At 65.1% G+C, this 56,201-nt stretch carries 54 protein-coding genes (2 of these 54 cut by a window edge); 36 read left to right on the forward strand and 18 right to left on the reverse strand.

What is annotated here, in order from left to right; translation table 11 throughout:
* Nucleotides 1-90: the final stretch of a GNAT family N-acetyltransferase gene (locus ACFQU1_RS14690; RefSeq protein ID WP_378133758.1), read on the forward strand. It extends 783 nt beyond the left edge of the window; 90 of the gene's 873 nt are visible here — the last part of the coding sequence; its start codon lies beyond the left edge, outside the window; the stop codon is at nt 88-90.
* Nucleotide 91: 1 nt separating this feature from the next.
* Here the strand turns inward: ACFQU1_RS14690 and ACFQU1_RS14695 are convergent, their stop codons facing one another.
* Nucleotides 92-760, reverse strand: a complete 669-nt coding sequence (locus tag ACFQU1_RS14695) for a haloacid dehalogenase type II (RefSeq protein ID WP_378133760.1) — start codon at nt 758-760, stop codon at nt 92-94.
* Nucleotides 761-1,009: 249 nt separating this feature from the next.
* On the opposite strand from ACFQU1_RS14695, the gene ACFQU1_RS14700 reads away from it, so the two are divergent.
* From ACFQU1_RS14700 to ACFQU1_RS14710, 3 genes are all read left to right on the forward strand, one after another.
* The gene (locus tag ACFQU1_RS14700) at nt 1,010-2,053 is read left to right on the forward strand and encodes an ABC transporter substrate-binding protein (RefSeq protein ID WP_378133762.1); all 1,044 of its coding nucleotides are present in this window, start codon (nt 1,010-1,012) and stop codon (nt 2,051-2,053) included.
* A gap of 64 nt (nt 2,054-2,117) precedes the next feature.
* Nucleotides 2,118-2,927 (forward strand): ABC transporter ATP-binding protein, encoded by an 810-nt coding sequence (locus ACFQU1_RS14705; RefSeq protein WP_378133764.1) that lies wholly within the window; start codon nt 2,118-2,120, stop codon nt 2,925-2,927.
* Entirely contained in the window at nt 2,924-4,018 is a 1,095-nt protein-coding gene (locus tag ACFQU1_RS14710; protein WP_378133766.1) for an ABC transporter permease, read from the forward strand. The genes ACFQU1_RS14705 and ACFQU1_RS14710 overlap by 4 nt, the downstream gene beginning before the upstream one ends.
* 28 nt (nt 4,019-4,046) lie before the next feature.
* On the opposite strand, the gene panE is transcribed toward ACFQU1_RS14710, so the two are convergent.
* From panE to ACFQU1_RS14740, 6 genes are all read right to left on the reverse strand, one after another.
* Entirely contained in the window at nt 4,047-4,997 is a 951-nt protein-coding gene (gene panE, locus ACFQU1_RS14715) for a 2-dehydropantoate 2-reductase (protein ID WP_378133768.1), read from the reverse strand.
* Between the two features lie 124 nt (nt 4,998-5,121).
* Complete coding sequence (locus ACFQU1_RS14720) at nt 5,122-6,063, reverse strand: 3-hydroxyacyl-CoA dehydrogenase (protein ID WP_378133770.1); 942 nt, start codon at nt 6,061-6,063, stop codon at nt 5,122-5,124.
* A gap of 49 nt (nt 6,064-6,112) precedes the next feature.
* Nucleotides 6,113-6,844, reverse strand: coding sequence for an ABC transporter ATP-binding protein (locus ACFQU1_RS14725; protein WP_378133772.1), 732 nt, complete (start codon nt 6,842-6,844; stop codon nt 6,113-6,115).
* Entirely contained in the window at nt 6,831-8,606 is a 1,776-nt protein-coding gene (locus ACFQU1_RS14730; RefSeq protein ID WP_378133774.1) for an ATP-binding cassette domain-containing protein, read from the reverse strand. Before ACFQU1_RS14730 ends, ACFQU1_RS14725 begins: the two co-directional genes overlap by 14 nt.
* Before the next feature lie 10 nt (nt 8,607-8,616).
* A complete protein-coding gene (locus ACFQU1_RS14735; RefSeq protein WP_378133776.1) occupies nt 8,617-9,492 on the reverse strand; it encodes a branched-chain amino acid ABC transporter permease in 876 nt (291 codons plus the stop codon).
* Between the two features lie 147 nt (nt 9,493-9,639).
* On the reverse strand, nt 9,640-10,782 hold the full coding sequence (locus tag ACFQU1_RS14740) for an ABC transporter substrate-binding protein (protein WP_378133778.1): 1,143 nt from the start codon (nt 10,780-10,782) through the stop codon (nt 9,640-9,642).
* Nucleotides 10,783-10,932: 150 nt separating this feature from the next.
* Between ACFQU1_RS14740 and ACFQU1_RS14745 the strand changes: the two genes are divergently transcribed.
* Nucleotides 10,933-11,610, forward strand: a complete 678-nt coding sequence (locus tag ACFQU1_RS14745) for a GntR family transcriptional regulator (protein ID WP_378133780.1) — start codon at nt 10,933-10,935, stop codon at nt 11,608-11,610.
* A 68-nt stretch (nt 11,611-11,678) separates the two neighbouring features.
* Here ACFQU1_RS14745 and ACFQU1_RS14750 read toward each other — a convergent pair whose 3' ends face one another.
* From ACFQU1_RS14750 to ACFQU1_RS14770, 5 genes are all read right to left on the reverse strand, one after another.
* Nucleotides 11,679-12,827 carry a CaiB/BaiF CoA transferase family protein gene (locus tag ACFQU1_RS14750; protein ID WP_378133782.1) on the reverse strand — a complete coding sequence of 383 codons (1,149 nt, stop codon included), beginning with the start codon at nt 12,825-12,827 and terminating at the stop codon, nt 11,679-11,681.
* Between the two features lie 13 nt (nt 12,828-12,840).
* The gene (locus tag ACFQU1_RS14755; RefSeq protein WP_378133784.1) at nt 12,841-14,121 is read right to left on the reverse strand and encodes a TRAP transporter large permease; all 1,281 of its coding nucleotides are present in this window, start codon (nt 14,119-14,121) and stop codon (nt 12,841-12,843) included.
* Nucleotides 14,108-14,692, reverse strand: coding sequence for a TRAP transporter small permease (locus tag ACFQU1_RS14760; RefSeq protein ID WP_378133786.1), 585 nt, complete (start codon nt 14,690-14,692; stop codon nt 14,108-14,110). The genes ACFQU1_RS14755 and ACFQU1_RS14760 overlap by 14 nt, the downstream gene beginning before the upstream one ends.
* Nucleotides 14,689-15,693: a TRAP transporter substrate-binding protein gene (locus ACFQU1_RS14765; RefSeq protein ID WP_378133788.1), complete on the reverse strand. Its 1,005-nt coding sequence runs from the start codon at nt 15,691-15,693 to the stop codon at nt 14,689-14,691. Before ACFQU1_RS14765 ends, ACFQU1_RS14760 begins: the two co-directional genes overlap by 4 nt.
* A gap of 97 nt (nt 15,694-15,790) precedes the next feature.
* Nucleotides 15,791-16,759 (reverse strand): SMP-30/gluconolactonase/LRE family protein, encoded by a 969-nt coding sequence (locus ACFQU1_RS14770; RefSeq protein ID WP_378133790.1) that lies wholly within the window; start codon nt 16,757-16,759, stop codon nt 15,791-15,793.
* A 364-nt stretch (nt 16,760-17,123) separates the two neighbouring features.
* Between ACFQU1_RS14770 and ACFQU1_RS14775 the strand changes: the two genes are divergently transcribed.
* The 4 genes from ACFQU1_RS14775 to ACFQU1_RS14790 all read left to right on the forward strand — a co-directional run bounded on the left by ACFQU1_RS14775 (nt 17,124) and on the right by ACFQU1_RS14790 (nt 21,023).
* A complete protein-coding gene (locus ACFQU1_RS14775; RefSeq protein WP_378133792.1) occupies nt 17,124-18,032 on the forward strand; it encodes a LysR family transcriptional regulator in 909 nt (302 codons plus the stop codon).
* A 76-nt stretch (nt 18,033-18,108) separates the two neighbouring features.
* Nucleotides 18,109-19,044, forward strand: coding sequence for a hydroxymethylglutaryl-CoA lyase (locus ACFQU1_RS14780; RefSeq protein WP_378133794.1), 936 nt, complete (start codon nt 18,109-18,111; stop codon nt 19,042-19,044).
* Between the two features lie 391 nt (nt 19,045-19,435).
* Nucleotides 19,436-20,569: a thiolase family protein gene (locus ACFQU1_RS14785; RefSeq protein WP_378133796.1), complete on the forward strand. Its 1,134-nt coding sequence runs from the start codon at nt 19,436-19,438 to the stop codon at nt 20,567-20,569.
* Between the two features lie 10 nt (nt 20,570-20,579).
* Nucleotides 20,580-21,023: a Zn-ribbon domain-containing OB-fold protein gene (locus tag ACFQU1_RS14790; RefSeq protein WP_378133798.1), complete on the forward strand. Its 444-nt coding sequence runs from the start codon at nt 20,580-20,582 to the stop codon at nt 21,021-21,023.
* Between the two features lie 18 nt (nt 21,024-21,041).
* On the opposite strand, the gene ACFQU1_RS14795 is transcribed toward ACFQU1_RS14790, so the two are convergent.
* Nucleotides 21,042-22,019 carry a GntR family transcriptional regulator gene (locus ACFQU1_RS14795; protein WP_378133800.1) on the reverse strand — a complete coding sequence of 326 codons (978 nt, stop codon included), beginning with the start codon at nt 22,017-22,019 and terminating at the stop codon, nt 21,042-21,044.
* Between ACFQU1_RS14795 and ACFQU1_RS14800 the strand changes: the two genes are divergently transcribed.
* The 3 genes from ACFQU1_RS14800 to ACFQU1_RS14810 all read left to right on the forward strand — a co-directional run bounded on the left by ACFQU1_RS14800 (nt 21,997) and on the right by ACFQU1_RS14810 (nt 25,604).
* Entirely contained in the window at nt 21,997-23,454 is a 1,458-nt protein-coding gene (locus ACFQU1_RS14800; RefSeq protein WP_378133802.1) for an amidase, read from the forward strand. The two genes, ACFQU1_RS14795 and ACFQU1_RS14800, sit on opposite strands and share 23 nt — an antisense overlap.
* Nucleotides 23,455-23,582: 128 nt before the next feature.
* Nucleotides 23,583-24,485, forward strand: a complete 903-nt coding sequence (locus tag ACFQU1_RS14805) for a dihydrodipicolinate synthase family protein (protein ID WP_378133804.1) — start codon at nt 23,583-23,585, stop codon at nt 24,483-24,485.
* A gap of 252 nt (nt 24,486-24,737) precedes the next feature.
* A complete protein-coding gene (locus tag ACFQU1_RS14810) occupies nt 24,738-25,604 on the forward strand; it encodes a DMT family transporter (protein ID WP_378133806.1) in 867 nt (288 codons plus the stop codon).
* A 45-nt stretch (nt 25,605-25,649) separates the two neighbouring features.
* Here the strand turns inward: ACFQU1_RS14810 and ACFQU1_RS14815 are convergent, their stop codons facing one another.
* Nucleotides 25,650-26,312, reverse strand: coding sequence for an SGNH/GDSL hydrolase family protein (locus ACFQU1_RS14815; protein WP_378133808.1), 663 nt, complete (start codon nt 26,310-26,312; stop codon nt 25,650-25,652).
* Between the two features lie 257 nt (nt 26,313-26,569).
* Between ACFQU1_RS14815 and rocD the strand changes: the two genes are divergently transcribed.
* The 19 genes from rocD (at nt 26,570) to ACFQU1_RS14910 (ending at nt 48,560) form a co-directional block, all read left to right on the forward strand.
* A complete protein-coding gene (gene rocD, locus ACFQU1_RS14820) occupies nt 26,570-27,784 on the forward strand; it encodes an ornithine--oxo-acid transaminase (protein WP_378133810.1) in 1,215 nt (404 codons plus the stop codon).
* A 617-nt stretch (nt 27,785-28,401) separates the two neighbouring features.
* Nucleotides 28,402-29,274, forward strand: coding sequence for a branched-chain amino acid ABC transporter permease (locus ACFQU1_RS14825; RefSeq protein ID WP_378133812.1), 873 nt, complete (start codon nt 28,402-28,404; stop codon nt 29,272-29,274).
* Nucleotides 29,271-30,308 carry a branched-chain amino acid ABC transporter permease gene (locus tag ACFQU1_RS14830; RefSeq protein ID WP_378133814.1) on the forward strand — a complete coding sequence of 346 codons (1,038 nt, stop codon included), beginning with the start codon at nt 29,271-29,273 and terminating at the stop codon, nt 30,306-30,308. Before ACFQU1_RS14825 ends, ACFQU1_RS14830 begins: the two co-directional genes overlap by 4 nt.
* A complete protein-coding gene (locus ACFQU1_RS14835; protein WP_378133816.1) occupies nt 30,305-31,102 on the forward strand; it encodes an ABC transporter ATP-binding protein in 798 nt (265 codons plus the stop codon). Before ACFQU1_RS14830 ends, ACFQU1_RS14835 begins: the two co-directional genes overlap by 4 nt.
* Nucleotides 31,095-31,814: an ABC transporter ATP-binding protein gene (locus ACFQU1_RS14840; RefSeq protein WP_378133818.1), complete on the forward strand. Its 720-nt coding sequence runs from the start codon at nt 31,095-31,097 to the stop codon at nt 31,812-31,814. Before ACFQU1_RS14835 ends, ACFQU1_RS14840 begins: the two co-directional genes overlap by 8 nt.
* A 174-nt stretch (nt 31,815-31,988) precedes the next feature.
* Nucleotides 31,989-32,654, forward strand: a complete 666-nt coding sequence (gene npdG, locus ACFQU1_RS14845) for an NADPH-dependent F420 reductase (protein WP_378133820.1) — start codon at nt 31,989-31,991, stop codon at nt 32,652-32,654.
* A gap of 6 nt (nt 32,655-32,660) precedes the next feature.
* Complete coding sequence (gene cofE, locus ACFQU1_RS14850) at nt 32,661-33,431, forward strand: coenzyme F420-0:L-glutamate ligase (RefSeq protein WP_378133822.1); 771 nt, start codon at nt 32,661-32,663, stop codon at nt 33,429-33,431.
* On the forward strand, nt 33,428-34,405 hold the full coding sequence (cofD, locus tag ACFQU1_RS14855; protein WP_378133824.1) for a 2-phospho-L-lactate transferase: 978 nt from the start codon (nt 33,428-33,430) through the stop codon (nt 34,403-34,405). Before cofE ends, cofD begins: the two co-directional genes overlap by 4 nt.
* The gene (cofC, locus tag ACFQU1_RS14860) at nt 34,402-35,100 is read left to right on the forward strand and encodes a 2-phospho-L-lactate guanylyltransferase (RefSeq protein WP_378133826.1); all 699 of its coding nucleotides are present in this window, start codon (nt 34,402-34,404) and stop codon (nt 35,098-35,100) included. The genes cofD and cofC overlap by 4 nt, the downstream gene beginning before the upstream one ends.
* On the forward strand, nt 35,100-37,514 hold the full coding sequence (cofH, locus tag ACFQU1_RS14865; protein WP_378133828.1) for a 5-amino-6-(D-ribitylamino)uracil--L-tyrosine 4-hydroxyphenyl transferase CofH: 2,415 nt from the start codon (nt 35,100-35,102) through the stop codon (nt 37,512-37,514). Before cofC ends, cofH begins: the two co-directional genes overlap by 1 nt.
* Nucleotides 37,515-37,669: 155 nt before the next feature.
* Nucleotides 37,670-39,133 (forward strand): pyridoxal-phosphate dependent enzyme, encoded by a 1,464-nt coding sequence (locus ACFQU1_RS14870; protein WP_378133830.1) that lies wholly within the window; start codon nt 37,670-37,672, stop codon nt 39,131-39,133.
* 114 nt (nt 39,134-39,247) lie between these two features.
* Complete coding sequence (locus ACFQU1_RS14875; RefSeq protein ID WP_378134076.1) at nt 39,248-40,132, forward strand: CoA transferase subunit A; 885 nt, start codon at nt 39,248-39,250, stop codon at nt 40,130-40,132.
* Complete coding sequence (locus ACFQU1_RS14880; RefSeq protein WP_378133832.1) at nt 40,125-40,895, forward strand: CoA-transferase subunit beta; 771 nt, start codon at nt 40,125-40,127, stop codon at nt 40,893-40,895. The genes ACFQU1_RS14875 and ACFQU1_RS14880 overlap by 8 nt, the downstream gene beginning before the upstream one ends.
* Nucleotides 40,896-40,919: 24 nt before the next feature.
* Complete coding sequence (locus ACFQU1_RS14885; RefSeq protein ID WP_378133834.1) at nt 40,920-41,876, forward strand: LLM class flavin-dependent oxidoreductase; 957 nt, start codon at nt 40,920-40,922, stop codon at nt 41,874-41,876.
* A 33-nt stretch (nt 41,877-41,909) separates the two neighbouring features.
* Nucleotides 41,910-43,187 (forward strand): ArgE/DapE family deacylase, encoded by a 1,278-nt coding sequence (locus tag ACFQU1_RS14890; protein ID WP_378133836.1) that lies wholly within the window; start codon nt 41,910-41,912, stop codon nt 43,185-43,187.
* Between the two features lie 87 nt (nt 43,188-43,274).
* Complete coding sequence (locus ACFQU1_RS14895; RefSeq protein ID WP_378133838.1) at nt 43,275-45,632, forward strand: xanthine dehydrogenase family protein molybdopterin-binding subunit; 2,358 nt, start codon at nt 43,275-43,277, stop codon at nt 45,630-45,632.
* The gene (locus ACFQU1_RS14900; protein ID WP_378133840.1) at nt 45,629-46,456 is read left to right on the forward strand and encodes an FAD binding domain-containing protein; all 828 of its coding nucleotides are present in this window, start codon (nt 45,629-45,631) and stop codon (nt 46,454-46,456) included. The genes ACFQU1_RS14895 and ACFQU1_RS14900 overlap by 4 nt, the downstream gene beginning before the upstream one ends.
* Nucleotides 46,453-47,685, forward strand: a complete 1,233-nt coding sequence (locus ACFQU1_RS14905) for a 2Fe-2S iron-sulfur cluster-binding protein (RefSeq protein WP_378133842.1) — start codon at nt 46,453-46,455, stop codon at nt 47,683-47,685. The genes ACFQU1_RS14900 and ACFQU1_RS14905 overlap by 4 nt, the downstream gene beginning before the upstream one ends.
* 71 nt (nt 47,686-47,756) lie before the next feature.
* Complete coding sequence (locus tag ACFQU1_RS14910; RefSeq protein WP_378133843.1) at nt 47,757-48,560, forward strand: GntR family transcriptional regulator; 804 nt, start codon at nt 47,757-47,759, stop codon at nt 48,558-48,560.
* A gap of 48 nt (nt 48,561-48,608) precedes the next feature.
* Here the strand turns inward: ACFQU1_RS14910 and ACFQU1_RS14915 are convergent, their stop codons facing one another.
* On the reverse strand, nt 48,609-49,802 hold the full coding sequence (locus ACFQU1_RS14915; RefSeq protein ID WP_378133845.1) for a diaminopropionate ammonia-lyase: 1,194 nt from the start codon (nt 49,800-49,802) through the stop codon (nt 48,609-48,611).
* Between the two features lie 103 nt (nt 49,803-49,905).
* Here ACFQU1_RS14915 and ACFQU1_RS14920 point away from each other — a divergent pair, with 103 nt between their 5' ends.
* Complete coding sequence (locus ACFQU1_RS14920) at nt 49,906-50,403, forward strand: Lrp/AsnC family transcriptional regulator (protein WP_378133847.1); 498 nt, start codon at nt 49,906-49,908, stop codon at nt 50,401-50,403.
* A gap of 48 nt (nt 50,404-50,451) precedes the next feature.
* On the opposite strand, the gene ACFQU1_RS14925 is transcribed toward ACFQU1_RS14920, so the two are convergent.
* From ACFQU1_RS14925 to ACFQU1_RS14935, 3 genes are all read right to left on the reverse strand, one after another.
* Entirely contained in the window at nt 50,452-51,609 is a 1,158-nt protein-coding gene (locus tag ACFQU1_RS14925) for an ABC transporter substrate-binding protein (RefSeq protein WP_378133849.1), read from the reverse strand.
* Between the two features lie 295 nt (nt 51,610-51,904).
* Nucleotides 51,905-53,341, reverse strand: coding sequence for an ATP-binding protein (locus ACFQU1_RS14930; RefSeq protein ID WP_378133851.1), 1,437 nt, complete (start codon nt 53,339-53,341; stop codon nt 51,905-51,907).
* Complete coding sequence (locus ACFQU1_RS14935) at nt 53,338-54,057, reverse strand: response regulator (RefSeq protein ID WP_378133853.1); 720 nt, start codon at nt 54,055-54,057, stop codon at nt 53,338-53,340. The genes ACFQU1_RS14930 and ACFQU1_RS14935 overlap by 4 nt, the downstream gene beginning before the upstream one ends.
* Nucleotides 54,058-54,345: 288 nt before the next feature.
* Here ACFQU1_RS14935 and ACFQU1_RS14940 point away from each other — a divergent pair, with 288 nt between their 5' ends.
* The 4 genes from ACFQU1_RS14940 to ACFQU1_RS14955 all read left to right on the forward strand — a co-directional run.
* Nucleotides 54,346-54,726: a c-type cytochrome gene (locus ACFQU1_RS14940; RefSeq protein WP_378133855.1), complete on the forward strand. Its 381-nt coding sequence runs from the start codon at nt 54,346-54,348 to the stop codon at nt 54,724-54,726.
* Nucleotides 54,727-54,865: 139 nt separating this feature from the next.
* On the forward strand, nt 54,866-55,036 hold the full coding sequence (locus ACFQU1_RS14945; protein ID WP_378133857.1) for a hypothetical protein: 171 nt from the start codon (nt 54,866-54,868) through the stop codon (nt 55,034-55,036).
* 77 nt (nt 55,037-55,113) lie between these two features.
* On the forward strand, nt 55,114-55,587 hold the full coding sequence (locus ACFQU1_RS14950) for a (2Fe-2S)-binding protein (RefSeq protein WP_378133859.1): 474 nt from the start codon (nt 55,114-55,116) through the stop codon (nt 55,585-55,587).
* Between the two features lie 11 nt (nt 55,588-55,598).
* Nucleotides 55,599-56,201, forward strand: the beginning of a protein-coding gene (locus tag ACFQU1_RS14955) for a molybdopterin cofactor-binding domain-containing protein (RefSeq protein ID WP_378133861.1). The gene runs 1,566 nt beyond the window's last position; 603 of the gene's 2,169 nt are visible here — the first part of the coding sequence; the start codon lies at nt 55,599-55,601; its stop codon lies beyond the right edge, outside the window.

Raw genomic sequence — 56,201 nt, forward strand, 5'->3', positions numbered from 1 at the left:
GGCGGCGGCACCGTGATGGTGAAGGGGGCTGCGTTCTCGCCCTCAGGCTCCGCGCGGACATATGCTCTGGTCAACCAGGCGCTGGGCTGATTCAGATCCCGAGAAGAGACGGCAACTCGCCAATGTCCCTGATTTCGTGAGAGCCGTAGGAGGGGTGCGGCGGCTCATGGCCGCGGTTCACGAAAGCCTTGTTGGCGATGTGCATGTCCTGTGCGGTCATGAGATCGTAACGGAAGCTCGACGAGCAGTGGAAAATGTCCTCCGGCCCGCAGCCGAGTGAATCGAGCATGTATTCGAAGGCGCGCATGCGCGGCTTGTAGGCGCCGGCTTCCTCTGCAGTGAACACCGCATGGAACGGCGCACCGAGCTTCGCCACGCTGTGCGGGATCAGATCCGTCATGGAATTGGACAGGATGACGAGCGGGTAAGCCGTCGCGATCCGCGCGAGCGCGTCCGGCACATCGGGATGCGGCGGCCAGTCCGGAATGGCGGCATAGAGGCGCGCCGCATCGCTCGGCTCGAAGCGGAGCTTCCAGGCGGCGCAACTGCGGGCGAGGGCATCGGCAATGACGTCGGGATAAGGCTTCCAGGCGCCCAGGACCTCGTCGAGCCGGAAGGCCGCGAAATCAGCGCAGAAGGCGTCCATCCGCTCCCCCGGAATACGATCGGCGAAGATGATCCGGGCGGCCGGCGCCACCCGAAAGTCGATCAGCGTTCCATAGCAGTCGAACGTAATATATTTCGGCCGCCGGGTGGTCATGCCGGGGGATCCTTTCGCAGCTGTCAGATCAAGGCCATTCGAGCATGCGGTAAGACGCCCGGCAATCCAGGAGAGCGGTGCCGTCGAAGGCGGGGCTCCGATCACACATGAGCACGCCACGGGGAGCTCTCGCGCGCGTTGGTCGCATCGACCCCGCTGTTGGCGCGTGCCAAGGGACCGCCGAGCGGATTCGCGCCTCAACGGCCGATGCAGTAGGACAGAGGCAAACAGGGGCTAAGGGAGAGAGACATGCTTTCATTGTCAGGCTGGCGACGCTGGACCGGAGCAATCACCGTTGCGGGGATGCTGGGAGGCGGCCTTGCAGCCGGCGCCGCGCGGGCGGCGGATCTCGCACCGCTGAACCCGCCGCAGACGATCAAGCTGGCCTATGTGCCGATCATGAAATTCGCGACCGCCTTCGTCGCCGACGGCCGGGGCATCTTCAAGAAATATGGGCTGAACGTCGAATTCGAGCGCGTGAAGTCCGGCACGGAGGCCATCGCCTTTCTCGACAAGGGCAGCGTCGATGTCGGCGGCATCGCCATCGTCGCCTCGCTCTGGTCGGCCTGGAACCGCGGCCTCGATATCCGCGTCATTGCCCCGGGCGGCCTCGACCCGATGAAGGACGGCCCGACGAAGCTCTTGGTGCGCAAGGATCTCTTCGACAGCGGCGCCATCAAGTCCGTGGCCGATCTCAAAGGCAAGCGCATCGCAGCCGCGGGTGGGCCGGGCAGCGGCGGCGAATATTTCGTCAGCAAGGCGCTCGAGCCCGCCAAGCTCACCATTCGCGATGTCGACCTGATCAATGTCGGCAATGCCGACATGCCCACCGCCATGAAGGCCAAATCGATCGACGCCGCGCTGCTCGGATCGCCCTATGCGGAAACGGTGCTCAAGGCCGGCGACGGCGTCCTGCTCGCCTCGGATTTCACGCCCGGACTCATGACGGTGATGTTCGTGAGCTCGGGGCGCTTCATCAAGGAACGGCCGGAGGCGGCGCAGCGCTTCGTGCTGGCGCTCGCCGAAGCGGCCCGCATGATGCAAGGCGACCAGTTCTTCGCGCGCGAGAACATGGACACCTATCTTAAGCGGATCGATGCGACCGAGGAGGCCATTCGCACCGGCAGCCCCATCACCTTCGATCCGAACGTCGAGGTCCCGCTGTCCGGCCTCGCCGATATCGAGCGGGTCCACCGCGAGAACGGCCGCACCGACTACGACCAGCCGCTCGACGTGAAAAAGGTCGTCGACGAGACCTTCACCAAGAAGGCCCTGGAGCTCCTCGGCCGTTGAGCGCTTCACGCCGGAAGACATGCGCGGCGGCGCCCGTTGCCGCCGCGAAGGGAAATAGCCGTCCATGACGATGAGTACGGTCGGCGCCGTCGCGGCGCCGAAGATCACCGCGCGCAATGTCTCGAAGATCTATCCGTCCGTCGACGGGTCGATGCTGGCGCTCGACGACTTCAGCCTCGATGTCGCCGACGGCGAGTTTCTTGCCATCGTCGGGCCCTCGGGCTGCGGCAAGTCGACCTTCCTGCGCATGCTGGCCGGCCTTGAGGAGATCTCCGCGGGCGCCATCGATATCCGCAGGAGCGATGTGCCGGGCAAGCCGCTCAACAGCGTGGTCTTCCAGGAATACGCCATCTTTCCCTGGAAGACCCTCCTGGACAATGTCGCCTTCGGGCTGGAGATGCGCGGCATCGGCCGGAAGGAGCGGCTGGAGACGGCGCGCTACTGGCTCGACCGCGTCGGCCTCTCCAAATTCGCGGGCTATTACCCGCACCAGATTTCCGGCGGCATGAAGCAGCGGGTGAGCATCATCCGCGCACTCGCCAACGACCCGGAAGTGCTCCTCATGGACGAGCCGCTCGGTGCGCTCGATGCGCAGACGCGCGTGGTGCTGCAGGAGGAACTGCTGCGCATCTGGGAGGAGACCCGCAAGACGGTGGTCTACATCACCCATAGTCTCGACGAGGCGGTGCTGCTCGGCGATCGCGTGATCCTCATGAGCGCGCAGCCCGGCCGGCGCCTCGCCACCTTCGACATCGACCTGCCGCGCCCCCGCACGATCGATGCCATGAACACGACCCGCTTTGCCGAATATCGCGCCGCGATCTGGGATCAGCTGAGCCGCGAAGTGAGCCGGGCCATGGAGATTGCGCCATGATCGATGTTCCCGCCCGGTCCATGGGCGAGCCCAACGCCGCGGCCAAGCCCGCGCCTGGAACCAAGGCTCCCGCAGGCGATGATTGGCGCGTCATTCTGCTTCTCGTCGCGGCTGCAGCCGTCCTGCATGGCGGCCTCGTCGCGGCAGGGCTGTGGCAGGCCTGGGCCTGGCCGACCGTTGCCGTCAGCTTCGTCCTCCTCGTCCTCCTCTGCGAGCGCATCGGCAGGCTGGTGCCTTTGCGCGGCCGCACAGCTTACGAGCGCATGCTGGCGCTCGGCTTTCCCGTGCTCGTCCTCGTGCTCTGGCAGTTGGCTGCCGATGGCGGCCTGATCAACCCGACCTGGTTCCCGCCACCCAGCAAGATTGCCGCGGCGCTGTGGGATCTGACAACGCGGTTCGACCGCTTCTCGGAGACGACGCTGCTCGGCCGTCCCTGGCTCATGCCCGAATACTTCGACAGGGACGGATGGGCTGGTGTCTGGAGCCTCTTTGCCGAGAGCCATGTGCTGGCGACGGTGAGCCGCGTCCTGGTCGGCTTCGTGCTCGGCGCCATCCCAGGCGTCCTGCTCGGCGTCGTCATGGGCGTCAACAACACCGTCCGGCTGATGCTCGACACGACCCTGTCGGCGATCTATGTGCTGCCCAAGATTGCCATTTTTCCGATCGTCATGCTGACCTTTGCCGATCCCTTCGGGGAAGGGCCGAAGATCCTGGTCGTGGCGCTGTCCGTCTTCATTCTCATGACCATCAATACGATGGCCGGGGTGCGCGGCATCGACAAGGTCTATCTGATGGCCGGAAAGAACTATGGCGCCAACGGCTGGCAGATGATGCGCCATGTCATCATTCCCGGCGCATTGCCCGTGATCTTCGCCGGGCTACGGATCGCGCTCGGCACGGCGATGATCGTCATCATCTCCGTCGAGTTCCTGCGCGCCAAGCAAGGGGTCGGCTACATCACCTATTATTATTGGGAAGTGCTCAATCCCGAAAAGATGTATGCGGGCCTCTTCGTCATCATGGCGCTCGGCATCCTGCTGACCTACGGTCTTCAGGTGCTGCAGCGCCGGTTGATGCCCTGGCAGCGGTAGCCGGGCATCGAGCCGACGGGCTTCATCGCTACGACGCCCGCGGTCCGCTGCCCTGCTCGCGCGCCCGGCGGGCCTCATAAGCCTTCAGATGGGCATAGGCGATGCGAAGCAGCGAGCGGGGACCGACGGCATCGCCGCCGCGCCGCAGGAGGTCGCCGAGGAGATGCTCGGCCTCGACCGGCGCACCGCGTTCGATATCCCGCAGCATCGAGGCCGTCATCGGCGAGCCGGCCGCGGTGAAGGTCCGTTCGGAGCGCTCGCGGAACTCGGGCCGGGGCGGATATCCGTGCCTGGCGGCGATCGCCGCGCATTCTTCGGCGAGGCCCATGGCGAGGTCCGCGGCACCCGCCGCGACGATATCCCCGACCGAGGCGCGCATCAGGGAATTGATGCCGGCAGCAGTGGCGATGAACACCCACTTCTCCCACATGTCCTGCAGGATCGTCTCGGAAAGCCGTCCGTCGAATGTGGCGCCGGCGAAAGCCTGGGCGAGGGCCTGGGCCCGGGCGGAGCCTGTGCCGTTTCGTTCACCGAACATGAGCGAATGCATGTCGTTCAGATGAAGCACGCGACCGTCCGCATCGAGATCGGTCGAGATGATGCATAGCCCGCCGAGCACCTTCTCGGCTCCGAAACGCGCATCGAGCACGTCGAGATGGCCCATGCCGTTGAGCAAGGGAAGGATGAGGGTGTTGGGCCCGACCGCGGGGGCAACGGCGGCGATGGCGCCGTCGAGATCATAGGCCTTGCAACTCAGCAGGATGACGTCGAATGGGGTCTCCAAGGCCTCGGCGAGCACGGTCGGCGGCGACGGGAGGGTCACATCCCCGGCAGCCGGGCTACGAATGACGAGGCCCCTTTGGACAAGCATCTCGGCGCGTCGCGGGCGCACCAGAAAGGTCACATCACGACCGGCCTCCAGCAGGCGTCCGCCGAAATAGCCGCCGATCGCGCCGGCACCGACTACAAGGAAGCGCATGGGTCATCTCCGTGAGGCATGTTGCGATCGGGGCGGCCGCCGGCAACGGGCGGTGGAGCCATGTGCATTGTTTGCCCTGAGTGAGGCCGAGGGCAAGCGTGACGTTGAGCCGCGTCTCGCCTGATCAGCCGCCGGCCAGAACCGCGCGTTTCGCCTTGACCAGGGCGGCGAGACACCGGTCGCGCCAGGCCTTGCGGGCGTCGAGCTGATCGGCCGGCGTCTTCTGCCGGCGCTGCGCCTCGACGGTTGCGACGAGCTCCTCGCTCCATGGCCGCGGATCGGCCTGCTCCTTGGCGAGATCGTAGTACATCGGGCCGAGCTTCTGGCAGTAGTCAGCAACACCGCGCTGCGCATTGAGATCGATGGTCTCGAAGGGGCCCATGAAGAACCAGCGCAGACCGAGCCCTTCGGAAACGGCTGCATCCACCTCCGGCGCCGTGCAGATGCCGTCCTCGACGAGACGGAAGGCCTCGGCCAGCATGGCGCTCTGCAGCCGGTTGACGACGAAGCCTGCGATCTCGCGATTGAGGCGGATCGGCACCTGGCCGACGCGGCGCATCAGCGCCTCCGTGCGGTCGACCACGTCCGGCGCGGTCCAGGGCGCGGGCACGAGTTCCACCAGCGGCACGAGATGCGGCGGATTGATGGGGTGGGTAACGAGACAGCGCTCGCGGCCGGGGATCTCCGCCGTGAAGGCGGAAGCCGGCAGGCCGGAGGTCGAGCTCGCGAGCACGGCATCCGCCTTGGCGAGCGGCGCCATTTCTTTGTAGAGCGCCTGCTTGATCGGCAGGCGCTCGGGCGCGCTCTCCTGGATGTAGTCGGCGTCGCGCACGGCCTCGGCGAGGCTGGCGGCCGGGTTGAGGCGGCCGAGCACCGCTTCCACGCTCTCGCCGTTCAGCAGCCCTTGCTCCGCGAGGCCGGGGGCTGCGCTGCGCGCGAAATCGAGCGCCGCCTCGATCGATTGAGGAGAAGGGTCATAGAGTGTGACGTCGAAGCCCGCGCGGGCGAAGACGATGCCCCAGGCTCCACCCACGAGGCCACAGCCGACCAGAGCGATTTTTTCCATACAGATTGTCCTGTGAAAAGCGCCGTGAGGCGGAGAGCGTCCCGCCTCGTCAGGCCGATGCGGCAAGCCCGCCCAGATAAGCGGCGCGTACCTGATCGTTGTTCCAAAGTTCATCCGGCTTGCCGGAAACGAGCAGGCTGCCGGCCTCGAGCACATAGCCGCGGTCGGCGACGGACAGCGCCATATTGGCGTTCTGCTCGACGAGCAGCACCGTGGTGCCGCGCTCGCGGATCTCCTTGATGATGCGGAACACCTGCTGCACGATCATTGGGGCGAGACCGAGGGACGGCTCGTCCAGCAGCAGCAGTTTCGGGCGCGCCATGAGCCCGCGTGCGACCGCGACCATCTGCATCTGGCCGCCCGACAGCGTCCAGCCATAAGCATGTTCGAGGCGCTTCAGATCGGGGAAGAACTCCAGCATCCCGTCGGTCTCGCGTTCGAGGTCGCGACGCGAGACGCCGCTGCGGTTCGAGGCGCCGAGCAGGATGTTGTCGCGCACGGTGAGACCCGGAAAGAGCCGCCGGCCTTCGGGCACATGGGCGAGCCCGAGCCGCACGATGCGTTCCGTCCGCATGCCGAGAAGTTGCTGGCCCTCGAACAGAACCTCACCGCCGGCATTCGGCACCAAGCCAGTGATGGCGCGGAGCGTCGTGGACTTGCCGGCGCCGTTGGAGCCGAGCAGCGCGACGATTTCGCCTTCCTCGACGACGAGGTCGAGACCCTTCAGGACCTCGCCGGCATTGTAGCGCGCCGTGAGGCGCTTGATCTCAAGCAGCTTCATTGCGCGGCTCTCCGAGATAGGCGGCGATGACTTCGGGATGGCTCAGCACGGTCTTCGGCTCGCCGTCGGCGATGCCGCGGCCGAAATTCAGCACCGTGATCTGGTCGGCCACCCGCTCGATGAGCTTCATGTCGTGGTCGATGATCACGATGGTCAGCCCGTGCCCACGGAGCCGCTGCAGGAGCTTCGCCATGTCCTGCTTCTCGGTGAGGTTGAGGCCTGCGGCGGGCTCGTCGAGCAGCAGGATCTCGGGGGAGCCGGCCAGCGCACGGGCGATCTCCACATAGCGCTGGTGGCCATAGGACAGATCGCCGACAGGCAGGTGCGCCGTCTTGCTGAGCCCGACGAAGTCGAGAGCGGCGAGCGCGCGCTCCAGCGTCGGCCGTGGACCGCTGACGTCGTTTCCGGGGCGCTCGGCGCCGATCATGACATTCTCCAGAACCGTCAGGCCACGGAAAATGCGGATATTCTGATAGGTGCGGCACAGGCCCCGCCGGGTGCGCTCATGCGGCGGCAGGTTGGTGATATCGTCGCCGGCGAGCCGGATGCGGCCGGCCGTGGCCGTGTAGAGACCGGACACCACATTGAGAAATGTGGTTTTGCCCGATCCGTTCGGTCCGATGAGGGCATGGACGGAGCCGCGGCGCACCTTGAGGCTCACCCCGTCGACCGCTTTGAGGCCACCGAAATGCTTCGCGAGGCCGTCGACTTCGAGCACCGCGTCGCTGGTGCCGGGAACCTGCTGTGACAGCAGCGGCAGTGGCGTCACGGGGCCGAATTCGGCAGGTGTCCGCGATGCAAAGCGCTCCGAGATCAAGCCCCAAACACCGCGCGGCAGGAACACCATGATGGCGATGACAGCCGCGCCATAGACGGCGAGATAGGCCTGGCGCAGGAAACGCAGCCACTCCGGCAGCACCACGAGCAGCACCGTGCCGAGCAGCGCGCCGATGGGCGACTGCACGCCGCCGAGCAGCGCCATGGTCAGGAGCACGATGGATTCGTTGAAGGTGAACTGATCCGGGCTGATGTAGGAGAAGGCACCGGCGAAGAGCCCGCCGCCGAGGCCGCCCAACGCCGCCGAGATGCCGAAGGCCACCGTCTTGGTGCGGAAGACATTGATGCCGCAGGTTGCTGCCGCGATCTCGTTGTCGCGCACCGCCTGCATGGCCCGGCCAAGGCGGCTTCCCTTGAGCTCCAGGGCGAAGAGGGTGACGGCGATGAGGAAGATGAGGCAGAGGGCGAGATAGGTGGAGCCACCGCTCAGATCGAAACCGAACAAGGTGGGGCGTGGAATGCCGGAAACGCCATCCGGTCCCCGGGTGAAGGAGATCCAGTTGGTGAGCACCAGCGTCACGATCTGCTGAAAGCCGATGGTGACCATCGCGAGGTAGTGACCGCCGAGGCGCAGGCTCGCGAAGCCGAGGAAGATGCCGCCGATGCCGGTGACGACCACGGCGATCGCCAGCCCGACGAAGAACGGCAGCTGGTAGCTCACCGTGCCCAAGGCGACGCAATAAGCGCCGATGCCGAGGAACGCGGCCTGGCAAAGCGCGAGCTGGCCGCAGTAGCCGAGGACGATGACGATGCCGGCGACCGCGATGGCGTAGGTCGCCGCCTGCATCATGATGTTGAGATAGTAGCCCTGCGCCGGCGCCAGGAAGGCGATGGCCGCCACGGCGAGAATGGCGAGCGCCGCGATCAGGAGGTTGCGCGAGCCCTGCCCCGTGCCGGGGAGGGCGGCCGTCTTGGATTTCGTCATGGCAGCCACCTCACGCCTTCTCGGCGACGCGTTCGCCGAACACGCCCTGCGGCCGGATGAGCAGCACGACGATCAGCATCAGGAAGGCGAAGGCGTCCTTGTAGGGCACCGAAATATAGGCGGCGCCCAAGGTCTCCACGACGCCGATGGTCAGCCCACCCAGAATGGCGCCGGGAATGGAGCCGAAACCTCCGATGATATTGGCCGCAAAGGCCTTGAGCGCGATGAGCGGGCCCATGCCGACGGACACGAAGAGGATCGGGGCGACGAGGATGCCCGCGAGGCCGCCGAGGGCTGCGCTATAGGCGAAGATCGCGAAGATCATCACGATGATGGGGATGCCGAGCAGGCTCGCCATCTCCTTGTCCTGGGAGGTGGCCTGTAGCTTCTTGCCGACCAGCGTCTTCTCGAAGACGAGATATTGCAGCGTCACGAGCAGCGCCGCGACGACGATGATCGACAGATATTGCGTGTCCATGAAGACGTTGCCGACGAGGAAGCCGGAGCCGTTGAAGAGGCCGGGCAGCACCTGCGGGCTCGGGCCATAGGTCGCGAGCACCAGGTTGGACAGCAGGATCGAGGCGCCGATGGTGCTGATGATGACGGGAATTTGCCCCCGGTCACGCAAGGGCCAATAGGTCACGCCGGCGAAGATGACGCCGAACAGGCCCATCAACAGCACGGCCAGCACCAGGGCGACCACGTAGTTGATGCCGAAGCCGACGAGCAGCACGACCATGACATAGGCGCCGAGCATGGAGAACTCGCCTTGGGCGAAGTTCACCACATTGGCCGAGCGGATCAGCAGAACGAAGCCGAGGGCGACCAAGGCATAGATGCTGCCGATGCCGATCCCGGTGAAGAGAAGTTGCGGAAGCAGGCTCATCGCGGATCCTGAGATGAACGCAGGCGGCATTCCTCCGGTCGCGCCGGCAGCGCAACAGGAGGAGCCGGGCGGCTCGGACGTCGTTGAACAGCCGCCGTCCCGCGACGCTGGCCGTGCCAGCCCCGCGGTGACGGCGCTCGATGGATATTACTTGTCGAAGGCGATGGTGCGTTCGTAGACGATCTTGCCGTTGTCGTTGCGCACGATGTTGTAGCTGCGCAGGCCGTCGCCGTTCTCGTCGAAATTATAGAGGCCTTCGGCGCCCTGGAAATCCTTGGTGGACAGGATCGCCTCGCGGACCTTGGTCGGATCCGTGCCGCCGGCCTTCTTCATGGCATCGGCCAAGATTGTGATGGCGTCATAGGCCCAGGCGGAGGTGAAATCGGCGGGGCGGTTCACGACCTTCCTGAATTCCTCGTCATAAGCCTTCGCCACCGGATTGGCCGCCGCGCTGAAGTCCGACACGGCATAGGTGCCGTAAAGCGCCGGGCCGGCGAGCTGCACGGCCGTTGTCGAGGCGACCGACGGCGAGCCCACCCAAGGTGCCGCCACGCCGAACTGCTTGAGCTGGCGCGCCAGCACGGCGACATCGTTCTCGAAAGTCGAATAGGTGTTGATGATGTCGGCGCCCGACTGGCGGACCGCCAGCACGACCGGCGTCATATCCGTCTGGCCGTTGGTGAAGCCCTGCGTCAGCACGGGCGTGACGCCGAGAACCTTCAGCGCCTCGACCAGGGCTTTCATGCCATTCGTGCCGAAGGCGTCGGTCGAATAGACGATCGCCCATTTCTTCTTCTTGAGAACATTCACACCGAAGTCGGCGATCACCTTGGCGGAATAGCTATCGTTCGGCCGCGTGCGGAACAGCCAGGGATTGCCGGAATGGGTCAAGGTCGGGTCCGTGCCGCCAAAGAACACGGGAATGCCCGTTTTCTTGGCGTCGGCCGAGATGGCGTTCACCTGGGTGGAGCGCACCGAGGAAACGACGGCGGCAATGTCGCCGCGGTTCACCAGGCGCGAAAAGGCGAGCACGATGCCTGGATTCGTCGTCTGGTCGTCTTCGATGACCAGCTCGAGCTTGCGGCCGTTCACGCCGCCGGCCGCATTCACCTTCTCGATGCCGAGCTTGGCGCCCTCGATCTGGAAATGACCGATCTCGGCGGCCGGGCCGGTCATCGGCGCGGTCATGCCGATCTTGATCGTGGCCTCCTGTGCGGAAGCACCAGTGAGACTGCCCAAAAGAGTGGTAGCGGAAAGGAAAAATACAGCGGAACGCCGCGTCAGCAACATGGGTCGTATCCCCCTAGATAAAATCCGATAGGATATTTGATTGTCGTCGCTCACCATGGCTGCTACGATTTGGCTCTGTCAAGAGTCATTGCCGTCGGGCGACCTTGAAGGCACGTCCGTGCCGTGGATATTGATGTGAGAAGGCCGAGAGTGAACCGCGTCGTTAAAGAAGGGCCGATCTCGCGGCCCGCCGGCCTTGGCAATGAGGTCTACGAATACATCCTGCAGCAATTGATGTCGCTCGCCATCGCCCCGAACGAGCGGATCGGCGTGGATGCTCTGGCCCGCGCGCTGGGTGTGTCGCAGACCCCTATTCGCGAGGCGCTGAGCCAGCTCGAGGTGCAGGGCCTGGTCGTCAAGACCCATCTCGTCGGCTATCGGGCAGCGCCCCAGCTCACGCGCAAGCAGTTCGACGACCTCTGCGAGCTCCGCCTTCTGCTGGAGCCGGCGGCGGCCGCCAAGGCGGCGACGGCTATGGACGACGCGACGCTTGCGGAGGTCATCGCCCTATCCGAGGCTATGGAAGCGCCCGCCGCGAGCCATGCCGCGACGGCCTACAGCGCCTTCGCGCGAAAGGACGCGGAGTTTCATGCCATGATCGCGGCGCAGAGCGGCAATGACTTGATTCACCAGATCATCGTTCAGCAACGCACGCATCTGCATCTCTTTCGCCTGCGCTTCTACGCCCAGGTGACGCGCGAGGCGGTGACGGAACATGCGGCGATCGTCGAGGCCTTCCGGGCGCGCGATCCCGCCGGCGCCGCGGCTGCCATGCACAGCCACATCGAGAAGGCGCACGCGCGCTTCAAGGCCGCCTACGAGACCTGACGGGAACATGAAGGCTCGGGCGCGCGCCACGAGGCTGCGCTCCGGCAGGCGGCTCCGATCGGACCGCCTTAGGTGGGCAGCGGCGTCGGGCCGATCTCGGCGAAGACCTCGGCATTATGTTCGCCGAGCTGCGGCGCGGGATATCTCACCCGGCAGGGTGACTGGCTCAGCCGGATGGGAAAGCCGAGCATGCGCACCGTGCCGTGGCCGGGATGCTCGACGTCGATCGCCATGTTCTGGCTCTGCATTTGCGGGTCGGCGAAGACGCCGTCCACGCTGTAGACCGGGCCGCAGGGGACGCCGGCCTTGTTGAGCAGGGCGATCCAATGGTCGCAGTCGCGTTCCGCGAGCTTGGCGCTCACCAGCGCGTTGAGCCTGGTGCGATGCTTGACGCGCAGCATGTTGTTGGCGAAGTCCGGATCGCTCTTGTGCTCGCCGAGTTCGAGGGCATCCATCAGGCGGCCGAAGAACGTGTCGTCGCTCGGCGCAATGGCGATATCCCCGTCGCGTGCCCGGAACAACCCGTAGGGCGCGGAGATGGGATGATCATTGCCGCTGCGCGGCAGCACTTCGCCGGTCGCGAAATAATGCGAGGCGACATAGGCGAGCAGGCTCACCATGGATGTGGTGAGGCTGACGTCGACGCGCTCCTGCCGGCCGGTCCGCTCCCGGCCGAGAAGCGCTGCGGTGACGCCGAGCGCACCATAGAGCCCTGCGACGAGATCGCTGATGGGCAGGCCCGATCGAAGCGGCGGATCGTCCCGCTGGCCATTCACGCTCATGAATCCGGACATCGCCTGGGCGATGAAATCGAAGGCCGGCCGATCGCGGTAGGGGCCGTCCGGCCCGAAACCGCTGATGGCGCAGGTGACCAGCCCGGGCCGGAGTTCCTGCAGCCGGGCCTCATCATAGCCGAGACGCGCCAGGACGCCCGGGCGGAAGTTCTCGACCAGCGCATCGGCGCTGGTGACGAGCGCCTCGAAGCGCGCCCGGCCTTCCGGCGATTTCAGGTCGAGCGTGATCGACCGCTTGTTGCGGTTGAAGGACGCGAAATACCAGCTCAGCCCTTCACGACCCGCGCCCTGCGTGCGCAGCGCGTCGCCCTCCGGGATCTCCACCTTGATGACATCGGCACCGAGATCGCCCAGCAGCATCGTACAGAAGGGGCCGGAAATCACCCGCGTCAGATCGATGATCCGCAATCCGCTCAAAGGCATTTCGTTTGGGTCCTCACATGACGAGATTGGGAAGCCAGATCACGAGACCTGGAAATGCGGAGATCAGGACGAGGACGACGAGGGACCAGCCCAGAAAGGGCAGGACCTCGACCGCGACCGACCAGATGGGAACGCGGCCGATGGCGCTGGTGACGAAGACCAGCAGCCCGACCGGTGGGTGCAGCATGCCGATCATCAGGTTGACGATGACGACGGTGGCGAAATGAATGGGGTCGATCCCGAGCTGCGCTTGGATCGGCAGGAGCGTCGGCACGAACATCACCAGCGCCGGCAGCGGCTCGAGGATCATTCCGACCGCCAGCAGCAACAGGTTGACGACGATCAGCACGACGAAATGATCGGTGGAGATGCTGAGGATCGCCTGCGAGATCAAGGTGGCGATATGCGACTCGCTCAACAGCCAGGCGAAGGGTCCCGCAGCCGCGAGCAGGAAGAGGATGACGGCCGAGGTGCGGCCGGCATCATAGAACACGCTACCGAGATCCTTGAACTTGAGGTCACCGTAGATAAACAGGCCGATGAGGAGCGCATAAACGCAGATCATGCCGGCGGCTTCGGTGTCGGTGATCATGCCGGAGCGGATGCCGCCCACGATGAGGACGGGCATGAGAAGCGCCCAGATGGAGGCGCGCGTGACCTTGGCGCGGGTTCCCCACGTGGCGCGCTCGCGGGCGACATAATTACGGCGGCGCGCGATGAGGCCGCAGATGATCATATAGCCGCCACAGAGCAGCAGGGCGGGCGTCACCCCGGCGAGGAACAGCCGCAACACCGACAGATTCGCCATAACGGCGTAGAGGATCATCGGAATGGAAGGGGGCAGGATCGGCCCGAGCATCGATCCGGCGGCGATGACCGCCGCCGCATAACCGGGCTTGTAGCCTTCCTTCCGCATCTCGGGGATGAGGATCGCGCCGGTGGCGGTGGCGTCCGCCACGGCCGAGCCGCTGATGCCGGCCATGATCAGATTGGTGATGATCGATACCTGCGAAAGGCTGCCGCGCAAGTGGCCTACCATTGCCGCCGACCAGTCGATCAGGCGCCGGGTCACGCCGCCGCGGTTCATGATCTCCCCGGCCAGCACGAACATCGGCACCGTCATGAGCGCGACGGAATCCACGTTGGACACCAGCGTCATCGGCGTCATCACGGGATCGATGCCGGCGCCGCTTCTCAGCGTCATGCCGATCAGCGCCGCCAGGATCATCGAGAAGCCGACGTCGAGGCCGATCAGCAAAAGGCCGAAAAAGACGAGGGTGCTAAAGACGATCATGATCGTCCCTCGCTTTTGCGTCGAGACCAAGACGCCCGGCGGTGATGACGTCCGCAAGGCGCAGAACAAGGAAGAGGCAGAGCAGGATCAACCCCGCGAGGAGCGCCGCATACATCACCTGGTAGGTCAGCGGCGTATCCATCACCACCTGAAAGGATCCGACCTCGAGCAGCTGCCAACCCACCCAGATGAGGCTCGCCGCAACCGCGAGCACGACCACATCGAGCACGGTGCGCAGCCGCTTGGCGAAGCGATCGGGCAGGAAGTGGTCAAGCAGGTCGATGCGGATATTCACGCGCTCGCGAAAGCCCATCGCGATGCCGAGGAAGGCGAGCCAGACGAGCGCGACGCGGGAATACTGGTCGAAGGCGAAGTCGCCGTAACGGAAGAAATGCCGATCGAGAACCTGCAGCACCGTCAGGGTAAGGATGGCGGCAAGCGCCACGACGATCGCGGCGCGCACCAGGCCGGTCACGCCGCCGACGAGGCGCGCGGGCCATCGGTGCGCCTGCGCCCCTTCCGAAGGAGGGGCGAGGCTTTCGGAAGGACGTTCCGAGACGTCCGCCGTCATGGCGTTTCCTGGAGCTTACGGATCCGGTCGACGAAGCCGGCCGGCCAGGACTTCCCATCGAACGGTATTTCGACGCCCGCCACCGCCTTGCGGAAGGCATCGCGATCAGGAACGACATAGGTCACGCCCGCAGCTTTGAGGATCTCGATCGCCTGCGCGTCGAGCTCCTTGGTGAGCTGCGTCGTCACCGCGCCGGCTTCCTTGGCCGCTTTGGCGAACAGCGCCTTGTCGTCCGGGGAAAGGCCTCTCCAGAAGCGCTCGGACACGAAGAATCCGACGAGCTCGATGACGTGATCGGTGGCGGACCAGTATTTCGCCGCCTCGTGATATTTCGGCGGGATCGAGAGGTCGAAACCGTTATCCTGGCCATCGATGGTGCCGCGTGAAAGCGCGTTGTAGATCTCGAGCATGCCCATGGGCGTCACTTGGGCGCCGAGCTTCTCGAACATCGCCTTGAGCACGGGAATGGGCGGAATTCTCAGCCGCAGCCCTTTGACATCCTCGGGCTTGTTGATCGGGCCCCTGGTCGATTGGATGGCGCGCGGCGAGCGCTGCCCCCAGGCGCCGAAGACGCGCACGCCCGCCGTGGTCGCGACCTTCTCGAAGAGATCCTGGAATTCCTGATTGCTATTGATGATCCGCTCGGCGTCCTCGCCGCTCTTGAACAGATAAGGCACGTAGCCGACGCTCATGGCCTCGCCGCCCTTGATGAAGGAAAGCGAGGACAGGCCGAAATAGGAGAACTCGATGGTGCCGAGCTGCATGGCGGAGATGAGCTGGGCGATGTCGCCGAGCTGGCCATCGGTATAGATATCGACCTTGTAGCGGCCTTTGCTGTCGGCCTCGACCACCTCTTTGAAGCGCAGCAGAGCCTTGTGCCAGGGGCTGTTGTTGAGCGCGATGGTCGCCATCTTGACGGTGCGCGTCTGCGCCTGCGCCGGCATTGCGTAGCAGAGCGCCGCGAAAAGCAGCACCATGACGCCACTCAGAATGCGTTTCATCTTGTCCTCCCCGTGCAGGATCTTCGGCCCGGTTCTGCGGGCGCTTGTCGTTTGAAGGTGGGAATTGCGCCGCCTCGGCCTGCGGCGATCGCGTCGTTTAGAAGTTCCAATGCACCGGCTCGGCGCCAGCGACCGGCGAGCGGAAGGTCGCGAGCCGCGTGCCGAACAGCGAGCCGAGATAGACGGTCTTCAGATCCGGTCCGCCGAAAGCGATGCCGGAGAGGTTGGCGAGCGGCCGCTTGCCGCCGGAGTCCAGATGCGTGCGCGTATAGCGGTCGTTCTGGAAGGCCTCCTCGATCTCTTGGAGCGTCTTGGGGTCGGCATCCTCGATCAGGATATGCTGCGTTCCATCGGGCATCGCCCGGATGACGCGATTGGATACGACGCTGACGATCCACACCGCACCCTCGGAATCGAAGGCGAAGCCATCGGGAAAGGTGCAGACCTGGCCATATTCGGCGAAGACTTCCTTGGGGCCGAGGGAGCCATCCTGTCTGATCGGGAAGCGGCTCGTGCGTCGTGCGATCGTCTCGGCCACATAGAGCCATTGTCCGGTCGGATCGACGATGGCCTCGTTGGTGAAGCCGATGTTCTCGGCGACGACGCGCGGCCCCTTCTCGTCGATGAGGATGATGTAGCCGTCGCCATAACCCTTGCGCATCGACTGTTCGCGCGGGATCAGCTTGGTGCTCACCGTGATCCAGATGCGCGACTGCCGATCGATGCCGACGAAATTCGTCGGTTCGAGTTGTTTGCCGTCGATTTCGAGCAGCTTTGGCCGCAGCGTTCCGTCCGGAGTCATATGATAGACGCCGCCGGTCGGACCGAGATTGGCGATGAGCACGCTCCGGTCCGGCAGGAGCGCGATGCCGTTCGGCAAGAAGCCTTCCGGCGCACCCTTCGCCAGCACCCGTTCGGTGCGGCCGTCGGCGCGCACGATGCTGATGCCGCCCCGTTTATCCGGAACGAATAGATCGCCCGACCGTGTCGCCATCACGCATTCGGGTCGATCGAGATCGCTTCCTACGAATTCGAGGTCGCGCAGTTCCAGCCGCTGCACAGGCACGCCATGCTCTCCTTCTCGTTTCTCTCCGCGAGGAACGGGGATCGGCAAGCGTCCGCAGGCATGCCAAACCAGCCGCATGCCGACGCATGTCGTCCATCGGCAGCACTGGCGCAGGACATCTTTGCCGGATGAGGCGTTCCTCGATTGGGCCGCGATCCTTCGATCTTGCCGGCCACCCTTCATCAGGGTCCAAAAAGGGTAGACGCAAAGGTCGCGCGGTGCATAGCTGAAAGTCGGAATGCCCCCGTTCGCGCTTTGCGAACTCAACGCGGCGCGGCGTATTGCGGCACGAGGATCGCGGCGGGCGTTGGCGCTTGAACGAGGTGACAAAACGTTGATCAGAACGGACTTGACGACCCTGCGAATGTTCCTGGCAGTTTATAGCCTGCGCAATCTCACGAAGGCAGCAGAGCGGGAGCATATTGCACCGTCCGCGATCAGCAAACGCTTGCAGGACCTTGAGTTGGAACTGGGGGTGAGCCTGTTCTACCGCCATACGCGGGGTGTCACCCCAACCCCCGCCGGCGAGGTCCTAGCCGGTCACGTCTATCGTCTGTTCGACGACGTCAATCGCATGTCCTTGGAGCTGAGCGACTATGCGAGCGGCGTGCGCGGGCAGGTTCGCATCCACGCCCATACATCCGCGGTCGTCGAATATCTGCCGGACGATATTGCAAGCTTCGTCGAAGCCTATCCGAACGTTCGCGTGGCCTTGCGGGAGGAGACCAGCCCGAACGTCCTGCAATCGACGCTCGACGGCGTCGCCGACATCGGCGTGTTCGCCGGCAACCTGGCGGTGCCGACCGGGTTGCAGGTCAGGTCTTACAAGCAGGATCGGCTGGTGGCGCTCTTTCCGGCGGGCCATCGCATGGCCGATCTCGACACCGTCACCTTTTCCGATATCTGCGACAACGATCATATCAGTCTCGAATCCGGGAGTTCCCTGCAGGTTCTTCTCGCGCAGGCCGCCGAATCGATGGGCTTCATGCTCAATACGCGCATCGAGGTCACGACCTTCGAGGCCGCCATGCGCATGGTCGACGTCGGCCTCGGGGTCGCCGTCATTCCGGAAGGTGTCGTGCGTGTCTATGCCGGAAAACTGAGGGTCCGGGCCGTGCCTCTGGACGATGAATGGGCACGCCGCAATCTTCTCATCTGCGTCAAGGACGAGGAGAAGCTCACCGCCTCGGCGCGGGTGATGCTGCAGCATCTGCTCGGCGACCCAATGCCCCGATCTTGTCAAAAGACGAAGCCCCTCCTTCCAAATCGATAATGGCCGCCTCGGCGAGACGAAGCTAAGCCTGCCGATACCGTCGGCGGATGTACCGTCGCGTATAGGGAGCGAAGCGATGACGAGGGTCGAACTTGTCGAGGTCGGGCCGCGCGATGGCCTGCAGATCATCCCCCAATTCGTGCCGACCGCAACGAAGATCGCCTTGATCCGCGCCCTGGTCGGGGCCGGCTTCAAGCGAATGGAGCTCGGATCCTTCGTCAGCCCGAAGGCCGTTCCGCAGATGGCGGATATGGACGAGGTCATCGCTCAGCTCGGGCCCTTGCCGGGCGTGCGCGGAATGACGCTCGTGCCGAATTCCATCGGCGCGAAGCGGGCGATGGCCGCCGGCATCACGGACCTCATCTTCGTCATCTCGATGTCGAACTCGCATAACCGCAGCAATGTCCGGCGGGACACGGAGGCCTCCATCGCCGATCTGCGCAGCATGCTCGCCGAGGTCGATCCGGACGGCCGTCTGAAGCTGCGCATCGGCATCGCCACCACCTTCCATTGCCCCTTCGAGGGTGTCATGGACGAGGGCAAGGTCTTCGCCACCATCGAGCGCATCGTGGCGCTGCGGGACGGGCTGGAGCTCGCGCTGAGCGACACGACCGGCATGGCGCTGCCCGACCATGTGAAGCGCTTCAGCCGCCGTTGCCTCGATGCCTTCGGCACGCGAGCGCGCTTCTGCTTCCACGGCCACGACACGGCGGGATATGGCATCGCCAATGTCCTTGCGGCCTTCGAGGCGGGTATCACCTCCTTCGACGGCGCCGTCGCCGGTCTGGGCGGCTGCCCCTTTGCGCCGGGGGCGACGGGCAATATCGCGAGCGAGGATCTGGTGACGCTGTTCAGCCGCATGGGCGTGGAGACCGGCATCGACATCGATCGCCTGCTCGCAGCAGGAGACATCGCGGCTTCGCTGCCGGGTGCTGTCACCAGCGGCCATGCCCGCGCCATTCCGCGGGCGCGCCTTCTCGGCAACGGCGTTCCACTGACGGATGCCGCCTAGCGCGTCTCGCACGCAGTGGAGACCGATTCGCGTTAGGCCTCGGCCCGAACGCTGCGCGCAAGATCGTTTCCGGCCCGGGAGCATGACAGCAACGGCCGCGCCGTTGGCTCGTCTCGCGCCGGAGATGCATCGCCAGTCGAGGTAAATCGGCTTGCGAGCTCATGGCCCTCGATCTATACCTTTCCAAAAGAATGCATCATGCAATCTTTGGAAGCGACAGATGGTTGGGCACGGCAGAAGAGTAGAGCCCGCCCGCCGCGAACCGGTCGATCGGCCCGTGTCGGGTTCATGGCCTCCTGCTGTTCGGGCGGTCCGTGAAGACCCAGGCCGCGCCGGGCGGCCGATCGGCGCCGGCATGCTTCCGTAAGTAACGAGCCTGGAAGGAGGCGCCGTGTCTGGCGAATTGAGGCAGCTCAGCAATCGTGCTGCGGTCATCGGCGTGGGAACGACCGCCTATGGCAGCTTTCCCGAAACGGATGAATACGGCCTGGCCGCCCAGGCCTTCCGCGTCGCGCTTGAAGACAGTGGCGTCGACAAGGGCGAGATCGACGGACTCGTCACCTGCCGCATTCCCTATTATGCGCGCATGGGCGAGGTGCTCGGCATCGATCCCCGCTGGTCGGTGACCTTGCCGCCGCATGGTCGCATGTCCGGCATCGGCATCATCGAGGCGGCGCTCGCCGTGGCCACCGGCCAGGCGCGGACGGTCGCGCTGCTCTACGCCAATATCGGACGCTCCCGCCGCGTCAATTACGGCGGCGAAGAATCCGCTTCGATCTGGGATCCATGGGGCTTCACCTCGCCCGGCGCCTCCCACGCCATGATGTTCCGCATGCATATGGCGCGCTATGGCACGACGACGCGGCAGCTCGCGGAAGTGTCCGTCGCTTTCCGCCACCATGCCGGCCTCCATCCCGATGCGGTGATGAAGAAGCCGATCACCATCGAGGACCACGAGACGGCGCGCCCCATCGTGCTGCCGCTGCGGCTGCTGGACTACTGCCTCATCAACGACGGGGCCGTCTGCATCATCGTCACCTCGCCGGAGCGGGCACGTGACGGGCGCAAGCCGCCCGTGCTGATCAGCGGCTTCGGCGGGCGGGACAGCTTCAGCCAGTCGGCCATGCCGAATTTCGATCCGGACATGTGGTACGACGCCGTGAAGATCGCCGGCGAGGAGGCAAGGGCCATGTCCGGGATCGGTGCGGGGGATGTGAAAGCGCTGATGGCCTATGACAATTTCAGCCCGACCGTGCTGTTCAGCCTCGAAGGGCTCGGCTTCTGTCCGCGCGGCGAAGCCGGCCGCTTCGTCGAAGGCGGCACGCTCCGCCTCGGCGGCGCCCTGCCCACCAATACCGACGGCGGGCATCTGTCCAACACCTACATGCAGGGCTGGGCGCTCAATGTCGAGGCGGTGCGGCAGATCCGCGGCGAGTGCGACGCGCGCCAGATCCCGTCCTGCGACGTCGCCCAATATGTGCAGGCGACCCCCTGCACCCGTTCCATCATCTATACGCGCGGGTGAGGACCAATCCATGAGCTACGGCACCACGCCCCCGCCGCAGAAAACCGCCGGCCAGTCGGGCTACGACAAGCCGCTGCCGGAAATCACGCCGCTGACGAAGGGCTTCTGGGATCACGCCCGGCAGCATCGGCTCGCCATGCAGGTCTGCACCCATTGCGGCGATATCCATTTTCCGCCGTCCCCGGTCTGCCCGAAATGTTTGAGCGATGCTCAGGAATGGCGGCCGGTGAGCGGACGCGGCCGGCTTGAATCCTGGGTCGAGTTCCACCGCGCCTACTGGCCGGGCTTTGCGAATGAACTGCCCTATCGCGTCTGCCTGGTGAGGCTGGACGAAGGCCCGCTCCTCGTCAGCAATCTCGTCGGTGATGCCGCGGAGATCGGTGATCCTGTCGCGGTAGTCTTCGAAGCGGTGACGGAGGAAGTGACCTTGCCGAAGTTCAAGCGCGCCGGCTGAGGGGCGCGGGCGGCTTGCTCAGGAGGCCTGCGCGTGGGCATCGGCCCGTATCACTGCAGCCAATGCGCTGCCCGCTTTCAGAATGTGATCGCGGAGATAGGCGACGGCTTTTCCGACATCATTGTCCGCGCAAAGCCGCAGCAGTTCCTGATGGTCCTGCTCGGCATCGGCAAAAGCATCGGTCAGTAGAAGCTGCAGCCGAATATAGCGGTCCGTCTGATCGTTGATGGTCTGCACCACAGCCATGCTTTGCACCCGGCCGGCCGGCGCATAGAGGCTGCGGTGGAACTCCCAGTTGAGTTCTCCGCATTTGCCGATATCACGCTTGTGGTAGGCAGTCTCCAGTTGGCCCAAGATCGTGCGCGACCGGCCGAGATCTTTCGCCGTCATTTTGGGGATCGCGCGGGCGAGAAGATCGCATTCGAGCAAGGCTCTGATCTCGAATAGCTCCAGGATCTGCTCGACCGGCAACGAGGTGACGACGGCACCTTTGTGAATTTTCATCTCGATGAGGCCGGCCGCCTCGAGCTGCCTGAGCGCCTCGCGAACCGGCATTCGGCTGCAGCCATAATCGCTGGCGATCGCCTCCTGGACGAGCGGATCACCGTCCTTGAACTCGCCATTCAAGATGCGTTCGCGAAGGGATTCGGCGAGTGCCTCGGGGAGGCTCTGGCGGCTTAGGCGATATTTCGACCCTTGCTGCGCGCTCTTCTGCACCGTCTCGATCCTCTCGCTTTCCGAATCCGGAGCGAACCTCCGAGCTCGGCCAGGAGATTTGCCGGATCGTCTTGCGCTAGACAAGCGACTTTGCCTCTTCGTAGATTGGATCCAGAATTGAGCAGTCAGGCATGGGAGCGCCGGAACGCCTCGTGGCAAGCATTCCTCCCGCGCGAGACGCCTCCATCCGCCGCATATCGGCGGCGAGGTCCCTGTGGCATTCTCGTCAACGGAACGAAGCGCCGGAGATTCGCGATTGTCCCAGAAGCCAGCAACCAAGCACGCGATACCTCAGGCATCCGGCCTCTGCACTCTCTCGGCGGTCGAGCTCGCGCGAGGCATCACACGGCGAGAATTCTCCTCGCGGGAGGTCGTTGGCGCTTTCCTCGATCGCATTGAGGCGGTCAATCCGAAGGTCAATGCGATCGTCTCGCTGCGGCCGCGCGAGGACATCCTGCGCGAGGCCGCGCTCGCCGATGCGGAGCAAAAGGACGGCAAGGCGAGGGGGCCGCTGCACGGCCTGCCCATCGCGATCAAGGACCTCGCCAGGACGAAGGGCCTGACGACCACATTCGGCTATCGTGGCTTCGCCGACTGGATGCCGGACGAGGATGATATTGCCGTCGAGCGCATTCGTGCGGCAGGCGCCATCATCATCGGCAAGACCAATACGCCGGAATTCGGCCTGGGCTCGCAGACCCACAACGAGGTCTTCGGCGCGACAGTCAATGCTTTCGATCCGGCGCTGACATCCGGCGGGTCGAGCGGCGGTGCGGCGGTTGCGGTGGCGCTCAACATGCTGCCTCTGGCCGACGGCAGCGACTTCGGCGGTTCGCTGCGTAACCCAGCCGCCTACAACAATATTTATGGCTTTCGCCTGTCGCAGGGGCTGGTGCCTGGTGGACCGCGCGTCGAGACCTTCTTCGCCCAGATGGGCACGGAAGGGCCGATGGGGCGCAAGGTGGCTGACCTGGCGCTGCTGCTCGATGTGCTGGCTGGCTACGACCCGCGATCGCCTCTCTCGCATGGTGGCGAGGGTCGTTACCTCGCGGGACTGACCGCGTCTCCGCCGGCCGGCGGCCGCATTGCCTGGCTTGGCGATCTCGGTGGCCATGTGCCGATGGAAGCCGGCATTCTCGACCTCTGCGAGACGGCCTTGGGGCGCTTCGGTGAGCTTGCCGTGGCGGTTGAGCCGATCGTTCCCGCTTTTGATTTCGAGGCACTATGGCGAGCCTTCGTCACGCTCCGCCAAGCCACGAGCGCCCTCGGCCTGAAGGTTCATTATGACGATCCGGCCAAGCGCGCGCTTCTGAAGCCGGAGGCGATCTGGGAGATCGAGAGCGGACTGCGGCTCATGGCCGTCGATGTCTACAACGCCTCGGTGGTGCGCACGTCATGGCATCGCACCGTGCTCGGCCTGTTCGCGCGCTACGACTTTCTCGCGCTTCCGACGGCCCAGGTCTTCCCCTTCGACATCAAGACCCATTGGCCGCGCGAGGTGGGCGGCCGCGCCATGGACAGCTATCATCGTTGGATGGAGGTGGTCATCGGCGCCACCATGGCGGGCTGCCCGGTGATCAACCTGCCGGCCGGCTTCGATGACCGCGGACGGCCGATGGGCCTGCAGCTGATCGGACGCCCGCGGCACGACCTTGCCGTTCTCCAAGCCGCAGCAGCTTATGAGGCGATCTGTCCCTGGCCGGCGGGCGCCTGAACGGCCGAGCTGCGGCAGCCGGAGCGCAGCGAGCGCAAAGGCTGCCGAGGGGCCTCTTTCGAGTGGACAAATGCCCGGCCAATTTGTAGATTGGATCCAGTTGTTCGATTGTCGAAAGGTGGACCATGATGACCAGGTGGCGAGGTGTCTTTCCCGCGGTAACGACCAAGCTCACCCAGGACGGAGCCGTCGACCTGGATGCGACCAAAGCGAGCATCAATCGGCTGGTGGAGAACGGCGTCTCGGGCATCATCGTGCTGCCGATGCTCGGCGAGAACGCCTCGATGACACTCGGCGAGCGTGAGGCGATCATTCGTGCCGCCGTCGAGGTGGTCGCGGGCCGCGTGCCCGTTCTGTCGGGCCTCGCCGAGATCACCCTCGATAATGCAAAGGCCAATGCCAAGGCTTACGAAGGTTTCGGCGCTCAAGGACTGATGGTTTTCCCGAGCCTCGCCTATCGGACGGATCCGCGCGAAACCGTGGCCTGGTACAAGGGGATCGCCAGCGCCTCGTCGCTGCCGATCATGATCTACAACAATCCGATCGCCTATGGCGTCGACGTGACCTGCGACATCTTGAAGGAACTCGTGGACACGCCGGAGATCGTCTGCATCAAGGAAGAGACGGGCGACATCCGACGGGTCACCGACATGTATGTCGCCCTCGGTGATCGCTTCAGCGTCTTCTGCGGCGTCGATGATCTGATCGTCGAAAGCTGCGCCCTGGGCGTCACGGGTTGGGTCTCGGGCATGACGAATGCTTGGCCGGCCGAATGCGTCGAATTGTTCAATCTCTGCGCCGAGCAGAAATTCTCCGAGGCCCGCGAGCTTTATCACATCATGACGCCGGCCTTTCATCTCGATACGCATGTGAAGCTCGTGCAGTACATCAAATTCGCCGAGCATCTCGTCTATGGTGCGCCCGAATGGACGCGAGCGCCGCGCTTGCCGCTCGTGGGCAGCGAGCGGCAGGCCGTCACCGACATCATCAAGAAAACGATGGCGGATCTCGAAACCGGGCGGCGTCGGTAAGGGGCCACTGGAGCCGGCGTGCGCAACTTGCCGCTCGCCGGCCGCAATATCGCCTTCGACACCTTTCTGGAGCGGCCGGCGCGGTGAACGACGGCCCGCGCGACCGCTGAACGGGCACTTCCCTCCGCGGCGGATCGCGGTCATAAGAGCTCGCACCTTGAGCAGGCTGGCAGCCGGCCTTTGCTCCCTCGACCCATCTGCCTTTGGCGACCACCCCGGGGACTAATGTCGCGCCCTGCTGCCGCATCTTTGTTGCTGCTCTGCACATTTCTGTGGGGGATTGCCTTCGTCGCGCAGAAGTCGGCCGTCGCCTTCATGGAGCCGCTGACTTTCACGGGGCTGCGCTATCTCCTCGGCGGCTTGATCATCCTGCCGCTGGCGCTCGTCGAGCGTCGGCGCAAGGGCGCAACTTTCACGCGGGCGCAGGGCATTTTCGTCCTCGTCATGAGCGTCGTGTTCTTCTTTGGCGTTTGGCTGCAGCAGGGGGGGCTGGTGACGACCACGGTCACCAATGCCGGTTTTCTCACAAGCCTCTATGTGCTGTTTGCACCCGTCATCCTCATCGCGCTGCGCAAGCCGCCGCATCCGATCATCTGGATCTCGATGCCGCTCGCCCTCGCCGGCGTCTACTTCCTTAACGGCGGGGGCCTCGACAGCTTCAACCTGGGTGACGCCCTGGTGGTCGGCAGCGCCCTGTTCTATGCGGTGCATCTGCTGATGCTCGGGCATATCGTCCGCGCCACCGGCACCCCGATCTTCATATCCTGCATCAGCTTCCTGGTCGCCGGCGTGATCGCAAGCGGCGCGAGCCTCGCGCTCGAACAGCCGACCCTTGCCGGCATCAGCGACGGCTGGCTCGAACTCGCCTATGCGGGGGGCATCTCGACGGCGATCGCCTACACGCTTCAGGCTGTCGGCCAGCAATATGTGCCGCCGGCCAATGCCGCGGTCATCCTGTCGTCCGAGAGCCTTTTCGCCGGATTGAGCGGGGCGCTGCTTCTGGGGGAACGACTGCCGCTCATCGGCTATGCCGGGGCGGGTCTCATCTTCCTTGCCGTCGTGCTCGCCGAGGCGGTGCCGGCGCTCGCACAGCGGCAACGCGCCGCCGTCAGCGCTTGAGGCGCCGCGGTTTCTGCCCCGTCGGCGGGCAAGCCTCGGCACCTTCTACCGCAAGAGCGCGTCGACGATCGGCGCAAGGCCCTCGCCGATGGCGCGGGTATTGGCTGCATCGAGATGCACGCCGTCGATGGGGGAGGCGACCGCCACCGCCGCCGCATCGAAGAAGGCGCAGCCGTGATGCTCTGCCACCTCGCGATAGTGGCCGGCGAGCGCCTTCGATTCGGCGATGCTCCGGCCGGCCGCCGGCCTGCCGTCGTCCGCCATGGTTTCGCAGAAATGGGGAGGCGAGACGACGAGCACCTGCGGGGCCGCATAGCCGTGGCCGTAGGGATAGGTTTCGACGATCTCGACGAGCCGTCCCATGCCGGCGGCGGTGCCGAAGGCCGTGCCGCAGATATGCGGCTTCAGGTCGTTCGCGCCCAGCATGATGATGACGAGGTCGAGGGGCGCATGGCTGCCGAGCAGCGTCGGCAGGACGCGCGCGCCGTTCCGGTCGGCCGCCGCGGCGAAATCGTCGAAGCAGGTGGTGCGGCCGCCGAGCCCCTCCGCGATGACACGGGCGCGCCCCCCGAGCGCCGCCTCCAGCACACTCGGCCAGCGGTCGGCGAAAGCATGGCGTCCGCCGCCGCGCGGGTCCGTTCCCCAGGTAAGGCTGTCGCCGAAGGCGAGAATCACCTTCTGTCCGTTGTCTGCCGCTTCAAACGCCATAGCTACCTCGAGTGTCTCTGGTCACGGCCAGCCCGTCTGTTGAAGCGGCGCGTGCAAGGATGAGCGGCATGATACCGCCGGCCGCGAGAATTGCGATCTCCAGCGCCGTCGCACGACGGAATATGTGACGCGGATACGATGCCGATGCGGGCGACGGCGATCCAGCCAGATCTTGTTCCAGCGGCTCGGTGCGCCCATCTCGGTCTTGGCAGGCCAACGGAGCACACAGGGTCGTGCGCTGACAGCAAAGGTGCATCATGAGCACGGACGTTCTCGACCTCATTGCCACCGAGGCCCGCCTCGGAGCGCAGAATTACAAGCCGCTCGATGTCATTCTTTCGCGGGGCGAGGGCGTGTGGGTCTGGGACACCGAGGGCCGGCGCTATCTCGACTGCCTGTCGGCCTATTCGGCCGTCAATCAGGGCCACTGCCACCCGAAGATCCTCGCGGCCATGGTCGAGCAGGCCAAGAAGCTGACGCTGACCTCGCGCGCTTTCCGCAACGATCAGCTCGCGCTGTTTTACGAGGAGGTCGCGGCGCTCACCGGCTCGCACAAGGTGCTGCCCATGAACAGCGGCGCCGAGGCGGTGGAGACCGCCATCAAATGCGTCCGAAAATGGGGCTACGAGGTCAAAGGCGTACCGGAGGACAAGGCGGAGATCATCGTCTGCGCCGATAATTTCCACGGCCGTACGCTCGCCGTCGTCGGCTTCAGCACCGATCGGGAGGCGCGCGGCCATTTCGGCCCCTTCGCGCCGGGCTTTCGTGTCATTCCCTTCGGCGACATTGCGGCCTTCGAGGCGGCGATCACGCCCCATACGGTCGCCTTCCTGGTCGAGCCGATCCAGGGCGAGGCGGGCGTCATCATTCCGCCCACCGGCTATTTCCCGGCCGTGCGCGCGCTCTGCACCAAGCACAATGTCACGCTGATCCTCGACGAGATCCAGACCGGCCTCGGGCGCACCGGGCGGCTCCTCGCCGAGGCGCACGAGGGCATCGAGGCGGATGTGACGCTGATCGGCAAGGCTTTGTCGGGCGGCTTTTATCCCGTCTCGGCGGTGCTCTCCAACACGGCCGTGCTCGGTACCCTGAAGCCCGGCCAGCACGGCTCGACCTTCGGCGGCAATCCGCTCGCCTGCGCAGTGGCGCGGGCGGCCCTTCGTGTCCTCATCGAGGAGGGCATGATCGAAAACGCCGAGCGGCAGGGCCGGCATTTCCACGATGGACTGAAAGCCATGCGCGTCAATAACGTGCGCGAGATCCGCGGGCGGGGGCTGATGCTCGCCGTCGAGCTTCACCCGGAGGCGGGCGGCGCGCGGCGCTACTGCGAGGCGCTGCAGGCGCGGGGCCTGCTCGCCAAGGACACGCACGAACACACCATCCGCATCGCCCCGCCGCTCGTCATCACCCAAGGCGAAGTGGAATGGGCTGTGGATACGATCGAGGCAGCGCTCACGCAGGACCTGTCGTGAGCCTCTCCGTGCGGGATTGCTGATTCAACGTCTTCGACGGCAGACTGTCCGGCGGATCCCTCCCTGTTCGCGGCCAAGCTCTTCTAGGTCTCGCATGCCGGGCGCCTGACGCACGCGCGATGAGGACGGTCGTCTCCTTTCGCGACTATGAATCGCCGCCCGCCCTTGGGTCCCATCGGCAGCGACTCGGCGTCATCGAACGGGCCGGCACGCCACTTGCATAATGCTCGGGCGAAGGGCGGCGCGGTCAGGGTCGGCGCTCTCGTCGCGCCGCCGCTTCCGTCATCCTGACGACACAATCAGGCTTGCACCCATGGCCGAATTCGATCACTATTATACTAATGATAGTACCATAGGCACATAACCTTGCCGCATGTCAGAGGGGGCGGTTATGGTCCAAGCCGCAGAGCCTTCGAAGCGTCCGCAGACGCGGGATATGCGCTGGGCGGAATAACGACGGGAGGAATGGTTGCAAGATCGACTGCATGAACCCGGATCGGCCGGGCGCACTCGCGCGGCCCGTCACGACGACACCGGTCGGCTCGCAGATGTGAGCTCTTCCAGCAAGTAATCGATACACCCGAGAATCCACGCGTCGGATGAGGTGAGGAACCGCCTTGGATCAGCTCCTTCAGCATATAGCGAATGCCCTCATCATGGGCGGAACATACGCTCTGCTCGGGATCGGCCTTACTTTGATTTTCGGCATCATGCGGATCGTCAACTTCACGCATGGTGAGCTCTACACTTTCGGCGCCTATATGATGTACCTGTTCGCCGTGGTGCTGGGCTTGAATTTCTATGCGTCCATCGCCTTCGCCATCGCCGCCGGCATTTGTCTCGGGGCGGTGATCGAGTTCACGCTCCTGCGGCCGAAACGATCCGCCGATATCGACACGACCATGCTCATCATGATCGGCGCGTGGATCGTGATGCAGAACACCGAAATGCTCGTCTGGGGAACAGTCGCGAAATCGGTGTCGACGCCTTTTCCCAATGAGCCGCTCACCATGGGGGCCGTCTCGATCTCCTGGCTGCGCGTGGTGGTGCTCGCGGTGGCGCTTCTGCTGATCGGCGGCACCTATCTGATCATCAACCGGACGAAGCTCGGCAAGGCGATGCGCGCCACTTTCCAGGACAGCTCGACGGCCGCCCTCATGGGCGTCAAGGTCAGCCGCATCTACACGACGACATTCGCGCTCGGATCGGGCCTTGCCGCCGCCGCTGGGGCGCTTCTCGGGCCGGTTTTCGTGGTGGCGCCCAATATGGGCGACATCGCCTCGCTCAAGGCTTTCGCCATCGTCATCCTCGGCGGCCTCGGCAATGTCACGGGGGCGGCCATCGGTGGCTTCATCCTCGCCTTCGCCGAGGAGATGGGCGCCGGTTACGTCTCGTCCGGCTATCGCGATGCGATGGGCTTCCTGATCATCATCATCGTTCTCCTCTTCAGGCCGACTGGCCTGTTCGCCCGGTCGGAGCGCATCGGATGAGACGCCTTTTTCCGCTCCTGGTTCTTCTCGCCTTCGCATCGGTGCCGCTGTGGCTCCGGGATCAGTATCTGCTGAATGCTCTCATCATGGCCGGCATCTTCATGCTGGCGGCGATGAGCCTGAACCTGCTCCTCGGCTATACCGGGCAGTTGAGCCTCGGCCATGTCGCCTTCTTCGGCATCGGCGCCTATGTGAGCGCGCTGACTGCGGTCGGCTTTACCGTGACGATCTTCGGCTACGAGATCACCCACGAGCCCTGGCCGCCCGTTGTCGGGCTCCTCTTCGGCATGATCGCTGCCGGCCTCTGCGGCTATCTCATCGGTAAGCTCGCCTTCCGTGTCCGGGGCGCCTATTTCGTCATCGTCACCATCAGCTTCGCCGAGGTGGTGCGCCTCGTCGCCCTGAACTGGGTCGAATTGACCAATGGTCCGCTCGCGCTGTCGAATATCCCGCCGCTGACGCTCGGCTTCGACTGGACGGGTTCGATCACGCTGTGGAAGAAGACGGGCAACTACTATGTCGTCCTGTTCTTCATCACGGTCGCCTATATCATCATCAAGCGCCTGGTGAACTCTCCCTACGGCCGCGCCATGATCGCGCTGCGCGAGAACGAGACGCTCGCCGTCTCGGTCGGCATCAGCGTCACGCGCTATCTGGTCTTGGCGGCGGTGGTTTCGGGCGCCATGGCGGGTGCGGCCGGCGGCCTCTATGCCCATTACATCATGATCATCGATCCGATGATCTTCATGTTCCTCAATACGGTAACGATGGTGATCATGGTCATCACCGGCGGCAAGGGAACGCTCGCCGGACCGATCGTCGGCGGCCTCATCTTCGGCATGGCGCCGGTGGTTCTGCGGGCTTATGTCGGTCCCGAGGTGCAATGGATCCTCTACGGCGTGCTCATGATCCTCATCGTCTATGTGCTTCCCGAGGGCATCGTGCCGGCCATCGAGCGCTGGTTCGACCGGTCGGCGAAGGCGCCGACCAAAGAGGAGCCGCCACTGGCCTTGGAAGGTGAGGTCCGCTCATGAGCGCCGTTCCAGCCATCGCCGATGCGCCGATCCTCGCCGTCGAGCATGTCGCGGTCCATTTCGGCGGCCTCGTCGCCATCTCGGACATGAGCTTCCATGTGGCGGAAGGCGAACTCGTCAGTCTCATCGGGCCGAACGGTGCCGGCAAGACAACGGCCTTCAACGTCATCACGGGCTTCCTCAAGCCGACGAAAGGGGTCGTGCGCTTTCGCGGCACGCCGCTCGCCGGTCTGAAGCCACACCATGTGACGGCGCTCGGGCTGGTGCGCACCTTCCAGCGCACCAATCTTTTCGACAAATGCACCGTCTTCGACAATGTCCTGATCGGCCTGCACAGGCGTTCGTCGCAGAACCTTCTCGGCACCTTGCTCGGGCTGCCGCGCGAACGGCAGGCCGAGAGGGCGCTGCGCGACAAGGCCTGGGAGATCCTCGAGCTCGTCGGCATCGCCCACCAGGCGAACGAGCTCGGCGGCAGCTTGCCCTACGGCAATCAGCGCCTCCTCGGCGTGGCCCTGGCGCTTGCGGCCGATCCGGTGGCGCTCCTGCTCGACGAGCCCGTTTCAGGCATGAATGCCGCGGAGACGGACCGCTTCATCGCCCTCCTCGACAAGCTCCGGGCACGCGGCATGACCATCGTGCTGGTCGAGCACGACATGCCGATGGTGATGGGGATTTCCGACCGAATCGTCGTTCTCAACTACGGGCGGATTATCGCCAATGGTCCACCCTCGGTCATCCAGAGCGATCCCGAAGTGATCCAGGCCTATCTGGGGCAGGGCGTGAAACATGCTTGAGATCCGCAACCTCGTTTGCCGCTACGGCAAGGTCACGGCCATCAAGGGCATCTCGCTCAAGGTGCCCGAGAAGCAGCTGGTGGTGCTGGTCGGCGCCAACGGCGCTGGCAAGTCGACGACGCTTCGCGCCGTCTCGGGCCTCGTGCCGGCCGCTTCCGGTCAGATCATCTTCGACGGCACGGACATCACCGGCCTCTCGCCGAGCCGCATCCTCGCGCTCGGCATCGCCCATTGCCCCGAGGGCCGGCGCGTCTTTCCCTATATGACGGTCATCGAGAACCTGGAGATGGGGTGCTATTTGCGCTCCGACACCAAGGAGATCGCCGCCGACATGGACCGGATCTTCGGCCTTTTCCCCCGGCTCGCCGAGCGTCGTCGGCAGGTCGCCGGCACCTTGTCCGGCGGCGAGCAGCAGATGCTCGCCATTGGCCGCTCCCTCATGTCTCGGCCGAAGCTCGTGATGTTCGACGAGCCGTCGCTCGGACTCGCGCCGAATATCGTAGAGCAGACCTTCGACATCATTCGCGGCATCCGCGCCTCCGGCACCACGGTGCTCATGGTCGAACAGAATGCCTATGCGGCCCTCGACATGTGCGACTATGCTTATCTTCTCGAGGCGGGTACCATGCCGCTCGAAGGCACCGGCGAGAAGCTGATCAATGATCCGCACGTGCGGGAAGCCTATCTGGGCGCCGGCATGGCCCACGCATAGGTCCGATCGGCATCTGAGCGGCACGAGCCGGACATGGCTCGCTTGTCGATATAAGTTGTCTTATCTTACTATTGATAGTATGTATTGGCTGTCGCGGGGGCGTCGCTCGTCCGCAGATCAGCAGGCGGCAGGCCGCATGGGCAATCCCCGGGCGTTGCAGTGAGCGGAGACATCATGTCGGATGCGTCGAAGCCGGTCATCGGCATCATCGGAGGAACGGGCGATCTCGGGTCGGGGCTCGCCAAGGGATGGGCGGCTGCCGGCTATAGGGTCGTCATCGGCTCGCGTTCCAGCGAGAAAGCTGAGGGTGTCGCGAAAGAGCTCGGCCACGGTGTGACCGGCGCGGACAATGTTGGTGCTGCGCAAGCGGCAGATATCGTGATACTCGCCGTTCCCTTCTCCAGCCACGATCAGACGATCGAGGAGATCAAGGGCGCCGTTGCGGGCAAGATCGTCGTCGATGCCGCCGTGCCGCTCGTGCCGCCGAAGGTCTCGACCGTGCAGCTGCCGAGCGCCGGATCGGCGGCACAGATTGCCCAGCGTCTGCTCGGCGAGGGCGTGCGGGTCGTCTCGGCCTTCCACAATGTGGGCGCGGCGAAGCTGCACGCCGGCGGCCGCGTCGACTGTGACGTGCTCGTCTTCTCCGACGACAAGGAAGCGCGCAACGCCGTGATCGAACTCGCCGGGGTCGTTGCGCGGCGCGGTGTCGCCGGCGGTCCTCTCGCGAATTCCGCCGCCGCCGAGGCTATGACTTCGGTGCTGATCTGGATCAATCGGCAGTATAAGGTGCCGGGTGCCGGCGTCGGGATCACCGGTCTCGAGACGGCAGGCCCGACGTAATCATCGATGTGCGCCCAACCGGTCTCTTTCTTCCCCTTATCGGGCATTCCGCTGATCGAGCCGGGCGATGATCTCGCCCAGATCCTCGCGGATGCCCTGCGGAAGAACGACTTGGCGCTTCTCGACGGCGACATTCTCGTGGTGGCGCAGAAAATCGTCTCCAAGGCCGAAGGGCGCTATGTGGACCTCGCCGAGGTCACGCCCTCCGCGCGGGCGCATGAGATCGCCGCAAAGACCGGCAAGGATCCGCGGCATGTGGAGGTTGTCCTCTCCGAGTCCGAGGAGATCGTGAAAGTGGGGCCACGCGTCGTCGTCGCGGCCCATAAGCTCGGCTTCGTCATGGCCAATGCCGGCATCGACGAATCCAATATCAGCCACGACGACGGGGCAGGGCGGGTGCTGCTGCTGCCGCATGATCCGGACGGCGCAGCGGCGGAGCTGAAGCGCCGGCTCGATATGGCCTTCGGCATATCGATCGGCGTCGTGATCAACGACAGCTTCGGGCGGCCCTGGCGCAATGGCGTCGTCGGCGTCGCGCTCGGTGCCGCAGGCGTACCGTCGCTGGTGGATCGCATCGGCAGCCAAGACCTGTTCGGCCGCAGCCTCAAGGTGACGGAGATTGCGGTTGCCGACGAACTCGCATCCGCCGGCTCGCTGCTGATGGGGCAGGCCGCCGAGGGCATCCCCGCCGTCCTCGTGCGCGGCTTTCGCTGCGATGCGCCGGATAGGCCCGCATCGGCGCTCATCCGCAGCCGCGAAAGGGACATGTTCCGATGACGGTTCGCGCCCCCCGTCCCGACACGCACCGCGTTGTCGCCCTCTGCGGCGGGGTCGGCGGCGCCAAGCTGGCGCTGGGGCTCGCCCGCGTGCTCGGCGAGGATCTCACCGTCATCGTCAATACGGGCGACGATTTCGAACATCTCGGGCTGATGATCTCGCCCGATATCGACACGGTGCTCTATACGCTCTCAGGGCTCGCCGACAAGGAGCGGGGCTGGGGCCGCGCCGACGAGAGCTGGGAGTTCATGCGCGCGCTCGGTCCGCTCGGCGGCGAGACCTGGTTTCAGCTGGGCGACCGGGATCTCGCCCTGCATGTCCTGCGCACGCAGCAACTCAGGAGCGGCCGCTCGCTCACTGACGTGGTCGGCGACATCGCACGCCGGCTCGGGATCGCCGCGACGATCCTGCCCATGTCCGACGACCCCATTCGCACCATGGTGGAGACGGACGAGGGAACGCTGCCGTTCCAGCGCTATTTCGTGGAACGGCGTTGCGGGCCGGCGGTTCGCGCCATTCGTTTCGACGGGGCGCTAGAGGCGGCGATGTCGGCCGCCGTGCGGGCGGCGCTCGCGGCCCCCGATCTTCGGGCGATCGTCGTCTGTCCGTCCAATCCGTTCCTGAGCGTCGATCCGATCCTCGCGGTGCCCGACCTTCGCCGGCTGGTGGAGGCCTCGCAGGCGCCGGTCGTGGCGGTGTCGCCGATCATCGGCGGCAAGGCCGTCAAGGGGCCGACCGCCAAGATCATGGCCGAGCTCGACGTTCCCACGACTTCGCGCGCCATAGCTGATCATTATCGCGGCCTGCTCGACGCTCTCGTCATCGATGAAACCGATGCCGCCGAACGCGACTTACCCGGGGTGTCCACCAAAGTCGCGCCGACCCTCATGCAGAGCGACGCCGATCGCGAGCGGCTCGCCGGCACTGTGCTCGCCTTCGCCGACGAGATCGCCGCCATCGGGAGCCGGTCATGATGCGTCACCCGTCCATGGGCGAGATCTGGGCTGTCGTGCCCGTCAAGAGCTTCGCGCGTGCGAAGACCCGCCTCGCCGGAATTCTTGCACCCCGCGAGCGGCAGGAGCTCGCCATGGCCATGCTCGCCGACGTGCTCGAAGCGCTGGCCGCTACCGAGGGTCTCGACGGCATCCTCGTCGTCACCGCGGATGCGGAAGCCGCCGCCATGGCCGGGAGCTTCGGCGCGCTGGTGCTCACCGATCCGGTCGAGAGCGGCACCAATCCCGCTGTGCTCTGGGGTCTTCGCGAGCTCGACCGGCTCGGCAAGTCCGGCGCCGTCGTGGTTCCCGGCGACCTGCCTTTCGTCACGCCGGCAGAGCTGGGAGCGGTGCTCGCCGCCCTCAGCCGCTCGCCCGCCGTGCTCGTGCCGGCCGTGCGTGATGGTGGCACCAATATCCTCGCCCTGTCGTTGCCCAGCGCAATGACGCCGGCCTTCGGTCACGACAGTTTCGCCCGGCATCTCGCGGCCGCGACGGCGGCCCGGCTCGATCCCGCGGTCCTGACCTTCGACGGTGCCGGCCACGACATCGACGTGGCGGCGGATCTCGTCGTCGATGCGGGATGCCGTGGCGGCCGGCGCACGCGCGCCTGTCTCGGCCATTTGCACGCTGTCGCGCGCTCGCGTCGGGCCAGCCAGCTCGAAGAGGCAGTCTGATGATCAAGCCGACGGCGCTTCTATCCTTCCCGCAGGATCGCCGGCTCACCCGCGAGGAAGCGATGAGCCTGATCGACCTCGCGGACCCCGCCCCGCTTCTGGCGGCGGCCGCCGCCCGCCGCGACGCGGCGCATGGCGCCTTCATCTCCTATTCGCGCAAGGTCTTCATCCCGCTCACCCAGCTTTGCCGTGACGTCTGCCACTACTGCACCTTCGCCCATCCGCCGCGTGAGGGCGAACGCGCCTATCTCACGCCCGATGAGGTGCTCGCCGTCGCCGAGGCCGGCAAGCGCGCGGGTTGCAAGGAAGCCCTGTTCACCCTGGGCGACAAGCCGGAGCTGCGCTACCGCCGCGCCCGGGAGGAGCTCGACGCCCTCGGCCATTCAACGACGCTGTCCTATCTCGCCGAGATGGCGGCGCTCGTGCTGGCCAAGACGGGCCTCCTGCCGCATGTCAATCCGGGGCTGATGGCGGACGAGGATCTCGCGGCCCTACGTCGTGTCTCCGTCTCCCAAGGCATCATGCTGGAGAGCGCCTCCGAGCGGCTCTGCGGCAAGGGCATGGCTCATCACGGTTCGCCGGACAAGGCGCCGGCGCTGCGCCTCGACACCATCCGGCGGGCCGGCGAGCAGCGCATCCCCTTCACCTCCGGCATCCTGATCGGCATCGGCGAGACCCGGGCGGAGCGGATTGACGCGCTGCTTGCGCTCCGCGACATCAACGATGCGCACGGCCATATCCAGGAGATCATCGTCCAGAACTTCCGGCCGAAGCCCGGCACGCGCATGGCCGCCGTGCCGCCGCCGTCGCTCGATGACCACCGCTGGACGATCGCCGTCGCCAGGCTTCTCTTCGAGCCGGAGATGAATATCCAGGCGCCACCCAATCTGAGCCCCGGCGAACTGACGGAGCTCGTGGCCGCCGGCATCAACGATTGGGGCGGCGTCTCGCCGGTAACGCCCGATCACGTCAATCCGGAAGCGCCCTGGCCCCAGCTCAAGGTGCTGGAGGCGGCGACCGAAGCTGCCGGCAAGCATCTGACCGAGCGGCTTGCCATCTACCCCGCTTATGCCCGCCGCCCCTTCGACTGGGTCGAGGAGAAGCTGCACAAGCCTCTCTACGACCTCATCGACGGCGACGGTTGGCCGCGCAGTGATCCCTGGTGCCCAGGCCGCGCCGACCCGTCACCGCTCCTCGAAGCGACGCTGGTCCATGCGGGCAGGCCGAAGAGCGTGGCCGGGGACTTGCGGGACATTCTCGCAAAGGCTGACGGTGCCGAGCCGCTGACCGAGGCGGAGATCGTGCGCCTCTTCCGGGCGCGGCGTGAGGAATTCACCGCCGTTTGCCGCGCCGCCGACGATCTGCGCCGCAAGGTCAACGGCGATGCCGTGAGCTATGTCGTCACGCGCAACATCAACTATACCAACATCTGCTACTTCAAATGCCAGTTCTGCGCCTTCTCCAAAGGCAAGCTGAGCGAGAACCTGCGCGGCCGGCCCTATGACCTCGATATGGCAGAGGTGGCCGGTCGTGTGCGCGAGGCCTGGCAGCGAGGCGCGACCGAAGTCTGCATGCAGGGCGGCATCCACCCCTCTTATACCGGGCAGAAATATCTGGAGATTCTGAGCGCGGTGAAGGAAGCCGTGCCTGGAATTCATGTGCACGCCTTCTCGCCGCTCGAGGTGGCGCAGGGCGCCAAGACGCTCGGTCTGCCCGTGGCCGAGTTTCTCGCAGACCTCAAGGCCGCGGGGCTCGGCACCTTGCCGGGCACGGCCGCCGAGATCCTCGACGACGAGGTGCGCGCGCGCCTTTGCGCCGACAAGCTCAATACGGCGGAATGGCTCGACGTGATGCGCGCGGCGCACGGCCTTGGCTTCCGCTCGACGGCAACCATCATGTTCGGCCATATCGAGCGCTACGAGCACTGGGCGCGGCATCTGATCCGCATCCGCGACCTGCAAGCTGAGACCGGCGGCTTCACGGAATTCGTGCCGCTGCCCTTCGTTCACATGGAAGCCCCGATCTATCTGAAGGGCCGGTCGCGGCCGGGGCCGACCTTCCGCGAGGCAGTGCTGATGCATGCCGTTGCCCGTCTCGCGCTCCACCCGCATATCACCAACATCCAGGCGTCCTGGGTGAAGCTCGGCGCCGACGGCGTGCGCCATTGCCTGGAGGCGGGCGTCAACGATCTCGGCGGCACCCTGATGGACGAGAGCATCTCGCGCGCCGCCGGCGCAAGCCACGGCCAGGAGATGACGCCGCAGCGCATGGAAGAGATCATCCGCTCGGCCGGCCGCCTGCCGCGCCAGCGCGATACCCTCTATCGCGATGCGGGCGAGGAGAGGCGGGCCCGCGCCTTCGCGAGCGCCCGTGAGCGCGCGCGGGCCGCGCAGGCCGTTCCCGAGCCCGCCTAGGCAGGCTGAATGCCGGCGTCATCAACAGCAATGGTGTAATATAAACTAGTCATACTAATGTTAGTATGATAGCTTAACTCGAACTGCCCAGCGGCAGAATGGGGGTATGTGAGACGATGCCTGAGGCCGACGGTCGATTTGTTGCGAGGCCAGACGTGGTGGATGCCGGGATACGCCGGTCCGCTGTCGAGCGGGCGAGGGCGCGCGGCATCGTTCTGCCCACTTTCGCCCAACTCGCCGGCCGCGAGCCTCTGCCCGAGACCATCGCCGATCGTCTTTCGGCTGTCGACCCCGATGCGCCGCAGCCGGAAAATCTCTGGCGCGTCAATTGGTATAACGCGCCCGACCGCCGGAGCCGGGCCGCGGTTCCCGACCATGTCGTCCTGCCCGAGGCGCTGACGGGTGTGAAGGCGCCGATCGTCGTGCTCATCGGCTCGCGCTTTCCGATGATCGGCGCCCACAAGGTGCTGCCGGCCTATGCTGGCCTCGTGACGCGTCTCGTCACGGGCGAGTTTGATCCCGCCCGCCATCGCGCGGTATGGCCCTCGACGGGAAATTACTGTCGCGGCGGCATCGCGATCTCCCGCATTCTCGGCTGCAGCGGCGTCGCCGTGCTGCCGGAAGGCATGAGCCGCGAGCGCTACGATTGGCTGGCGCAGTGGGTCGATCATCCCTCGAATGTCGTGCGCACCGTCGGCACGGAAAGCAACGTCAAGGAAATCTACGACAAGTGCCGTGAGCTCGCTGCCTCCGAGGATAACTTCATCCTCAATCAGTTCTCGGCCTTCTCGAACTACTTGGCGCATTACACCTGTACCGGTGCCGCCTTCGACCATGTCTTCACGCATCTGAGCGCGCAATCGAAGAACCTGCGGCTCGCGGCCTTCGTGTCCGCGACAGGCTCGGCCGGCACGATCGCCGCGGGGGACTATCTCAAGGCCCGGCACGGCACGGCCATTGCCGCGGTCGAGGCGCTCGAATGCCCGACCATGCTCGAGAACGGCTATGGCGAGCACAATATCCAGGGCATCGGCGACAAGCATATCCCGCTCATCCACAATGTGATGAATACGGATGCGGTGGTCGCCGTCTCCGATCAGGTGACGGACCGGCTCAATATTCTGTTCAACTCCGAGGCCGGTCGCGCATATCTTGCTACGCGCACGGATCTCGACCGCGACGTCGTTGCCGCCTTTGCCGAGATCGGCTTGTCCGGGCTCGCCAATATCGTCGCTTCCATCAAGCTCGCACGCAGCCTGAACTATGGCCCCGACGACGTCGTGATGACGGTCGCGACCGACAGCGCGCGCCTTTACGCAACCGAGAAAGACGCGGCCGAGGCCAAGTTCTTCGCTGGCGGCTTCGATCAGGCCAAGGCCGAGCAGGTTTTTGACGCCTGCCTCATGGAGGCGTCGACGGATCACGTGCTTCGGCTCGGTGAAGCCGAGCGGCGCCGGATCTTCAATCTTGGCTACTACACCTGGGTCGAGCAGCAGGGCGTTGCTGTCGAGGACTTCGATCGCCGCAAGGATCAGGCCTTCTGGCAGGCAATCGCCGCCTCCGCCCCGGCCTGGGACGGTCTCATCCAGGAATTCAACGCCGAAGTCGGCATCAACTGACGAGCTTCGGCTCGCCGGTCAAGGGAGGAACGGGTGCTCGCATCTGAGGTCAAGCCCTACGCAACGCTCAGGGACAATCTCGCCCGGCGCGACAGGAGCCTGCGCGAGAAGGTGATGTCCTTGCAGGAGGCCGCATCCTTCGTGCAGGACGGCATGACGGTGGGCATCGGCGGCTCGACCATGTCGCGCACGCCCATGGCGATGATCTGGGAGTTGATGCGCCAGCGCCGCCGGCATCTGTCCTGCTCGCGCTCCATCGTCTCCACCGACGGTGATCTGCTCTTCGGGTCGGATGTCGCCGACGAGATCGCCACCAGCTGGTTTGCCCAAGGCATCCTCTGGGGCCTCTCGAAGGTCATGCGCCACCACATCGAGAAGGGCGACAAGCGGTTCCACGAATGGAGCCATATGGCCATGGGCATGCGCTTCCGCGCCGGCAGCATGGGCGTTCCCTTCCTGCCGATCCGCTCGATGCTGGGCTCGGACGTGCTGAAGCAGCGCCCCGAGGCGAAGGAGATCGACTGTCCCTTCACGGGCGAGAAGCTCCTGCTGGTCCCCGCGCTCAATCCGGATGTGGCCCTCATCCATGTGCAGCGTTGCGATGTCTACGGCAATGCGCAGATGGACGGGCTGCAGTTCATGGACATCGATCTCGCGCTCGCGGCCAACCGGGTCATCCTGACCACGGAGCGCATCGTCTCCAACGACCAGATCAGGCGCGCCCCTGACCAGACGAAGATCCCCTTCTTCTGTGTCGATGCCGTGGTCGAGGTGCCCTATGGCGCCGCTCCCCACGAATGCTTCGGGGTCTACGAGCCGATGATGCGGCACATGGAGGCCTATGTGGCGCAGGTCAACGCAGACCCGGTGAATGGCATGCGTGAATATCTCGAACGCTATGTCTACGGGCCGAAGACCTGGACCGATTTTCTGTCGCTCATCGGGATGGACGAAGTCATCGAGGCGTCGCAGAGGGGCCGGAGCATCTACAATGACTGAGAGCCAGCGCTATACCTCCGCCGAAATACTGGCCGTCCTCAGCGCCCGCCAGCTCAAGGACGGGCAGGTGGTCTTCGCCGGTGTCGGCATCCCGCTGCTCGCGGCGACCCTTGCCCAGCGGCTCAACTGCCCGGGGCTGACGATCCTCTTCGAGGGCGGCGTCGTCGGCGCCTTCATCGAGCCGGGCAAGCTTCCGCCCTCCACCAACGACCAGCGCTGCACGAAGCGGGCCAATATGGTGCTCGGCAGCGCCGACGTGCTCTTGCTGCTGCAGCGCGGCTATGTCGATGTCGGTTTCATGGGCGGCGCGCAGATCGATCAATACGGCAATCTGAATTCGTCCTTCATCGGCGATCCGGCCGCGCCCAAAACGCGTCTGCCCGGCACCGGCGGCGGCAACGACATATCGAGCCTCACCAATATGATTGTCGCCATGAAGCACGAGAAGCGGCGCTTCGTGGAGCATGTCGACTTCATCACGAGCCCCGGCTTCATCCGCGGCCGCAACACGCGCAGCGAGAGCGGTCTGCTCGCCGGCGGCATGTTCCGTGTCATTACCGAGCTTGCGGTCTTCGGCTTCGACGACGAGATGCGGCGCATGAAGGTGCTCGCCCTCAATCCCGGCGTGAGCCGGGAGCAGGTACAGGACAACACCGGTTTCGACCTCATCTTCGACGAGACCGTCGCCATCACCGAACCGCCGGCGAGCCACGAGCTCGAGACGCTGAGGATGCTCGATCCGGAGCGCCTGTTCACGGCCTGACGAATTCTTCTGGAGGAAAAAACAATGACCACCCTCTCCAACACATTCGGTGTCGCGGCGCGCAATTTCACGGCCTATCCGGAGATGCCGAGCGCCAAAGAGCTCGTCGAATATGGCGTGTGGGTCGAAGAGCTCGGTTATGATTCCGTCTGGGTCTGGGACCATATGCTGCTCGGCGTCGATCCGAACTTCCCGATCATCGACTCGCTCACCGTATTGACCGGCATCGCTGCGCGCACGAAGCGCCTCAAGATGGGCACCGGCATCCTCGTGCTCACCCTGCGCAATCCGGTGACGTTGGCGAAGCAGCTCTCCAGCATGGACCAGCTCTCCGAAGGCCGCATGATCATGGGCATGGCTGCGGGCTGGTACCGCCGCGAATTCGAGGCGGTGGGCGTGCCCTTCGAGAAGCGCGGCAAGATCATGGACGAGAATCTGGAGATCATGAACCGGCTGTGGACCGAGGAGAAGGTCACCGGCCAGTATATGAACCACAATCTCTCCAATGCCGTAATGTATCCGAAGCCCTATCAGACGCCGCGCATGCCGCTCCTCATCGGCGGCTATGTCGACAAGGCGCTGCAGCGGGCAGCGACCACCGGCGACGGCTGGCTCACCTACTTCTACAAGCCGGACGATTTCAAGCGGTCCTGGGACAAGATCCGCGGCTTTGCCAAGGACGCCGGCAAAGATCCCGACAGTCTCCTGAATGCCGCGCAGCTTCCGATCATGGTCGGCCCCTCCAAGGAGGCGGTGCAGGACGACATGATGGACTGGCTGAACAAGGAATGGGATTTCCCGGCCAACAGCGACTGCTCGCGCGACAGCGCCATCATGGGCTCGGTCGATGATTGCGTGGCGCAGCTGCGCGAGCATATGGCCGCCGGCGTGCAGAAGATCATCTTCGTTCCCTACAAGTATCAACGCGATCAGGTGGAGACGATTGCGCGCGAGATCATTCCGCGCCTCAAGGCCCTCTGACGAACATCCAAGAAAACTTCCGGAGATAGCGCGATGAGCGATGCCAACCGCCAGAAAATCCTCGACAAGATCGACGCGAGCCGTGACCAGGCCATCACCCTCTTGCGGGAGATGGTGACCATCCCGAGCGTCACCGGGGACGAGGCGGCCATCCAGAAATTCGTGTCCGACTACATGAAAGGCATCGGCCTCGAAGTCGACATGTGGGAGACGAACTGGGAGGAGCTGAAGAAGCATGCGGGCTATCGGCCGGTCGACCGTGGTTACGAGGGCCGGCCGAATATCGTCGCGACGCTGAAGGGCACGGGCGGCGGCCGCTCGCTCCTGCTCAACGGCCATACCGACGTCATCCCGGTCGGCAACGGCGAGGGCTGGAGCGACAATCCATGGTCGGCCAGCATCAAGGACGGACGCATCTATGGCCGCGGCGCCTGCGACATGAAGAGCGGCGTCGCGAGCCACATCCTCGCGGTGCAATATCTCAAGGAGCTCGGCCTCACGCCGAAGGGCGACGTGATGATCAACGTCGTCATCGACGAGGAGGTGAGCGGCCACGGCACCCTCGACACGGTCGCCCGCGGCTACCGCGCCGATGCCGGCATCTCGGGTGAGACGAGCGACCTCGCCGTGCAGCCGGCCTGCATCGGCCGCATCTGGTTCGAGATCGAGATCCACGGTAAGCCGGCCGGCATCCAGAAGCGCTATGAGGGCATCAGCGGCATCGACCTCGGCAACAAGATCGCCAAGGCCGTTGCCGATCTCGAGGCCAAGCGCGTCGCGACCGTCACGCACCCGCTCTATCCGAGCGCGATCGATTCACTGCCCTGCATCGTCGGCAGCTTCCAGGCAGGCAATTATCCGAGCGCCTTTCCGGCGAACTGCCTGTTGAAGGGCAGCATCGGCACGGTGCCGGGCGAGGACCATGAAGGCGTCAAGCAGAGCCTGGTCGATCAGGTCGCCCGCGCTGCCGCCGAGGATCCCTGGATGAAGGATCATCCGCCGGTGGTGCGCTTCGTCGGCTATGATGCGGAGGCCTCGGAGATCCCGCGCGACCACCCCATCGTCGCGACGGTTTCGCGTGCCTATACCGAGATCACCGGCAAGCCCCCCGTCATCACCGGTCGCCAGGGCGCGGCTGACACGCGCTTTCTGAACAGCTATGGGAATACGCCGACGGTGATCTTTGGGCCGGGCTCGACCGCCGTGATGCACGCCGATGACGAATATGTCTCGATCGACGACTACATCACCGCGATCAAGGTGATGGCGCTCAGCATCTACGATTGGTGCAACGCCGAGCCGGTTCGCTGACGCCGCCTCGGCCGGCATAAATCATGCCGGCCGCATCGGGCAAATTCGCGCGGAAGCGGTGAGGGGAAGCATGGGGAGGAACGGACGATGAGCGGGCAGGGCGTGGGCGCTTCGCTCGCGCGCAAGGAGGACGATCGCTTCCTGCGCGGGCGCGGCCAGTTTGTCGGCGACATCCGCCTTGCCGGCATGAAGGACGTCGCCTTCGTCCGCTCGCCGCTCGCCCATGCGAGGATCGGCGAGATCCGCATTCCCCCCGAGCACCGCGGCCAGGTTTTCGTGGCGGCCAATCTTGAGGGCGTGAAGCCCATCGTCGCCGTGTCCGGCCTCACCGGCTTCAAGGTTTCCGAGCAGCCGGTGCTCGCCTTCGAGAAGGTGCGCCAGGTCGGCGAACTCATCGCCATGTGCGTCGGCAGGACCAGGGCCGAAGCCGAGGACATCGCCGCGAGCGTCGAGGTTGATCTCGACGAACTGCCGGCGGTTCACGACATGCTCGCCGCGCGCCGTCCCGGCACAGCCCTGCTCCACGAGCACTGGGGCGACAATGTCTTTCTGGAGACCTTTGTCGACGTCGATATCGAGGCCGCCTTCGACGCGCCGATCAAGGTGACGCGCGAGATATCGACCGCCCGCCAGAGCATGGCCCCCATGGAGGGGCGCGGCACGGTCGCGACCTGGGACAACCGGCTTGGCCAGCTCGTGCTCTACACCGGCAGCCAGATGCCCCATATCGTGCGCACCGGCCTCGCCGAATGTCTCGGCCTCGACCAGACGCAAGTGCGCATCGTCTCGCCGGATGTGGGCGGCGGCTTCGGCTATAAGGGCATTCTCCTGCCGGAGGATATCTGCCTCGGCTGGCTGGCCCAGCGCTGCGGTCATCCGGTGCGCTGGCTGGAGGACCGGCGAGAGCATCTCACCGCCGGCGCCAATTGCCGCGAGCATTATTATCGCATCACAGCCTATGCCGACCGGGACGGCACGCTGCGCGGCATCGACTGCGAGGCGACCGTCGATTCCGGCGCCTATTCGTCCTATCCCTTCTCGGCCTGCCTGGAGGCGGCGCAGGTGGCGAGCATCCTGCCCGGGCCTTACGATTTTCCGTCCTACCGCTGCCGCACATGGTCGGTCGCGACCAACAAATGCCCGATCCTGCCCTATCGCGGGGTGGCGCGCACCGGCGTCTGCTATGCGCTCGAACTGGTGCTCGATGCGGTGGCGCGCGAGGCGGGGCTGGAACCCTATGAGGTGCGGCTGAAAAATCTCGTGCGGCCCGAGCAGATGCCATTCGACAACATCACCCGCAAGCATTTCGACAGCGGCGACTATCCCGAGGCGCTGCGTCGGGCCATGGCCCATATCGACCTGGAAAACATCCGCGAGCGCCAGAACCGTCCGGAGCCGGACGGCCGCCTCGTCGGCGTCGGCCTTGCGGTCTATTGCGAGCAAGGGGCGCACGGCACCTCCGTCTATGCCGGCTGGGGCATTCCCATGGTGCCGGGCCACGAGCAGGCGACGGCGCGCATGACGCCCGACGGCGGTCTCGAGCTGCGCGTCGGCGTCCATTCCCACGGGCAGAGTATGGAGACGACGCTCGCCCAGGTGGCGCACGAGATCCTGGGCATCCCCGTCGACAAGATCAAGCTGGTGCACGGCGACACCGAATATACGCCCTATTCGACGGGGAGCTGGGGCTCGCGCTGCGCCGTCATGGCGGGCGGCGCGGTCGCGACCGCGACGAAGGAGATCGCCCGCCTCGCCAAGGGCATCGGCGCCCATCTCCTGCAGACCGATCCGGACGCGGTGGAGCTGGCGAACGGCGCCGTCTACGGCCCGAACGGCAGCGTCACGCTCAAGGAAATCGCCCATACCTGGTATCGTCGGCCGCAGGACCTGCCCGCCTCCGTCGATCCGCGTGGGCTGGAGGCGACCATCGGCTACAAGCCCGTGCGCGACTCGGGCACCTTCAGCTATGCCGCCCATGTGGCCACCGTTGCCGTCGATCCGGAGACCGGCGACATCGAGATCCTCGACTATGTGATCGTTGAGGACGGCGGCAAGCTCATCAATCCCATGGTGGTGGATGGGCAGATCTATGGCGGCTTCGCCCAGGGCATCGGCACGGCGCTCTACGAGGAGATGAATTACGACGCGTCCGGCCAGCCGCTCGCCTCGACCTTCGCCGACTATCTCCTGCCCGGTCCGACGGAAGTGCCGGCGCCGCGTCTCGATCATATGGAGACGCTGGCGCCTTACACGGAATTCGGCGTCAAGGGCCTCGGCGAAGGTGGCGCGATCGCTCCACCGGCAGCCATCGGCAATGCCGTGAATGATGCGCTCAAGCCGCTCGGCGCAGAACTCCTGCATTCGCCGATGACCCCGCGGCGTGTGCTCGAAGCGATCGAAGCTGCGAAGCGCAAGGCGCCGGCGCCGCAGGAAGCATTCGCATGAAGCCGGTCAATTTCGACTATGCCCGGCCGGCTGATTTGGACGCCGCGCTCGCCCTCGTCGGCGACGACAGCCGTGCGGTGAAGGTCATCGCCGGCAGCCAGTCGCTCGGGCCCATGCTCAATATGCGGCTCGTTCAGCCGGAGCTCCTCGTCGACATCACCGCCATCGAGGCGTTGAAGCACGTCGAAGAGCGCTCCGACGCGGTGGTGATGGGCGCCTGCGTCACCCATGCCGATATCGAGGACGGCCGGGTGCCGGACGTCACGCGCGGCGCGCTGCCCGCTGTGGCACGCGGCATCGCCTATCGCGCCGTCAGGAACCGCGGCACCATCGGCGGCAGCCTCACACATGCCGATCCCTCGGCGGACTGGATCTCGATTCTCGCGGCGCTCGGCGCCAGCGTCACGCTGCGCGGCCCCTCCGGCGAGCGCCGCCTCGCTGTTGAGGATTACATGTTGGGCGCCCTCGAAGCCGATCTCAGGCCGGGCGAATTGCTGGTCTCTGTCACCGTGCCGAGGCTGAGCCTCTCCGCCCGTTGGGGCTATTACAAGATTTGCCGCAAGACCGGCGAATTCGCCCATGCCATCGGCGCCTTTCTGGTCGATCCCGAGCGCCATGTGAGCCGCGCCGTCATCGGCGCGACCGAGAGCCGGCCGATCGTCGTCGCTAATGCCCGACAGCTCCTGGGTGACGGCCGGCCGGGTGCCTTCGACGCCCGTGCCGCCGAGAGCCTTGCCGAGGCGGCGGGCATGGCCGATGCCATCGACCGGCAGATCCATGTCGCCGCGCTCCGGCGCGCCATCGAGCGAGCGCAAGTCCAATGAGCATGGTCAATCTGACGGTCAATGGGCGACAGCTCAGCGCCGATGTGGAGCCGCGCACAAATCTCGCCGACCTCTTGCGCGAGACCCACAACCTCACCGGTACGCATATCGGTTGCGAGCACGGCGTCTGCGGCGCCTGCACCATCCTCGTCGACGGGATACCCACGCGCTCCTGTATCACCTTTGCTGTGACCTGCGAAAAGGCGGAGATCACCACGATCGAGGGCCTCGACGAGGACGAGATCAGCGCCGAGCTGCGTGCTGCCTTCCAACGGGAGCACGGGCTGCAGTGCGGCTATTGCACACCGGGCATGATCGTCTCGGCGCGCGATGTCGTGTTGCGGATGGAGGCTCCGAGCGAGCACGAGATCCGCGTCGCCATGAGCGGCAATCTGTGCCGCTGTACCGGCTATGTCGGGATCGTACGGGCGGTCGAGAGCGTGATCGCGGATCGGCGTACCCGCGGCATTGCGGCCGTTCCGGACGGCGACCGCAAGCGGCTGGGGCCGGCGGGATCCGGCAATGCCGGCCCGACCGGGGTGGCCGCGCCGGTTCCCAGCACGGCCCGTGCCGTAGGATCCGCTGTGGCTCAGGTTGCGCGCGCCGCGAATGCGGCCCGCCTCGACGCCGACTGGAAGCCACAGGCCTCTTTCCGGCAGAGCTTCACTGTCTCCCACCCTATCGATGAGGTCTGGGCCTTCTTCGGGCGCATTGAGGACGTCGCTGCCTGTCTTCCCGGCGCATCGCTCGCAGGCCCGCCGCAAGACGGCCCCGATGGCAGCCATGTCGATGGGCAGATCAGGGTCAAGGTCGGCCCCATCGCCGCCGAGTTTCAGGGCGTCGCCGACGTGTCGCGGGACGATACCACCTTGAGCGGCACGATCATTGGTTCCGGGCGCGACCGGCGCAGCAATTCGGCGACCCGCGGCCTCATCCGCTACGCCCTGCGGCCGGATGAAAGCGCTGCAGCAACCCACGTCGATGTCGATGTGGGCTACACGCTGACAGGCATGCTCGCCCAGTTCGGCCGCTCCGGCCTGGTGCAGGATGTGGCGAACCGGCTGACGGCCGCCTTCGTCCGCAATCTGGAAGCCCGGCTGGCTCACGGCGCGAACGGCGATGCGCCAGCGCCGGCGAAGGCCGAGGAACTGAACGCGCTGTCGCTGATCACCGCTGTGGTGGTCGCGCGGTTCAAACGACTCCTTGCGGCGCTTTCCGGCCGCGCTTAAGAGATTGGCCCGTCAGGCGGCGGCCCGTCTCCGAACTGGTTTATTCAGACTATTTGCCATATGATAGATTCATGAAAAAGCTCGCATCGATCTACGATCGTAGCCGCGTCCCGCTCTACCTGCAGGTGGCTTCCGTGATGCGTCAGCGCATCGAAACCGGCCACTGGACCGAAGGCGAGAAAATCTCCACGCTGGAGGAGCTCGAGGAAGAATTCGCGGTGGCGCGGGTGACGATCCGCCAGGCCATCGAACTCCTGCGCAACGAAGGTCTGCTCGACGCCCAGCAGGGGAGGGGCACCTTCGTCTCCGGCAAGCCGAAGAACAACAAGTGGCTCAACCTTGCCAATGACTTCGACTCCATGCTGGGGTCGATCAAGAACAATGTGTTGAAGCGCGTCCATATCGAAGAAGATGCCGCGGCGCCTGAGCTGCGCAAGGGCGAAGGCGAGCCGGCCGATGCCTATGTTTTCCTTCGCAGCGTCCAATATAACGGCGGTGAACCTTTTTCAGTCGTCAATCTGCATCTCGACAAGAATATCTTCCTTCGCGACGATAAGCGCTTCGTTCGATCGGCGGCCCTGCCCGAGATCGTCGAGATGGAGGACGTGGTCATCGTCCACGCCTATCAGGCGCTCACCATCGGCGTCGCCGATCCCGAGACCGCCGACCTCTTGAAGATCGGTCTGGGCGAGCCGACGGCCGATTGTCATCTCGTGCTCGTCGACGACAATGGCATCGCGATCTACGTGGCGGATATTCACTACCTCAAGGATTGTTTCGCCATGCGCACGGATCTGCTCAGCAAGACCGGTCCCCGGCGTGGGGGCAAGGCAGTCCCCCAGAACAGCCTCCGGAGCCGGAGCGGGAGCTCGTGATCGCATCGCCGCAGCTCTCGCGCGTCCTCCCAATCCTGGCCGGGGCAGCTAGGCTGCGACCTGAACATCGGCCGGCTTCAGGCCAACGATCGCCTCATAGCGCGCCTGATCGGTGGCGCCTTCTGTGTTGATGACGAAGATCCGCGATTGTGGATCGAGCCCGAGCGCATCTCTGATTTGCGGATCCTTCATCGCCGCTTGGAGACCGGCAAGCCCCGCCGCGCCGCTCTCGCCGGCCACCACCGCCGGATCTCCGCCCGCAGGAAAGGCGAGGCATCGCATGGCTTCCATGGCGTCGGCCTCGCCGATGGTCATGAAGCCATCTGCCGCGCGGGTGAGAATGCGCCAGGCGACCAGCGACGGCTCGTAGCATTCCAGCATTGCCATGATGGTCGGCTCGCCATGCTCGATCTTGACGGCCTGCCCCGCGCGCGCGCTCGCGAAGAGACAGGCGGCCCGGTCCGGCTCCACGACGACGAGGGTCGGCCGGTCTGCGCCGAACACCGTATCGAAATAGCCGGCAACCGCTGCCGCCAGCCCGCCGACGCCCGCCTGGACAAAAACATGGGTCGGCGTCGCATCCAGCGCACGGATCGCCTCGTTGAGCATGGCGGTATAGCCTTGCATGACGAGGGCTGGAATGCGCTCATAGCCGGGCCAGGACGTGTCGGACACAACGGTCCAGCCCTCCTTCGCGGAAACCGCTTCGGCCTCGGCGACGGAATCATCATAGGTCCCGTTCACGCGGATCATCTTTGCCCCGAAGCGGGCAATGGCGGCGACCCGTTCGTCGCTGACGCCGGCGTGCACGAAGATTGCTGCCCGGGCGCCGACGAGTTCAGCGCCGGCCGCGACGGAGCGCCCGTGATTGCCGTCCGTGGCGCAGGCGAAGGTCATGCCCGCCGCGATCCGGCGGACGGGGGCGGCGGTGAGCTCGCCGATGTCGACCGGCCGGTCGAGCTGACGGCTCGCCTCCTCCAGCACCAGGCGGATCACCGCATAGGAGCCCCCGAGAGCCTTGAAGCTGCCGAGCCCCAAGCGCGTGCTCTCATCCTTGACGAGGATCGAGCCGACGCCGAGCCGACGCGCAAGATCAGGCAGCCGGTGCAGCCGCGTGGGCGCGTGGTTCGGGCGATGCGCCAGGAAGCGTTCGACCTCGCTCACCGCTCCCGCGCTGAAGGTCTCCTGGTCGATCGGATCGAGCGCTCTTTTATGATCTTGATGCGAATTGAGCAGGAACATGGCGGGAGCCCCTTGATAACTGAAATAATATTATCGAGGATGATCCGACGAGGGGGCTCTCTTTTGCCTTGTTTCATGAAACGTTGTTGCACGGGAGGCCGCAATGCCGAGTGAATCCATCACTCCATCGGCTGAGCTCGATAACTATGACATCGCGATCCTGAAAATACTGCAAGTGGACAACACGGTGCCGCAGCGGGTCATCGGCGAAAAGGTCCACCTGTCCGCTGCCGCCGTCCAGCGGCGCATTCGCCGCATGGAAGACGACGGCGTCATCATCGGCCATGTCGCCCTGGTGGATCCGGTGCGCGTCGGCCGGCCGATTACCATCGTGGTCGAAGTCGATATGGAAAGCGAGCAGGCGGTGCTTCTCGATGCCGCCAAGAAGAGCTTTCTCGCCGATCCCGACGTGCAGCAATGCTACTACGTCGCAGGTGATGCCGATTTCGTGCTGATCGTGACCGTTGCCTCGATGGACGATTACCAGGCGCTGACGCGACGTCTGTTCTTCAACAATGCTAATGTCAAACGTTTCCGCACGCTGGTCGTCATGGACAAGATCAAGGCTGCGCTCTCCGTCCCGGTCGGAGGGCGCCCATAAAAAAACCCCGGTCCACGGACCGGGGTTTGTCTCGAGGAGCAGAGCCGATCAGAGTTCCGGTACGATGATCTTTCCGTCCTTGATCTCGACCAGCGTTCCATTAGCCATATACTGGCCGCTTTCACGCCCCTTCGGGCCGTCCTTGACGAATTTCACGTCACCATTGATGGCCGGAACGTCTATCTCCCAGAACGCGTCCTTGATTGCCGCCGGGTCGGCCTTGCCGGCCTTCTCGATGGCCGCCTTGATGACATAGATGCCATCATAACCGCGATAGCTCTCGGTCATGCCGGCCTTGTCGTAGCCCTTCTTGGCCCAGGCCTGGATGAAATCCTTGGCCTTGTCGGGATGGGGCGCGCTGTCGGGGAACCACGGGGCGAAGAAGACCATATGCATGCTGTTGTCGGCTGCTGAACCGGCCTGCGCGACGAGCTGGTCGGGGTTTTGCGAGCCGCCCGTCGTGACGATCTTCTTCTTGATGCCGAGGGCGGCGGCCTGCTTGAGCACCAGCGTCAATTGCTCGACGGCGGTCGTCACGATGATCGTGTCGGAATCGGAGCCCTTGATCTTGGCGAGCTGGGCGCTCATGTCGCGGGAGTCCTGGTCCATGGTCTCCTTGAGACCGACCGTGACACCATTCTTCTCGAACATCTTGGAGAAGTCTTCGATTGTGCCGAGGCCCCAATCGTTATTGATGGCGAGGAAATCAACCTTCTTGATGCCGAGCTTGGGCACCAGCTTCTCGAAGATGGCCGCCTCGACCCAGGACGGCGGCGAAATGCGGAAGATGTAGGGATTGCCCTGCCGCGTGATCTTGCTCGAGGATGAGGTTTCCACCAGCATCGGCACTTCATATTGCATGAGCTTCGGCATGACGGCGAGCGTCAGGCTGGAACCCCATGCGCCCATCATCACCGGGACCTGGTCACGGTCGATAAGCTTTTCGGCGACCGAGGCGGCTTCTGTCGGGTTGCTCTTGTTGTCCTCGATCACGAGCTCGATCTTCTCGCCGAGAACGCCACCATTCGCGTTGATTTCCTCGGCGGCGATCTTCGCGCCATTCACGATATAGGTGCCTGACGCGGCGAAGGGGCCGGTGAGCGGCTGGTTGAGGCCGATCTTGATCGGCTCGGCTTGCGCCATGCCGGCCAGAACAACCGCCGCTGCTGCCACGGACAGCTTCAGTAGAATGGTTCTATTCTTCATATTACCCCTCCGACATTTGCGAATTGTTTGATGTCGCGTTTAATCGCTCGTCCGCGCGGGGTGTCGTCCAGTCGCCACCTCCCGGCTCCCGACGACTGACCGCGCAGTCATTGATAACATCATATGGTCTTTAATACCTTAAATCAACACACGACGTCGCTGCGTCCAGCCACTCGCGGGGCGGTGGCAAACGGTTGATCCGGCAGCTTTCCGCCCAGGTCGCGTCAAGACCGCGAGACAAGCCGCGCGCCTTGGTCGCGCTGTGACTGGTCGGCAGGGCTCGAATCCAAGCGTATTACGCTTGGTCGAAGCTCGGCAGGCTGACGACCGCGCGCAGACCGGGATGGGTGTTGGTGAGGAGGATATCGCCGCCGTGATGGCGGGCGATGGCGCGGGCGATCGAAAGGCCGAGGCCGACCCCGCCGGTTTCCCGGTTGCGCGAATGCTCGAGCCGGTAGAAGGGAGCAAAAACCTGCTCCATGGCCATGTTCGGAATACCCGGCCCGTCGTCCTCGACCACGATGTCGATGGTGTCCGCGGTCCGTACCAGGCGGACGCGGGCGCGCTCGCCATAGCGGACCGCATTCTCCACGAGATTGCGGATGGCGCGGCGGAGTGCGTCCGGCCGGCAGCGGTAGTTGATCGTCGGGCCCTCGACGAAGGTCACATCACGCCCGAGTTCGGCCAGGTCGTCGCACAGGCTCTCGACCAGAGCGCAGAGGTTGACGGTGCGCGTGCTCTCGGCGGTCGCGTCCTCGCGGGCGAAGGCGAGCGTCGCCTCGGTCATGGTTTCCATCTCGGCGATGGTCTTGAGCATCTTGTCCTGGATGTCGGGGTCGGACACGAATTCGGCCCTGAGGCGCAGCGTCGTCAGCGGCGTCCTGAGGTCGTGGCCGATGGCCGCCAGCATGCGCGTGCGATCCTCCACGAAGCGCTGCAGGCGCTCCTGCATGCGGTTGAAGGCTTCGGCGGTCTGGCGGATGTCGTCGGGCCCGGATTCGGGCAGCGGGGCAACCGTCTCGCCGCGGCCGAGCGCCTCGGCGGCACCGGCCAGGCGGCGCATCGGCCGCGCGATGCTGCGCGCCACGCCGATTGCGATGAGAGAAAGGACTGCGGCTGTGATGCCAAGAGATACGGCCGATTGCGACGTCCAGATGGAATTATGGAGCGACTTGGCAAAGGCTGCGTTGAGCCAGGCCCCACTGTCGAGGCGCACCGCGAGCCCCATGCCGATGGAGTTGTCGAGATAGACGAATTTCGCCGGCCGCGACAGCGGCCAGGCGGCAGGCGGCAGTTCCACCCAGGAAGTCGGCGCGGCGACGGCTGCGGTGATGGCGGCGGCCGCTTCCGACACGTCCTCGGGCTCGCGCTTGTCCGGCCCGGGCGCATCGTGGTGGGGCTTCGTCAAGCTCGGCAGAGGCTTCGCCAATTGCTCCCGCGCCTCCTGCCGCCATTCCAGGGCGCTCCGAGGCTCCTCCGTCGAGAGCCAGAAGCGGGTATAGCTCGTGTCGCTCGCCCGCAGAATCCCGTCGTGAATGGCCGAGGGCGTTCCCTCGATCAGCCGGGCGAGCGAGGCGGTCCGGCTGAAGAACTCGCCCTTTGCCGCCGCGCGTAACGCCTGGCCACGCTCATCCCACGAGATCAGAAAGCCGATCCCCTGGGAGATAGCTAAGGCAAGCAGCATAAAACAGATGATCTGTGCTGCCAGGCTGCGCGACCACAACGGTCTCATGCTTGCTCGACCTCCGCCGTGAAGCTGTAGCCGCCGCCCCAGTGAGTTTTGATCAGCGCAGGACTTTTGGGATCGGCCTCGATCTTCTTGCGCAGACGGCTGACCTGGTTGTCGATGCTGCGATCAAAGCTATCGGCGGCGCGGCCGACGGTGAGATCGAGGAGTTGATCGCGGCTCAGCACGAGCCCCGCATGGTCGAGAAAGGCTTTGAGCAGGCGGAACTCGGCCGTGCTGAGGGGAACGGCAACCCCGTTCTCGCCCACGATTTCGCGCCGGCCGACATTGAGCAGCCAGCGGTCGAAGCGCAGCATCTTCGCCTGCAGCCGGTCCCGCCGGGGGGGCAGGCTGTGAACGCGCCTGAGCACCGCCTTGATGCGGGCGAGCAGCTCGCGCGGGTTGAAGGGTTTCGTCAGATAGTCGTCGGCGCCGATCTCGAGACCGACGATGCGATCGGTCTCCTCGGCCATGGCCGTCAGGAAGATGATCGGCAGGTCGGTGTTGCCGCGCAACTGGCGGCATACGGACAGGCCATCCTCGCCCGGCATCATCACATCGAGCACGATGAGATCCGGCGCGCTGCGCTCGAGCAGGCGGCGCAGCGCAGACGCGCTCTCGGCGACGCTGATGCGATACCCGTGCTGGGCGAGATATTTGCCCACGAGATCGCGAATGTCGCGATGGTCATCGACCACGACGATATGCGGTATGGATTCCATGGTCTGCTCCATAACGCCTTTATACCGCAGCTGCTGCCGGGGCTTTTCGGAAAAAGTGTAACAGAATGTAGCCGCTATCCTGAAGGCGCGAGGACCGTGAAGGAGGCGAGCATCCACTCCTGCGCGAGCGATGACGGGGGCATGCCCCCACGCCGACTTTCATGCCCCACCGGCATAGTTCTGCGACAACTGTTCCTCATCCTCTCGCCCGTCATCGCTGCTCGTGCCGCGAGCGTCCGCAGTGCGTCGGCTGCCTCGGCCGAGCATCTCCATCGCAGAGGACTATGAATGACTGTTCGAACGATTCTCCTGTTCGCCCTCCTCACGACTGCCGCCGGCCAAGCGGCCATGGCCCAGAGTCCCGGCTCGGACGGGGAGAGGCTCTTCAGGACGCGTTGCGCGTCATGCCACAGCATCGAGCCGGGACAGAACCGGATCGGACCGCCGCTCGCCGGCGTCTTCGGGCGCGCAGCGGGAAGCGTCGCCGGCGCCCGCTACTCGGAGGCGCTGCGCACGTCCGGGCTCACCTGGAATGAAGAGACGCTGAACACCTATCTCGCCAATCCGCGCCAGGCCGTGCCCGGCACGACCATGACGATCGGCCTGTCCAATGCCGACCAGCGGAATGCGATCATCGCTTATCTGCGCGATCTGCCCGTGAAGAACTGAGCCGGCGCATGACGGGCTCCAAATGTATCGAAATGTATCGTCGCGCCGTTTCGCCACAGATTGCGACAATAGCGGCTCGTCGAGACAAGGTTCTGCGACAGGCGCGGGCTAGGCTTCTCTCATCAACGAGGAGGAACTCATGATCAAGCATTTCGTCGCGGCTGTTGCCGGCATCGGCTTTGCGGTTTTTGCGAGCAGCGTCTTTGCGCAGGGTGATGGCGGCTGCGCGAGGCAAGTGTCAGCTGGCCTCGCGGACAAGCAAGCGCCTGCTCAGTCGGCCTCCACGAACCCCTCCGAAAAGAAGAGCTGAGCACCTGGAGGCCGGCACCGCCTTCGGCCGCGTGCCGGCTTCCATCCCCGATCCGTTCCGCACCGAAGGAAACCGCTATGGCTCGCTTGACCATCAACGGCACCGTCCGCGATGTCGACGCCGATCCCGAGACCCCGCTGTTGTGGGTGCTCCGGGAGCAGGCCGGACTGACCGGAACCAAATACGGCTGCGGCATCGCCCAATGCGGCGCCTGCACCGTCCATATCGATGGGGTCGCCACGCGTTCCTGCGCGATGCCGGTCAGCGCCGTGCAGCCCGAGCAGCAGATCGTGACCATCGAGGGGCTCTCGCCCGACGGCTCCCATCCCGTGCAGAAGGCCTGGCTTGAGCTCGACGTTCCGCAATGCGGCTATTGCCAGGCGGGCATGATCATGTCGGCCGCGGGTCTGCTCGCGCAGAACCCCAATCCCACCGACGCCGATATCGATTCCGAGATCACCAATATCTGCCGCTGCGGGACCTACAACCGGGTCCGCGCCGCGATCAAGCTTGCCGCCGGCGGCGGCGACACCACCACCCAGGGCGGCTGAAGGAGGCGACGATGACGGTCATGCCAAGCGTATCGCGTCGCAATTTTCTCGTCGGGTCGGCCGCCTCGCTCGGCGGTCTCTCGCTCGGCTTTCACGTGCCGCTGCTGCAGAGCGCTGCGGCCGCCGCGGCTGCTCCCGAAGTCAATGCCTGGGTGGTCGTGAAGCCTGACGACACGGTGGTGATCCGCATCGCCCGCTCGGAAATGGGGCAGGGGACGCTCACCGGCCTCGCCCAACTCGTGGCCGAGGAGCTGGAATGCGACTGGTCGAAGGTGACGACGGAATATCCGACACCCGGTGAGAACCTCGCTCGCAACCGCGTCTGGGGCAGCTTCTCGACCGGTGGCAGTCGCGGGATCCGCGAGTCGCATGAATATGTGCGCCAGGGCGGCGCCGCGGCACGCGCCATGCTCGTTGCGGCCGCGGCGGCGGAATGGGGCGTGCCGGCCAGCGAATGCACTGTTGCAAAGGGCGTGATCACCCATGCCGCGAGCGGCCGCAGCACCACCTTCGGCAAGGTGGCCGACGCTGCCGCGCGTCAAACCCCGCCGACCGATGTCCGCCTGAAGGACCCGAAGGATTGGACCATCGCCGGCAAGCCGCTGCCGCGCCTC

Origin of the sequence: Chelatococcus sp. GCM10030263 (genome assembly GCF_042666455.1) — a bacterium.
Lineage (GTDB): Bacteria > Pseudomonadota > Alphaproteobacteria > Rhizobiales > Beijerinckiaceae > Chelatococcus.

Bases quoted from the DNA above. Each gene is read 5' to 3' on its own strand.
- ACFQU1_RS14710 (WP_378133766.1), top strand. From the start codon at position 2,924: ATGATCGATGTTCCCGCCCGGTCCATGGGCGAGCCCAACGCCGCGGCC.
- ACFQU1_RS14940 (WP_378133855.1), top strand. From the start codon at position 54,346: ATGACTGTTCGAACGATTCTCCTGTTCGCCCTCCTCACGACTGCCGCC.
- ACFQU1_RS14945 (WP_378133857.1), top strand. From the start codon at position 54,866: ATGATCAAGCATTTCGTCGCGGCTGTTGCCGGCATCGGCTTTGCGGTT.
- ACFQU1_RS14835 (WP_378133816.1), top strand. From the start codon at position 30,305: ATGAGCGCCGTTCCAGCCATCGCCGATGCGCCGATCCTCGCCGTCGAG.
- ACFQU1_RS14730 (WP_378133774.1), bottom strand. From the start codon at position 8,606: ATGACGAAATCCAAGACGGCCGCCCTCCCCGGCACGGGGCAGGGCTCG.
- ACFQU1_RS14925 (WP_378133849.1), bottom strand. From the start codon at position 51,609: ATGAAGAATAGAACCATTCTACTGAAGCTGTCCGTGGCAGCAGCGGCG.
- cofH (WP_378133828.1), top strand. From the start codon at position 35,100: ATGATCAAGCCGACGGCGCTTCTATCCTTCCCGCAGGATCGCCGGCTC.
- ACFQU1_RS14830 (WP_378133814.1), top strand. From the start codon at position 29,271: ATGAGACGCCTTTTTCCGCTCCTGGTTCTTCTCGCCTTCGCATCGGTG.
- ACFQU1_RS14720 (WP_378133770.1), bottom strand. From the start codon at position 6,063: ATGGAAAAAATCGCTCTGGTCGGCTGTGGCCTCGTGGGTGGAGCCTGG.
- ACFQU1_RS14900 (WP_378133840.1), top strand. From the start codon at position 45,629: ATGAAGCCGGTCAATTTCGACTATGCCCGGCCGGCTGATTTGGACGCC.
- ACFQU1_RS14815 (WP_378133808.1), bottom strand. From the start codon at position 26,312: ATGGCGTTTGAAGCGGCAGACAACGGACAGAAGGTGATTCTCGCCTTC.
- ACFQU1_RS14890 (WP_378133836.1), top strand. From the start codon at position 41,910: ATGAGCGATGCCAACCGCCAGAAAATCCTCGACAAGATCGACGCGAGC.
- ACFQU1_RS14905 (WP_378133842.1), top strand. From the start codon at position 46,453: ATGAGCATGGTCAATCTGACGGTCAATGGGCGACAGCTCAGCGCCGAT.
- ACFQU1_RS14910 (WP_378133843.1), top strand. From the start codon at position 47,757: ATGAAAAAGCTCGCATCGATCTACGATCGTAGCCGCGTCCCGCTCTAC.
- rocD (WP_378133810.1), top strand. From the start codon at position 26,570: ATGAGCACGGACGTTCTCGACCTCATTGCCACCGAGGCCCGCCTCGGA.
- panE (WP_378133768.1), bottom strand. From the start codon at position 4,997: ATGCGCTTCCTTGTAGTCGGTGCCGGCGCGATCGGCGGCTATTTCGGC.
- ACFQU1_RS14725 (WP_378133772.1), bottom strand. From the start codon at position 6,844: ATGAAGCTGCTTGAGATCAAGCGCCTCACGGCGCGCTACAATGCCGGC.
- cofE (WP_378133822.1), top strand. From the start codon at position 32,661: ATGTGCGCCCAACCGGTCTCTTTCTTCCCCTTATCGGGCATTCCGCTG.
- ACFQU1_RS14935 (WP_378133853.1), bottom strand. From the start codon at position 54,057: ATGGAATCCATACCGCATATCGTCGTGGTCGATGACCATCGCGACATT.
- ACFQU1_RS14755 (WP_378133784.1), bottom strand. From the start codon at position 14,121: ATGATCGTCTTTAGCACCCTCGTCTTTTTCGGCCTTTTGCTGATCGGC.
- ACFQU1_RS14875 (WP_378134076.1), top strand. From the start codon at position 39,248: ATGTCCTTGCAGGAGGCCGCATCCTTCGTGCAGGACGGCATGACGGTG.
- npdG (WP_378133820.1), top strand. From the start codon at position 31,989: ATGTCGGATGCGTCGAAGCCGGTCATCGGCATCATCGGAGGAACGGGC.
- ACFQU1_RS14840 (WP_378133818.1), top strand. From the start codon at position 31,095: ATGCTTGAGATCCGCAACCTCGTTTGCCGCTACGGCAAGGTCACGGCC.
- ACFQU1_RS14695 (WP_378133760.1), bottom strand. From the start codon at position 760: ATGACCACCCGGCGGCCGAAATATATTACGTTCGACTGCTATGGAACG.
- ACFQU1_RS14780 (WP_378133794.1), top strand. From the start codon at position 18,109: ATGACGAGGGTCGAACTTGTCGAGGTCGGGCCGCGCGATGGCCTGCAG.
- ACFQU1_RS14880 (WP_378133832.1), top strand. From the start codon at position 40,125: ATGACTGAGAGCCAGCGCTATACCTCCGCCGAAATACTGGCCGTCCTC.
- ACFQU1_RS14775 (WP_378133792.1), top strand. From the start codon at position 17,124: ATGTTCCTGGCAGTTTATAGCCTGCGCAATCTCACGAAGGCAGCAGAG.
- cofC (WP_378133826.1), top strand. From the start codon at position 34,402: ATGATGCGTCACCCGTCCATGGGCGAGATCTGGGCTGTCGTGCCCGTC.
- ACFQU1_RS14930 (WP_378133851.1), bottom strand. From the start codon at position 53,341: ATGAGACCGTTGTGGTCGCGCAGCCTGGCAGCACAGATCATCTGTTTT.
- ACFQU1_RS14740 (WP_378133778.1), bottom strand. From the start codon at position 10,782: ATGTTGCTGACGCGGCGTTCCGCTGTATTTTTCCTTTCCGCTACCACT.
- ACFQU1_RS14750 (WP_378133782.1), bottom strand. From the start codon at position 12,827: ATGCCTTTGAGCGGATTGCGGATCATCGATCTGACGCGGGTGATTTCC.
- ACFQU1_RS14920 (WP_378133847.1), top strand. From the start codon at position 49,906: ATGCCGAGTGAATCCATCACTCCATCGGCTGAGCTCGATAACTATGAC.
- ACFQU1_RS14895 (WP_378133838.1), top strand. From the start codon at position 43,275: ATGAGCGGGCAGGGCGTGGGCGCTTCGCTCGCGCGCAAGGAGGACGAT.
- ACFQU1_RS14915 (WP_378133845.1), bottom strand. From the start codon at position 49,802: ATGTTCCTGCTCAATTCGCATCAAGATCATAAAAGAGCGCTCGATCCG.
- ACFQU1_RS14705 (WP_378133764.1), top strand. From the start codon at position 2,118: ATGACGATGAGTACGGTCGGCGCCGTCGCGGCGCCGAAGATCACCGCG.
- cofD (WP_378133824.1), top strand. From the start codon at position 33,428: ATGACGGTTCGCGCCCCCCGTCCCGACACGCACCGCGTTGTCGCCCTC.
- ACFQU1_RS14790 (WP_378133798.1), top strand. From the start codon at position 20,580: ATGAGCTACGGCACCACGCCCCCGCCGCAGAAAACCGCCGGCCAGTCG.
- ACFQU1_RS14700 (WP_378133762.1), top strand. From the start codon at position 1,010: ATGCTTTCATTGTCAGGCTGGCGACGCTGGACCGGAGCAATCACCGTT.
- ACFQU1_RS14735 (WP_378133776.1), bottom strand. From the start codon at position 9,492: ATGAGCCTGCTTCCGCAACTTCTCTTCACCGGGATCGGCATCGGCAGC.
- ACFQU1_RS14950 (WP_378133859.1), top strand. From the start codon at position 55,114: ATGGCTCGCTTGACCATCAACGGCACCGTCCGCGATGTCGACGCCGAT.
- ACFQU1_RS14805 (WP_378133804.1), top strand. From the start codon at position 23,583: ATGACCAGGTGGCGAGGTGTCTTTCCCGCGGTAACGACCAAGCTCACC.
- ACFQU1_RS14765 (WP_378133788.1), bottom strand. From the start codon at position 15,693: ATGAAACGCATTCTGAGTGGCGTCATGGTGCTGCTTTTCGCGGCGCTC.
- ACFQU1_RS14760 (WP_378133786.1), bottom strand. From the start codon at position 14,692: ATGACGGCGGACGTCTCGGAACGTCCTTCCGAAAGCCTCGCCCCTCCT.
- ACFQU1_RS14885 (WP_378133834.1), top strand. From the start codon at position 40,920: ATGACCACCCTCTCCAACACATTCGGTGTCGCGGCGCGCAATTTCACG.